This is a genomic window from Aquariibacter albus (assembly GCF_014145335.1).
Taxonomy (GTDB): domain Bacteria; phylum Pseudomonadota; class Gammaproteobacteria; order Burkholderiales; family Burkholderiaceae_C; genus Aquariibacter; species Aquariibacter albus.
This window is the reverse complement of record NZ_JACIVI010000001.1, coordinates 1-54973: the sequence shown is the minus strand read 5'-3', so window position 1 is coordinate 54973 and position 54973 is coordinate 1. Positions and strand designations below refer to the sequence as shown.

The following is a 54973-nucleotide window of genomic DNA, read 5'->3' as shown; positions in this document are numbered from 1 at the left end:
CCATGCCATGGACGCGCACGGCAACCTGGCGGAGCAGCAGCGCGCGGTCGGCGCCCAGAAGGGCCTGAACACCAGCCGCCCCGGCAGCGCGGCCCCTGCCGCCGCGCCCAAGCCCGCCGCGGAGGCCGGCACGGCCGCTGCGGTCGCGCTCGCGCAGAAGAACAGCTGCACGGCCTGCCACGGCATGGAGCACAAGCTGGTCGGCCCCGGCTTCCAGGAGATCGCGAAGAAACACGGCAGCCGCGCCGACGCGGTCGCCTACCTGACCGGCAAGATCAAGCAGGGGGGCGCCGGCGTTTGGGGCAACATCCCGATGCCGCCGCAGTCGCTCAGCGACGACGAGGCCCGCCTGATCGCCGGCTGGCTGGCCGCTGGCGCCGCCAAGCCCTGATCTCAGCCCCCAAGCCGCCGTACCCCGGCCCCGACCGCGGCCCCACCCGCAGCCGCCTGATTTCCAAGGATCCCAAGGAGCAACGATGCAAACCCGTCGACAGATGCTGCAACGCAGCGCCACCGTGGCCGGCCTGCTGGCCAGCGCCGGCCTGATGAGCCTGCCCGGCCTCGCCCTGGCCGCCGACTACAACAAGGCTGCCTTCGACGCCAAGACCATGGCCGACCTGATGAAGGCCCTGGGTGCCGGCGCGCCGGTCGAGAGCAAGGACGTGACGATCACCGGCCCGGACATCGCCGAGAACGGCGCCGTCGTGCCGCTGGGTGCCTCGACCAGCCTGGCGGGCGTGAAGAGCATGCTGATCCTGGTCGAGAAGAACCCCTCGATCCTGACCGCCAAGTTCGACGTGAGCGACAGCGTCGAGGCCGCGGTGCAGACCCGCGCCAAGATGGGCCAGTCCTCCAACGTCTATGCCGTGGCCCTGATGGCCGATGGCAAGGTGCTGTTCGCGCAAAAGGAAGTCAAGGTCACCCTCGGCGGCTGCGGTGGGTGAGCCCGGAGACGTGGGCGTCCCTGCGGACGCCTGCGTGCCTGGCGAACCGGGCGAGCTCCGCGCGCCCGTGGGAACCCAAGCTCACATCCTGAGCCGCCGACCCTCCCCGACATCCCCGAACGTTTCACCCATTCAAGGAGTTACCCCATGGCCGATCCGATGAAGATCCGCGCACAGATGGCCGGCGACAAGGCCACCGTCCGCGTCCTGATGAGCCACGAGATGGAGACCGGTCAGCGCAAGGACGCGTCCGGCGCCCTGATTCCCGCCTGGTTCATCCAGAGCGTGACCGCCAAGCACAACGGCAAGGTCGTGATGGAGGCCCAGTGGGGCCCGGCGATCTCCAAGAACCCCTACCTGCAGTTCGCCGTCAAGGGCGCCAAGGCCGGCGACAAGATCGCCGTGAGCTGGGTCGACAACAAGGGCGACAGCCGCACCGACGAAGCCACCGTGTCCTGATCCCGCGCCCTGCCCGGGGCCGGCGGCACGCCAGCCCCGGCTGCCTCCGCAGGGGGACCACGCCGCCCGAGCGCCGTCGCCAAGACGACGGCCCACCCCGCCCCAGCACCGACCGGGGCCGCACGAGGAGACACGACATGGCACCCAGCAAGACGTCCCGGGCCCCGCGCCTGCGCCTGATCGCCACGGCCCTGGCCCTGGCGGGCGGCGCCGCGCTGCTGGCCGGCCCGCCCCCGGTCAGCGCGCAAGCCGCGCCGGCCAAGTCGACGGCCGACGGCATTGCCGAATACCGCAAGATGCTGGAGGACGGCAACCCGGCCGAGCTCTTCGAGCTCAAGGGCGAGTCGCTCTGGAAGGAAGCCCGCGGCCCAAAGAAGGCCAGCCTGGAAGGCTGCGACCTGGGCCAGGGCAAGGGCGTGGTCAAGGGCGCCTTCGTCACGCTGCCGCGCTTCTTCGCCGACACCGGCCGGGTGCAGGACCTGGAATCCCGCCTGCTGAGCTGCATGGAGACCCTGCAGGGCTTCAAGGCCGACGAGATCGCCAAGACCGAGTTCGGCAAGGGCGAGCAGAAGACGCTGGAGGCCCTGGTGGCCTGGATCAGCGCCGAATCGCGCGGCATGAAGATGAACCTGCCCAGCGCGCACCCGGAAGAGCAGCGCATGTACGAGCTGGGCAAGCGCGCCTTCTTCTACCGCGGCGGGCCCTATGACTTTGCCTGCGCGACCTGCCACGGCGCGGAAGGCCAGCGCATCCGCCTGCAGGATCTGCCGGACCTGCGCAAGAACCCGGGCGACGGCGTGGGCTTCGCCGCCTGGCCGGCCTACCGCGTGTCGGCCGGCCAGCTCTGGGGCATGCAGCGGCGGCTGAACGACTGCTTCCGCCAGCAGCGCTTCCCTTACCCGGGCTTCGGCTCGGAGGTGACGATCGCCCTGGCCAGCTACATGGGCCTCAATGCCAAGGGCGCCGAATCGATCGCCCCGGCGATCAAGCGCTGAGGAGACGCCCCGATGAAATCCCTGACCGCCACCCTCCCCGCCGCCCTGTGGCTGGCCGCCTGCGCGACCGGGCCCAGCCCGGCCGAGCTGGACGCCCAGGCCGCCGCGATGATGCAGGCCTCCTTCAGCGACAAGGGCATCGCCACCGTCGCGCGCTTGCAGCAGGACGAGGCCAATGCCGCCTGCTCGCAGGCCGAGGCCCGCGGCAAGCCGCTGACGGCAGCCCAGACCCAGGCCCTCGAAGCCGCCAACTTCAAGACCATCCAGTGGCCGAAGGATGGCCAGTTCCTCGGCGACTGGAAGGAGGGCGAGAAGATCGCCCAGAGCGGCCGTGGCAACACCTGGACGGACAAGGCCGGCGAAGCCAACGGCGGCAATTGCTACAACTGCCACCAGATCAGCAAGGCCGAGCTGTCCTTCGGCACCATCGGCCCCAGCCTCTACCAGTACGGCAAGCTGCGTGGCGTGGCCGACCCGGCCGATCCGGCGTCCAGGGCCATCGTCGAATACACCTGGGGCAAGCTGTGGAATGCGAAGGCCTACAACGCCTGTTCCGCCATGCCCCGCGCCGGCCACGCCGGCATCCTCACCGAGCAGCAGATCAAGCATGTGATGGCCTTGCTGCTGGACCCGAAGTCCCCGGTCAACCAGTGAGCCCGGCCGCCCGCCGGCGCGAGCTGCGCTGCGACCGGAGCCCCTTCTTCTCCTCGTGATTCGGGGCCCGTCCCGGGCCCCTCTTTTCTGTGCGCCCTTCAGGGCGTCAGGCCGCTGCCATGAATCTGTCCAAACGCGATTTCGTCCGACTGCTGGGCCTTGCCGCCGCCGCCGGCCTGCCGCTGGCCCGCCACGCCTCGGCGGAGGCGGCAGCCGGCTCGCTGTATGACCTGCCGCCGGCCTTCAAGGGCCCGGGCGCGGTGTCCTTCCTGCACATGACGGACTGCCATGCGCAGCTCCTGCCCATCTATTTCCGCGAGCCCAGCGTGAACCTGGGCATCGGCAGCATGCGTGGCCAGGTGCCGCACCTGGTCGGCGAGCACCTGCTGAAGCAGGCCGGCCTCCGCCCCGGGACGGCCGAGGCCCATGCCCTGGCCTTCAACGACTTCGAGAAGGCCGCGGCCAGGTTCGGCCAGGTCGGCGGCTTCGCCCACCTGGCCACCCTGGTCCAGCGCATGAAGGCCAGCCGCCCGGGTGCCCTGCTGCTCGACGGCGGCGACACCTGGCAGGGCAGCGCCACCAGCCTGTGGACCAACGCCCAGGACATGGTCGACGCCTGCAAGCTGCTGGGCGTGGACGTGATGACCGGCCACTGGGAGTTCACCTATGGCATGGAGCGGGTCAAGGAGATCGTGGAGAAGGACTTCGCCGGCAAGGTGGATTTCGTCGCGCAGAACGTCAAGACCACCGACTTCGGCGACCCCGTCTTCAAGCCCTATGTGATCCGCCCCATCAACGGCGTGCCCTGCGCCATCATCGGCCAGGCCTTCCCCTACACGCCCATCGCCAACCCGCGCTACATGGTGGCCGACTGGAGCTTCGGCATCCAGGACGAGAACCTGCAGGCCATGGTCGACGAGGCGCGCGGCAAGGGGGCCCAGGTGGTCGTGGTGATCAGCCACAACGGCATGGACGTGGACCTGAAGATGGCCAGCCGCGTGCGCGGCGTGGACGCGATCTTCGGCGGCCACACCCACGACGGCGTGCCGGTGGCGGTGCCGGTCAAGAACCCTGGCGGCACGACCCTGGTGACCAATGCCGGCAGCAACGGCAAGTTCCTCGGCGTGATGGACTTCAAGGTCGTGGACGGCAAGGTCAGCGACTTCAAGTACCGCCTGCTGCCCGTGTTCTCGAAGATGCTGCCGGCCGACGCCGCCATGGCCGCGCAGATCGCCAAGATCCGCGCGCCCTACGAGGCCAAGCTGAACGAGGTGCTGGCCACCACCGAAGGCACGCTCTACCGCCGCGGCAACTTCAACGGCAGCTGGGACCAGCTGATCTGCGACGCGCTGATCGAGACCCAGGGCGCGCAGATCGCCTTCTCGCCGGGCTTCCGCTGGGGCACCAGCCTGCTGCCGGGCCAGGCCATCACCCGCGAGCTGATGATGGACCAGCTGGCCACCACCTACTCCCACGCGACCGTCACGCCCATGAGCGGCGAGACGATCAAGACCGTGCTGGAGGACGTGGCCGACAACCTCTTCAACGCCGACCCCTACTACCAGCAGGGCGGCGACATGGTGCGCGTCGGCGGCCTGACGTATGCCATCGAGCCCGGCGCCGCCATGGGCCGCCGCATCCAGGACATGCGCCTGGACGGCCAGCCCATCGAGGCCGGCAAGAGCTACAAGGTGGCCGGCTGGGCGCCGGTGTCGGAGGAAGCGGCCAAGGCCGGCCTGCCGCCCGTGTGGGAGCTGGTCGAGCGCTGGCTCAAGGACCAGAAGGTCGTCAAGCCGCGCCGCCTGAACACCCCGCGCCTGATCGGCGTGGACGGCAATCCGGGCCTGGCCTGAGCGCGCGGCCGGCCCACGGCTTAGGCTCACGCCCTCCCCTCCCACCCCTTCCGGAGCCGCGCATGACGACTGCCCTCACCCGCCCCCTCGCCACCCTGCTGCTGGCCGCCGCCTGCGCCCTGCCCGCCTGGGCCGGCGACAAGGTCGTCTACCACGTGAACGACACCGCCAGCCAGGCCCTGGCCACGCTGCGCAACATCCGGAACCATCTCGACACCGACCCCTCCGCCGAGATCACCGTCGTGACCCACGCCTTCGGCGTGGACTTCCTGATGGACGGCATGAAGGACCGCAACGAGGCGCCCTTCGACGCCACGGTGGCCGCGCTCAAGTCGCGCGGCGTGAAGTTCGAGGTCTGCGAGATCACGCTGAAGAACCGCAACCTGAAGAAGGAGCAGTTCATCCAGGAGGCGGACTTCACCCCCTCCGGCGTCGTGCGGCTGACCAAGCTGCAGAAGGAAGGCTATGCCTACATCAAGCCCTGAGCCCCGCCGCCTCGCGGCCCGTTCGGCTGCAGCGTCCCTGCTGGCCCTCACCCTGGGCCTGAGCGCAGCCCCCGGCGGCGCGGCCGAGGCCGCCGCCACCTTCGGCACGACCAGCCTCACCCCCGAGACCGCGCTGCGGGCCGCCCAGGCCGCGCTGGAAAGCTGCCGCAAGGCCGGCTACCAGACCGGGGTGGCGGTGGTCGACCGCAGCGGGGTCCTGCAGGCCTTCGTGCGGGACCGCTTTGCAGGCGCGCACACCGTCGAGGTGGCGGCCAACAAGGCCTGGACCGCGGCCAGCTTCAAGATCCCGACGATGGCCCTGGCCACCGAGACCCAGGCCGGCAAGTCGATGAGCGGCATCCGCACCGCGCATGCCCGTGTCGCGGCCCTCGGCGGCGGCCTGCCCATCGAGGCCGGCGGCAGCCTGGTCGGCGCCATCGGCGTGTCCGGCGCCCCCGGCGGCGAGGCTGACGAGGCCTGCGCGCGCGCCGGCCTGAAGGCCATCGAGGACGCCCTGGCCTTTTGACCCGGTCGGTGTGAACGCCCCCGCCCTGCCCGCCCGTGCCGCCCTGTGCCCGTCCACCGGCCGGGCCGGCGGGCTGCTGCGGCAGGTGCTGCCCGGCCTGCTGCTGGCCCTGGCGCTCGGTCTGGCCGCGGCCGGCCGGCCGGCGCGGGCGCAGCCGACGACCGAGGCCGCGCCCGCCACGCCAGGCCAGGCGCACCCGGCCGGCGGGGCCGACGCCGATTTCCTGCCGGCCGTGGAGATCGAGCCCATCGAGGTGGCCACCGGCGTGTACTACGTGCGCGGCGTCTCGGCCCTGGGCTCGGCCGCCAACGGCAACTTCATCTCGAACGCCGGCTTCGTGATCACCGCGGACGGCGTGGTGCTGATCGACGCACTGGGCTCGCCCCCCCTGGCCGAGCTGCTGCGGGCCGCGATCGCGCGCCTGACGCCGAAGCCGGTCACGCACGTGATCGTGACCCACTACCACGCCGACCATGTCTATGGGCTGCAGGTGTTCAAGGACCGCGGCGCGCAGGTGATCGCCCAGGCCCGCGGCCGCGACTACCTGCCCTCCGACACCGCGCGTCGCCGCCTGGAGGAAAGCCGGCTCACCCTGGCGCCCTGGGTGGACGAGCGCACGCGCCTGGTCGCCGCGGACCGCTGGGTCGAGGACCGGCTGACGCTGGAGATCGGCGGCCGTCGCTTCGAGCTGGAAGCCCTGGGCCCGGCCCATACCCCCGACGACCTGGCCGTGCACCTGCCCGAGCTGGGCGTGAGCTTCGTCGGCGACCTGGCCTTCCGCGGCCGCATTCCCTTTGTCGGCCAGGCCGACAGCCGGGCCTGGATCGTCGCGCTCGACCGCCTGCTGGCCCGGCCGCTGGACCTGCTGGTGCCCGGCCACGGCCCGCACACCACCCAGGCCCGTGCCGATCTGCAGCTCACCCGCGACTACCTGGTCGATCTGCGCCGGCAGATGGGCCGTGCCGCCCGGGAGCTGCTGCCCTTCGACGAGGCCTATGCCCAGGCCGACTGGTCGCGCTACCGCGGCCTGCCGCTGTTCCAGGCGGCCCACCGCATGAATGCCTACAACACCTACCTGCTGATGGAGCGCGAGGATGAGTGAGGCCCGCCGCCGCCTGCTGCAGGCCGGGCTGGGCACGCTGCTGCTGCCCGCCGGCGCGCCGCCAAAGGCCGCCCCGGCGACGCCGCCGCGGCCCGATCCGCTGGCACGGGGCGACCGGGTGAACTGGCCGCAGCCCCTGCCCCTGCTCGACGGCGGCCTGCTCGACCTCCAGGCCCTGCACGACCAGGCCGTGGTGCTGGTCTTCTGGGCCAGCTACTGCCCCTTCTGCCGCCGCCACAACCCGCATGTGCAGGCCCTGCACCGGGCCGCGGCCGGCAAGCCGCTGCGGGTGCTGACCGCCAGCTTCGACCGGCCCGAGGCCGCCCGGGCCTACCTGCGGCAGAACGCCTACGACTTCCCGGTCACGCTGGAGGCCAAGCGCCTGGCGCCCCTGTTCAGCACGCGCGACGTGCTGCCGCTGACGGTGGTGATCGACCGTGGCGGCCGCCTGCGCGAGGTGATCCCCGGCGAGATGTTCGCCGAGGACGTGGCCGAGCTGATCCGCTACGCCGACCGGCCGGCCTGAGCGCCGCGCAGGGTCGGGGCCGAACCCAGGTGCCGGGGCCGGCCCGGCCTGCCTAGACTGCAACCCACCCCGTTCCAAGGACGACCATGGCCCGCATGACTGCCCCCGCATCCGTCCGTCTCCGCCTGCGGCGGGCTGCCCCCGTGGCGCTGCTGGGCCTGCTCTTCGGCCAGGCCGGCCTGCATGCCGAGCCGGCGATCTACCAGGGCGCCGACCTGGCCCTGGGCCGCAAGCTGATCCAGGAGAACCGCTGCGACGCCTGCCATGCCGACAAGACTGGCGGCAAGCCGCATGCGATCTACCGCCCCGGCGGGCGCCTGACGAACGCCGGCCACCTGCGCGGCATGGTGGAGCAGTGCAACACCGAGCTGAACCTGGGCCTCTTCCCCGAGGACGTGACCGCGATCGCCGCGGTGCTCAACCGCGAGCACTACCGCTTCAAGGACTGAGCACAGGCCTGGGCGCGGGCCAGGCCGCCCCAGGCCTCGAAGCGGGCACGGGCCGCGGCCTCGATGCGCTCGGGCTCCAGATAAGGCTGGGCACGGTCCCGGCTGCCGGGGAAGACCAGCACCAGGGTCGGCGGCACCGTCCAGCCCTTGCCCGTGAAGGGCGGCTTGCCGCGCAGCTCGCGGTAGTTCACCGGTTCGGCCGTCTTGCCCAGCAGGCGGCCGTTCAGGGCGACCGAGCCTTCGCCCAGTTCGCCCGAGGGACCGCTGTCGCCCACGACGGCCCCGACCGGCTCCATGCGGTCGAGCCGCAGCGCCATCACCAGATCGCCGATGCCGGCCCCGCGGGCGGCAAAGCCCGAGGGCTTGCCGGCGCCCGGGCCCTTGGGCAGCACCAGGGCCGGAACCTGCAGCGCATCGGCGTAGCGGGCCGGGTCGCAGACATCGGCCACGCCGGGGCGCTGCAGCGCGGTGGCCGAGACCAGGTAGCCCTCGACCGCCGGACAAGGCTTGCCGTCGCGGAAGGGCAGGATGGACGGCGCCAGCCGGGTCGCACGCAGGCGATCGGCCGGCCAGCCGGCCGCCGCGGCCTGCTCGGTCAGCAGGCGGCGCTGGCGCAGGCCCTCGGCGTCCAGGCCGGCGCAGGCATCGCTCATGGCATTGCAGAGGTTGTTCAGCGCCTCGCGCTCGCCCCAGAAGTCGTCGACCCGGTAGCTGCGGCGGGTGCCATCGGTGTTGACGTTCAGGCGCTCGATGAAGAGCAGGGCCTGGCCGTCGGCATGCACCGGCGTGCGCCCCCCGGGGGCGTTGCCATCCTTCTGCTCGAAGGCCAGCGGCATCGCGCAGGCGTCGGGCTCGGCCCGTGCCCCGGGCAGCAGGAGGAGAAGGGCCAGCGCGAGGGGGGCGAGACGCCTGAACGGAGCGGACATGGGGCTTCCTGGACCCGGCCCGGCGGGCCGTCTGCCGGAGATTCTGGCGGCCCCTCGGGACCGGACCGAGCCCCCGGGCCGGGGCCCGGGCCGGCCCGGGGCGGCCCGGGGCGGCCTCTAGAATCCTCGGCTTTTCGCCCGTCTCCCAAGCGCCATGGACCTCGACGTCGCCGCCCTCACCTTCCGCGTGCTTGCCCTCGGCGGCCTGATCGGCCTGCTGCTCGGCGCGGTCGGCCAGTGGTCGCGCTTTTGCACGATGGGGGCGCTGACCGACCTCTACACCTTCGGCGAAGCGAGCCGCATGCGGATGTGGCTGCTGGCCGCACTGATTGCGATCGCGGGCACCCAGGGCCTGCTGGCGGCCGGTGTGCTGCAGCTCGATGCCGCGGTCTACCTGCAGCCGCGGCTGAGCTGGTTGAGCCACCTGCTCGGCGGCGCGATCTTCGGGGCCGGCATGGTGCTGGCCTCGGGCTGCGCGACCCGCTCGCTGGTGCGCGCCGGGGCCGGCAGCCTGCGTTCGCTGGTGGTGCTGGGGGGGGTGGCCGTCAGCGCGCAAATGAGCTTGCGGGGCGCCTTCGCCGGCCTGCGGGTCGACGGCCTCGACCGGGTCGCCGTCGAGCTGCCGCACGCGGACCTGCCGCGCCTGCTGGCTGCGGGCCTGGATCTGCCGGTCGACACCCTGAGGCTGGGCCTGGTCGCGCTGCTGCTGGTCGCGGGCGGGCTGTGGATCCTGCGCGGCCGCGCGCACCTGGGCGCGGCCCAGTGGATCGGGGGCGGCGTCGTCGGCCTGCTGATCGTCGCCGCCTGGGTCGTCACAGGCCTGGTCGGCCACCTGCCCGAGCATCCCGAGACCCTGGAGGCCGCCTGGGTCGGCACCGGCAGCCGCCGGCCGGAAGGCCTGAGCTTCGTCGCGCCGATCGGCGCCACGCTGGCCTACCTCGAACTCGCCTCGGACCAGAACACGGTGCTGAACTTCGGCATCGCGCTGGTGATCGGCACCCTGCTCGGCAGCGCGGCCAGCGCGCGGCTGCGCCGCGAATTCCGCTGGGAGACTTTCGCGAACGTGAGCGACACGGCCCAGCACCTGGTCGGGGCCGTGCTGATGGGTTTCGGCGGGGTGCTGGCCGTGGGCTGCACCTTCGGCCAGGGCCTGAGCGGCCTGTCGCTGCTGACGCTGGGCGCGCCGCTGGCGCTGGCGGGCTTCGCGATCGGCTCCTACGCGGCCTGGCGCTACCTGTCCTGGCGGCTGGAGCGTGCCGCGGTGGTCTGCGGCGGCTGAGTGCCGTCAGTTGGATCTGAGTAACGGTCGGCAGACGGAGGCAGCACGCGGGCGGGGATGCCCACGGCCACGGCTCCGGCCGGGACGTCGTCCACCACGACGGCATTCGCACCGACCCGGCAGTGATCTCCAAGGAGCACTCCCCCGAGAACCTTGGCGCCTGCCCCCACCATCACATCCGCACCCAGCACGGGCAGGCCGGGCCGCGGCCCAGTCCCCAAAGTGACTTGTTGCAGCAGGAAGGCGTTCGGACCGATCCGGGCTCCCGGATGGATCACGATGCCATTGGGGTGGAGCATCATCAGGCCGCCATCGATGCAGCTGTTGAGCGGGATGTCGGCACCGGTCACGACCGACCAGAAGCGGTGCCTGAAAGCGGCCCAGGCGCGAACGGGCGCCCCCAACGGTCCAGGGTGGGCACGCTGGTAGGCGCGCAGCGCTCGCAGCAGTTGCCGCGATGGCGCCCAGTCCCAGGGACGGCAAGCCTCTCGCGACCAGTCGGGCACCAGCATCTGGTCCCGGTCGCCTGGATCCTCTCGCATCCAGCCCCCCGATCAGCGGTGCGTGAAGACCGGCTTGCGCTTGGCCAGGAAGGCGGCCATGCCCTCCTTCTGGTCCTCGGTGGCGAACATCGCGTGGAACTGGCGGCGCTCGTAGGCGATGCCTTCGGCCAGCGGGCCTTCGAAGGCACGGTTCACGCAATCCTTGGCGGCCAGGATGGCCAGCAGCGGCTGGCGGCCGATGGCGTCGGCGGCCTTCTGCGCCTCGTCCAGCAGGCTGGCAGCCGGCACCAGGCGGGCGACGAGGCCGGCGCGCTCGGCCTCTTCGGCGCCGATGGTGCGGGCCGTCAGCACCATGTCCATGGCCTTGGCCTTGCCCACGGCGCGCGGCAGGCGCTGCGTGCCGCCGGCGCCCGGGATGATGCCGAGCTTGATCTCGGGCTGGCCGAACTGCGCGGTGTCGGCGGCGATGATGAGGTCGCACATCATCGCCAGCTCGCAGCCGCCCCCCAGCGCGTGGCCGGCCACCGCCGCGATCACGGGCTTGCGGATGCGACGGATCGTCTCCCAGTTGCGGGTGATGAAGTCGCCGCGGGTGGCGTCGGCGTAGCTCAGACCGGCCATCACGCCGATGTCGGCACCGGCCGCGAAGGCCTTCTCGCTGCCGGTGATGACGATGCAGCCGATGCCCTCGTCGGCGTCGGCCTGCAGGAGCGCGGCGCCCAGCTCGTCCATCAGGGCATCGTTCAGCGCATTCAGCGCGGCCGGGCGGTTCAGGGTGATCCAGGCGGTGGCCAGGGGCGCGCCGCCGCGACGGTCGAGCAGCAGGTTCTGCGGGGCGGGATCGAAGCTGGGGTAGGCGACAGACATGGTGGGCAAGGAGAACGGAAGGCCCCGGACCGGAACGCTTCAGGAACACTTCACTTTAGCGTCTGGCTCGCCGGACTCGCGGGCCGGGATGTGACAGGTACTTCACGCAAGCGTTCCGACAGCTCGAGATCAAGCCGGTTGCCGCGCCCGTCGCTGACCCGCATCCGCACCGGCATCCAGCGCAGGGAGGGCGCGAGCCAGGCCTCGATCGCATAGGTGCTGGGATCGCCGCTGCGGCGCGGGCGCAGATGCCATGCAGGAATCGGACCCTCGGGCGTGTCGACCGGCTCCAGCGCCAGCACGTCGTAGATCCAGCCGTCCACCCGGCGCGGCAGGGCCAGCGTGATGTCGACGGCATCGCCGACCGCCAGGGCCTGGGCCTGACGCGCGAAGCGCCAGGCCAGCTGGATGAACTGGCTGGCGCCGTCCTGCACATCGGGCGGCACCTCGACCTGGCGCCCCTGGGCCAGGGTCACCCGGCCCGGGGCGAAATCGACCCGCGCCCGGCGCTCCGGCGCAAAGGCGATGCGGGTGCGTTCCTCGTAGTGCTCGGGCATCAGGCCCTGGCGGGTGATCCGGCCGGCGCTGGTGGTGTGCCGCTGCAGCAGCGGCGCAAAGCCCGGGCCGACGGTGACATCCAGATGCACCTGGTAGCGACGGCCCTCGCGCAGCCAGCGCACGGCGGCCGTGCCATGCACCTCACCGCGCACGTCGCCCCCGAGCCGGTAGCGGATCTCGGTCGAACCCGGCCAGGCGAAGCCGTCGATCAGCAATTCCTTGCCCACCAGCTCCCCCTCGTCCGAGGCCGCAGAGGCCAGGACCGGCAGCCCCGCCGCGCTGGCCGCCGGCGGTGGCGCGCTGGCGGCCAGCAGCGGCGCACTGGCGGCAGCCGGCGGCGGCCGCGAGGCGGAAGGCTCGGGCGGGGGCGGGCCGCCCTGTGCGAGCAAGTCCGGCTCCGCCGGCGAGGACGCTGCCCGAGGCGAGGAGGCCGGCAGCTGCGGCAGGGGCGGCACCGGGGGCGGTTCCGCGGGCGGGGCACTGGCCGGTGGCTCCGCCGGCCGGGCGGCGGCCAGCGGGTCCGCCGCGGGCGGCGGGGCCGGCGCGGCGGCAGGCGGCGGCGGCGGCGCGGCGGCAAGCGGCAAGGCCGTGACGAAATCGGCCGACATCCGTTCGATCGACGCGCCGGCGCGCGCCGGCAGCAGCTCGGCCAGGCCGCCCAGCAGCAGGCTGTGGACCAGGATCACGGCGGCGGCCAGCAGCAGCAGGCCGCGGCGGCGCAGCAGGGACCTCACCGCGGTCGGTCGCCGCCGCCCAGCCAGGCCTCGCGCCGGGCGCGGGCCTCGTCCGGGGCATCGGTCCGCGGGCTGAGCTTGACGCTGGACTGCACCGGGCCGCTGGCATCGAGCTGCAGCTCCAGCAGACGACGGTCGCGGGCGGCCAGCAGGCGGCGCGGGCCGTGGAAGGCGCCGTAGAGGGCCAGGTCCTCGGCCTTGCCCAGGCGCCAGCCGTCGACGGCGAGCAACTCGTCGCCCGGCGCCAGACCGGCCGCCGCGGCGGCGCCGCCGCGCAAGACGCTGGCCAGTTTGAGCTGGCCGCCCGACTCGCTGAGCCGCGCACCCAGGCGCTGGGCCGGGGTCGGCGCGTCCTCGGACCAGCCCAGGCCGACGCTGCCCAGCAGGCTCGGCAGCGGCAACTCGCCGCGGCCGTGGACCCAGGCGTCCAGCTCGGCATCCATCGAGCGGCCGGCCACGGCCGCCAGCTCGCGGCGCAGCAGGGCTTCGTCGAGCGCGCCTTCGCGGCCGGGGTCGGCCGTGCCGCAGCCGGTGGCGACCCACAGACGGCGCATCAGGGTGTCGAGCGTGCCGCGGCCTTCGCGGCGCAGCGTCAGGTCCAGGGCCAGGGCCACGAGCGCACCCTTGGTGTAGTAGCTGACCGTCGCGTTGACGGTGTTCTCGTCGGGCCGGTAGTACTTGATCCAGGCATCCAGGCTGGCCTGGGCGACGCTGCTGATCTGCCGGCCCGGGGTGGCCAGCACCTGGTTGATCGTGCGGGCCAGGCCCTTGAGGTAGCTGGCCTCGTCGATCAGGCCGGCGCGCACCAGGAAGAGGTCGTCGTAGTAGCTGGTGAAGCCCTCGAAGAACCACAGCAGCTCGGTCGGCTGCTCGCGCGCGTAGTCGTAGGCCACATAGGGCGCGGGCTTGAGGCGCTTGACGTTCCAGGTGTGGAAGTACTCGTGGCTGATCAGGCCGAGGAGCTGGGTCAGGCCCTCGCTGGGGCCCCCGGCGCCGGGCGCGCCCTCCACATCGACCAGGGCGCGGCGCGGCAGGTCGCGCCGGCCGCAGGCCAGGGCCGTGCTGGCGCGGTGCTCCAGGCCGCCGTAGCCCTCGTCGCTGGCGTGCAGCATGAACACGTAGTGCTCGAAGGGCGGCTTCTTTACGCGGCGGCGGCCGCGGGCATCGGTCTCGGCATGCCAGAAGGCGATCTGCGCCTCGCAGATCTGCTGCGTCATGGCCAGCAGGCGTTCGCCGTCGAAGCCCGGCGGCGCACCGCTGACGACGAAGCGGTGCGGCACGCCCTGGGCGCGGAAGCCGCCCGACCAGAAGGGGCCGAGCTCGAAGGGATGGTCGAGCAGCTCGTCGTAGTCGGCCGCCTCGAAGCGGCGCGGCGACTCGCCCTGGCCGGCGGCCGGGCGCATGGCGGTGGCGACCTGCCAGCCGCGCGGCAGCGGGCCGAGCTGCAGGGCATGGGCCTCGGCCTCGCGGCCGTGCACGCGCAGACAGAGGCTGCTGGCATTGAAGAAGCCTCGCTGCGCGTCGAGCCAGGCCGCGCGCACCGAGGGGTCCAGGGCATGGGCCTGGTAGCGCAGGGTCAGGGCGCCGCGGCCGCGGCAGTGCACCGTCCAGCTCGCCTTGTCGCGCCAGACGATCTCGCAGGGCTGGCCGCCCTGTTCGGCCTGCAGGCTGTGCAGGTGGCGGGCGAACTCGCGCACCAGGTAGCTGCCGGGGATCCAGACCGGCAGGCTCAGCACCTGAGCCTCCGCCGGCTGCGGCACGGTGAGCGTGATGTGGAACTGGTGGCTGGCGGGCTGGGGCAGCTCGATGCGGTAGCGGATCATCGTCGCGGGCGCGGCGGGCGCCCCGGCAAGGAAAAGAAGCTCAACTGCCGGCCGCGGCCAGGAAGCAGCTCAGGGCGGCCACGGTGCTGAGCCGGAAGCGCAGCGTCAGCCAGGGCGCCAGGCCCAGGGCGGGGTAGCTGCGGCGGTCGACCAGGTAGCAGGCGATCAGCAGCCCGCCCAGCACCACCAGGCCGGCGTAGGCCGGCATGGTCAGCCCGATCCAGGCGATCAGGGAAGGCAGCACCGCCCAGCGCAGCCGGGCCACGCGCAGCGGCCCTTCGGGCAGGCGCATGGCCAGGCCCCAGTGCAGGCCGCCAAGGAAGCTGGCGATCAGCGCGGCATAGCCGGCCAGGGCATCGACCACATAGGGATGGGCCTCCTCGTTGACGATCCAGACCAGTGCGGCCCCCAGCACGAAGGGCAGCAGGCCGGCCAGGCCCAGGCGGGTGGCCAGCAGGGGCACGGGGCCGGCAGCGTCGGGGGCGGAGGAAGGCGCGGACATGGTGGCGGGTGGGCGGCAGCAGGCGGGAAGAACCGGGCCTCAGCCCGGAAACAGCGACAGTGTGCCCAAGCCGGCGGCCCCCGCCGCGGCCCAGGGCCGCAGCCGATCCTCCAGATGCGGGGCCAGGGCCTGGCTCTGCGCATACCAGCGGCTGAAGGAGGTGCAGGAGCCGGCCGGATCGGCAAACAGCGGCGGCGGCGCCGACGGGGCCGCCAGGCCGGCCAGCAGCCTGGCGTAGCCCGACTCGGGGGCCGGCGCGGCGCGCAGCGGCCGGCCCTGGGCGCGCAGGCTTTGCAGCAGGGGCGCGGCATCGCCGATCCAGACCCGGTCGCAGACCGCCGCCATGCGCGCCAGCACCCAGGCCCAGCGCCGCGCCGACCAGGGCCGGGCCGCATGCGCCGGCAGGTGCAGCAGGCCCAGGCGCTGCGGACGGTCACCGACCGGCGGCTCGCCCAGGGCCCAGGGGTGGACCAGGTCCAGCGCGGCGGTGGCGGGGCCGAGTTCAGCCAGGTCGTCCAGCCGGCGCAGGCCGGCCAGGATCTCGGCGGACGGCTCGGCCCGGAGCGCAGGCGGCTCGACGGCCGGATGCGCGCCGGGCTCGGGCCCGCTGGCGCGGCCCTGGCGGGCCAGCTGCTCCAGCGCCTCGTAGCTGCGGTCGATCAGCGTGCCCGCCGAGCGCCAGGCGCGGGCGGCCGCCGCCGGCGCATAACGCGCCACATTGTCGGCATTGAAAAGATAGGGCTTGGACGAGAAGCTGCCCGCCACCCACTGCCAGCTCAGGTGGTTGCAGGCCAGGTCGCCGTCGAGCAGGTGGCCGTAGAGCCAGTCGGCCGCGACCCGCCAGTCGACCTTGCGCAGGTGCACCAGGTAGCTGGCCAGCCACATGCGGGCGTGGTTGTGCAGGTAGCCGCTGGCATAGAGCACGCGCACCGCCTGGTCGATGGCCGGCACGCCGCTGCGGGCTTCCAGCACGTCCTCGGGCAGGCGGGCGCGGTAGGCGGCCGGGCCGGCGGGCAGGCCCTCGGGCCGCAGGGTGTCGAGGATGGCGTCGCCCCGCCGCGCCCGCACGTGGTGGAAGAAGGCGCGCCAGCCGAACTCGAAGACCAGCTTGTCCTCGTAGCCCAGGCGGTGGCGGGCGGCCAGCGCGGCCAGGGCCGCGCCGGGCTCGATCAGGCCGTGGGCGAAATAGGGCGAGAGGCCGGAGACCGCGCCGTCCAGCGCATTGCGGCTGCGCGCGTAGCTGGCGGGCTTCAGCGCCGCCAGCCGGGCCCAGGCGGCCTGGGCGCTGGGCGGGAAGAGGTGCAGGGCGGCGGGGATGCCGGCGGCCTGCAAGGCGGCCAGGTCGGCCGGGCCGGGGGCCCAGGCCGCAGGGGCGTCGGATGCGGGGGAGGACGCGATGGGCGCGGGGGCGAGGCTCATCGAACCGCAGTCTAGGCAGGCCCTGCCCGCCCTGCCGGCGCTCGGGCTTGGCCGCGGGGGGCCGCCCGCCCGCCTCAGCCGCCCTTGGCGATCTCGCCCAGGCGGCGTTCCAGCTCGGCGGCCGGCACCATGCCCGGCACCCGCGTGCCGTCCTCGAAGACGATGGCCGGCGTGCCATTGACCTTCAGCTTGCGGCCCAGCTCGAGGTTGCGCTCGATCGGGTTGGCGCAGTCGGCCGCGGTCCTGGCGGGGTTCACGCCGTCGAGCATCCAGCTGCGCCAAGTGGCCGTGCTGTCCTTGGCGCACCAGATGGCCTTGGACTTGGTGGCCGAGTCCTCGCTCAGGATGGGCATCAGGAAGGTGTAGACGGTCAGGTCCTTGGCCTTGCTCAGCTCGGCCTCGAAGCGCTTGCAGTAGCCGCAGTTGGGGTCGCTGAAGACGGCGATGCGGCGCTTGCCCGTGCCCGTCTTCCAGACGATCGCGTCCTTGAGCGGCAGGCTCGCGAAATCGACCGCGGTCAGCTTGTTGATGCGCTCCTCGGTCAGGTTGCGGCGGCTGGCGGTCTCGATGATCTGGCCCTGCACCAGGTACTGGCCGCTGGCATCGCCATAGACCAGGTCGCTGCCGATGCGCAGCTCGAACAGTCCGGGGATCGGCGTGGGCCGGATCTCGTCGATGCGCGGCAGGCCGGGCAGGCGCTCGCTCAGCACCTTGCGCAGGCGCTTGTCGGTCTCGGCATCGACCGGACCGGCCGCCGCCTGGGCCTGGGCCGGTTCGCTGCGCAGCAGCCCGGCCAGCGCCAGCAGGCTGCCGGCCCCCAGGAGGGCGGCCAGGGCCCAGCGGGCGGCAGGACGGCGCGGGAGGGGCATCGACAGGACAGGCATCGGGGGAACTTTCAGGGCCAGGAGGAGGCTGCGCCGCAGCGCAAGGCAAGAGGACGGGCCGGCCTGGGGGGCCCGACCCGGACGGGAGCAGACCCGGCCTGCACCGGCAAAGTTCAGCCGCCCAGGGCCTGGGCAGCCAGCCAGCGCTTGGCGGGGGGGAGGTGGTCGAGCAGGCCGAGCCCGAGATTGCGCAGGCCGGCCACCACGGGCTGCGAGGGCGCGAACAGCTGCCAGAGCCCGTCGGTGGCCCGGGCCATGGCGGCGGTGGGGCCGGCGCGGCGGCGGACGTAGCGGTCGAGCAGGCGCGGGTCGTTCGTCGCGCGCCAGGCCTCGCGGACCCGGGCTTCGCCCAGCACGGCGGCCAGGGCCGCCACGTCCGCCAGGCCGAGGTTCAGGCCCTGGCCGGCCAGGGGATGCACGACATGCGCGGCATCGCCCAGCAGCAGCCAGGAGGCCGGATCGACGCCGGGCGCACGCGGCCCGGCCGGATGCAGCGCGGCCTCGGGCACCGGGCCGTGCCAGCGCTCGGCCCGCACCAGGCGCAGCGGCCAGCAGGCGCGGGCGGCAGGGTCGGGATCGGCCAGGCGCAGCGTGCCGGCCACGCCGCCGGTGGCGTCCTGCAGGGCGGCTTCCAGCGCCTCGGCGGGCGCATCGCGCAAGGCCTCGGCCCGGGCCTGCGGCAGCGACCAGACCAGGCCGTAGCCGGCCGCGGCCGGTCCGGCCGCCCCGTCGAAAGGCAGCAGGGCCAGCACCGCGGGCGAGGCGAAGCTCTGCCAGGCCCGGCCCCGGTGGGGACGGTCGGCCTGCAGTCGGGTGGCCAGCGCAGCCTGGCCGTAGTCGCTGCGGATGCGGCGCGCGCCCCAGCGGGCCGCGGTCTCGCCGTCGCGGCCTTCGCACAGGGCCTGCAGCGGTGCGGCGCAGGGCTGCTCGACGGCCTGCACATGCGGGGCGTAGCGCAGGGCGGTGGCCAGCGCACGGTCGAGCGCAGCGGCATCGACGATCCAGGCCAGGGCCTCCTGGCGCTGCTGCCAGGCGCTGAAGGCCAGCTGGCCGCCACGGTCGCCATGCACCGCCATCTCGCGCACCGGGGTGACGACGCCGGGCTGCTCGGACAGGGCCTCCCACACCCGCAGGGCCTGCAACAGGCGGCGCGAGGCGGCATTGAGCGCATAGGTGCGCGGATCGGGCCGGGAACTGGGCGGCCGCGCGGCGCCGGCGACCCAGGCCACCGGCAGCCCCTGGTGCGCCAGCGCGAGCGCCAGGGCCATGCCGACCGCGCCGCGGCCCTGGATGCACACGGCCGGTTCCGGGGCGCTGCGGGGTTTCATGCGCCGCATTCTAGGAAGGCCGGCCAGGCCTGCGGCGCTACCATGAAGCGCAGCCCTGACCCGCCCGAACCCCCGCACCCCACCATGCCGACTTGGATCCAGCGCCTGCTGATCGCTCTCGCCGCCGTGCTCGCCCTGCTGGTGCTGGCCGCTGGCGTGCTCGTCGCCCGCTTCGATGGCGACGACATCCGCAAGCTGCTGGAGGCGCAGGTGGCCGAGCGCACCCAGCGCACGCTCAAGCTCGACGGCCCGGTCGGCCTGGCGCTGTGGCCCAAGGTCGCCGTCACCCTGCACGGCGTGCACCTGAGCGAAGCCGGCCAGCCCGACGAATTCCTGCGCGTCGACGAAGCCCGGCTGGCCGTGCGCGTGCTGCCGCTGCTGAGCGCGCAGCGGTTGGAGGTGGACGCCGTCCAGGCGCGCGGCGTGCAGATGGCCCTGCGCCGTGACGCGCAGGGCCGCCGCAACATCGACGACCTGATCGCGCTGGGCCGCGACGATGCGGCCTCGGCCAAGGACCCTTCGGCGCCCGGCAAGCCCCTGGCCTTCTCGGTCGACGGCCTGGCGCTCGACGACCTGCGCCTGCTCGTGCAGGACGTGCCAGCCCGGCTGGACGGCCAGGTGCAGATCGAGCGCCTGCGCAGCGGCCGGCTGGCCGAGGGCGAGGCCACGCCCATCGAGCTGCGCCTGCAGGCCAAGCTGGCCGAGCCGCCGGTCGATGCCGCGCTGAGCCTGGACGGCACGCTGCGCTTCCGCCTGCCGGCCGACCAGCCGCCCAGCGTGGCCCTCGACGGCCTGAAGCTCGGCCTCAAGGGCAGCGCGCTGGGCGTGCAGGCCATCGACGCGAAGCTCAGCGGGGCGCTGGACTGGGATGGCAGCCAGCAGGCCCTCGACGCCCGCGGCCTGCAGCTGGAGCTGGCCGCACGTCCGGCCGGCGCCCGGATCGAGACCCTGCGCCTGGCCGTCGAAGGCCTGGGCTTCAAGCCGGCCCGCCAGCGCATCGAACTGGCCCGGCTGGCGCTGGAGCTGAAGGCCGCCCTGGGCCCCGCCGATGCGGCGCAGCAGCTCGTCGCGCAGCTCGACTGGCCGGCGCTGTCGGTCGAAGGCCAGGGCCTGTCGGGCAGCCCGCTCAGCGGCAGCGCGCGGCTGGCCGGGCCGGTGGCCGGCGGCTCGCGCGAGCTGCAGCTGCAGCTCGGCTCCCAGGCGCCGAGCGGGCGCTTCGAGAAGATCGTCGTGCCGGGCCTGAAGCTCAGCCTGAGCGGCAGCGAAGGCAACCGGCAGATCGCCGCCCAGCTCGACGGCGACCTCAGCCTGGCGCCGCAGCCGCTGGCCCTGAGCCTGTCCCCGCTGAAGCTGCAGCTCGACCTGAAGGACCCCACCCTGCCGCCGCTGGCCCTGCAGGCCCAGGGCCGCCTGGCCCTGCAGCAGCCGGCCGGCGCCCCCGCCCGCCAGCAGGCGGAAGCCCAGCTCAAGGGCACGCTGAACGGCCAGGCCTTCGAGACCCTGCTGGACGCCGTGCTCGGCAGCGGCGTGCCGCGCCTGGGCCTGCAGGCCAGTTTCGGCACGCTGGACCTGAGCAGCTTCCTGCCGCCGGTCACACCGTCGGCCGCCTCGGCACCGGCCGGTGCAGCGTCCGCGGCCGCGGTCGACGCGCAGAAGATCGACCTCTCGCCGCTGAAGGCAGTGGACGCGACGCTGAAGCTGCGCGCCGGCACCCTCATCCTGCCGCCGCATCGCATCGAGCAGGCCGAGCTGGCCGCCCGCCTGAAGGACGGCAAGCTCGACCTGAGCCAGCTCGACGGCCGCGCCTGGGGCGGTCGCTTCCAGGCCACGGCCCAGGCCGATGCCGGCAGCGGCGCGCTGGCCCTGGGCCTGGACGCGAACGACGTCGACCTGCACGCGATGCTGGGCGCGCTGGCCGGCTTCGACAAGCTCGAAGGCCGCGGCAAGCTCAGCACCCGGCTCAACAGCCGCGGCCCGACTGTCGGCGCCCTGAAGCAGGCCCTGGGCGGCAGGCTGGCCCTGCAGATGCGCGATGGCGCGGTGCGCGGCATCAACCTGGCCAAGACCTTGCGCGACTGGCGCGGCGCGATCGCCGGCGGCGACGCGAAGCAGGCCAGCCAGGCCAGCGAGAAGACCGATTTCTCCGAAGTCAGCCTGAGCTTCGACATTCGCGAGGGCGTGGCCCGCAGCAAGGACCTCAGCGCCAAGAGCCCCTTCCTGCGCCTGGGCGGCGAAGGCCTGGTCGACCTCGGCGCCAGCCGGGTCGATTACGTGGCGCGGGCCACCGTGACGGGCACGCCGCAAGGCCAGGACGGGCCGGAGCTCGCCGCGCTGAAGGGCCTGACCGTGCCGATCAAGCTCGAAGGCCCCTTCAGCGCGGTGGATTGGCGCATCCGCTGGTCCGAGGTCGGCAAGGAGCTGCTGAAGCGCCAGGCCCTGGGGGCGGCCGTTGGCTCGGGGGGCGGCGCGGCCCTGGTCGACCGCCTGCTGGGTGGCAAGGGCGCACCGGCACCGGCCGACGGCGCCTCCGCCGCGCCGGCCCAGCCGAAGGACAAGGTCAAGGACGCGCTGAAGGGCCTGATCGGCCGCTGAGGCGCCACAGCAGCCCCGGGCCGGACCGCCGCGTGCGGATCAGGCCGCGGCGGCCGGATCGGCCCACTGCCGCACGACGGCGCGCAGCACCGGCAGGCTCAGGGGCTTGGTGACGACCTCATTCATGCCCGCCTCAAGGCAGGCCTGGCGGTCGTCCGCATGCGCATTGGCCGTCACGCCGATCACCGGCAGCCGGGCCAGGGCTTCGCCGGCCTCGCCGGCCCGCAGGCGGCGGGTGGCCTCCAGCCCATCCATGACCGGCATCTGCCAGTCCATCAGCACCAGGGCATAGGGGCGCTCGCGCAGGCGGGCCAGGGCCTCGCCGCCATGCTCGGCGATGTCGACCTGCCAGCCGTCGGCCGCCAGCATCTGGGTGGCGATCAGCTGGTTGACCATGTCGTCCTCGACCACGAGCAGGCGGCGCGCCCAGGCCGCAGCCGGCAGGGCCGCGGGCGCTGCGGGGGCGGGCTCGGCGGCGGGAGCCGCGGGCTCGGCGGGCGGCAGCGCAGCGGGCTCGGCCGCCGCTTCCGCCGCCGCAGCCTCGACGGCCCGAGCAGGCTGCGCGGGCTCGGCGCCCCCGGGATCCGGCCCGGGACGGGGGGGCCAAGGCAGCTCGGCTGCGTCGGGCCGTTCGCGGCCGGCCGGCAGGGGCTCCAGACGCTCGGGCGGCAGGCTGGCCGGGGGCAGGGCCGGGCGGAGCTCGAAGAGCCGGTCGCGCCAAGCGGCCAGTTCGCTGGGACGCACGTCCTCGCAGACCGGCAGCGGCAGGTGCACGGTCATGGTGGTGCCGCGGCCCTCGATGCTGTCCAGCGTGATCGTGCCGCCCAGGGCGGTCAGCAGCTCGCGCGTGATGGCCAGGCCCAGGCCCGAACCGCCATGCCGCCGGGTGGTGGTGTCGTCGGCCTGGCGGAAGGGCTCGAAGACCCGTTGCAGCGCGGCCGCCGGAATGCCGATGCCGGTGTCCCGAACCTCGATGCGCAGGCCGCCGGGCGTGTCCTCGTGCAGGCTCAGGACCACGCTGCCGTGGGCCGTGAACTTCACGGCATTGCCCAGCAGGTTGATCAGCACCCGCTTGATCAGCAGCGCATCGCCGATGCGCCAGTCCGGCAGGGCCGCGCCGCCCTGCAGATCGAGCAGCAGGCCCTTGCGTTCGGCGGCCAGGCGCACCGCCTCCAGGGCGCCGTGCAGGCATTCGGCGAGCGAGAACGGGGCCGGGACGACCGGCATCTGGCCGGCCTCGATGCGGGACAGGTCGAGCACGTTCTCGATCATGGCCAGCAAATGGCGGCCGCTGTCGTGGGCGGACTCCAGCAGGCGGCGGTCCGTCGGGCTGAGCTGCGGCCGCTGGGCCAGCAGCTCGGTCGCGCCGAGCACGGCATTCAGCGGCGTGCGCAGCTCGTGCGTCATCGTGGCCAGGAAGCGGCTCTTCGCGCTGGAGGCGGCCTCGGCCAGGTCGCGGGCGTTCTCCAGCGCCCGGGTGCGCTCGCGCACGCGGGCTTCCAGCTCGGCATTGGCCTGGCGCAGGCGGGCACGGGTCTGGCGCAGGTCGGCCACCGTGCTGCCCAGCCACAGCGCCACCAGCAGGGCGGCGCTGAGCGCGCCGAGCAGCAGGGCCTCGTCCCAGGCCGCGGCGGGCCGGCTGAGCGCCAGCACCCCCGGCACCACCGCCAGCACGACGCCCAGCCCCCAGGGCCAGCGGCGCAGCGTCGGGTCGGCGCCGAGGCGGCGATGCAGATCGAGCAGCAGCGCGATCAGCAGGAAGACCAGCAGCGGCGGCAGCAGGTCGGGCATGGCCTGCAGGGCCGGCAGCAGGCCGCGCAGGCCGGCCGGCGCCGGCCCGGTGATCAAGGCTTGCGGAGCGACTGCATCCACGACCGCGTTTCCTCCCTCCGGGGCAGCATCGGGCATCGGACAGCCCGGCCTGCTGACACCTGGCGCAGGCTAGCACCGGCGGCAGGCGGGTCCGTCCCTAAAATCTGCCGTTTTGCATTCACCTGTGACAGGTACACGGCCATGAGCCTCCAATGCGGCATCGTGGGACTGCCCAACGTCGGCAAGTCCACCCTCTTCAACGCTTTGACCCAGGCGGGCATCGCGGCCGAGAACTACCCCTTCTGCACCATCGAGCCCAATGTCGGCGTGGTCGAGCTGCCCGACCCGCGCCTGCAGGCGCTGGCCGGCATCGTCAAGCCCGAGCGGATCGTGCCGGCCATCGTCGAGTTCGTCGACATCGCCGGCCTGGTCGCCGGGGCCAGCCAGGGCGAGGGCCTGGGCAACCAGTTCCTCAGCCACATCCGCGAGACCGACGCCATCGTCAATGTGGTGCGCTGCTTCGAGGACGACAACGTCATCCACGTGGCCGGCAAGGTCGACCCCATCGCCGACATCGAGGTCATCCAGACCGAGCTTTGCCTGGCCGACCTCGGCACCGTCGAGAAGACGCTGCAGCGCTCGATCAAGGCGGCGCGCTCGGGCAACGACAAGGAAGCGGCCGCGCTGGTGAAGGTGCTGGAGAAGTGCCAGGCCGCGCTGAACCAGGCGCAGCCGGTGCGCTCGGTCGAGTTCAGCAAGGAAGAGCGCGTCATCCTCAAGCCGCTGTGCCTGATCACCGCCAAGCCGGCGATGTTCGTCGGCAACGTCAGCGAGACCGGCTTCGAGAACAACCCCTTCCTCGACCGCCTCAAGGCCTATGCCGAGAAGCAGAACGCGCCGGTGGTGGCGATCTGCGCGAAGACCGAAGCCGAGCTGGCCGGCATGGAGGACGAAGACCGCGCCATCTTCCTGGCCGAGATGGGCCAGGACGAACCGGGCCTGAACCGCCTGATCCGCGCCGCCTTCAAGCTGCTGGGCCTGCAGACCTACTTCACCGCCGGGGTGAAGGAAGTGCGGGCCTGGACGGTGGCCATCGGCGCGACCGCGCCGCAAGCGGCCGGCGTGATCCACACCGACTTCGAGCGCGGCTTCATCCGCGCCCAGACCATTGCCTTCGAGGACTACCTCGCCTTCAAGGGCGAGCAGGGCGCGAAGGACGCCGGCAAGATGCGCGCCGAAGGCAAGGACTACATCGTCAAGGATGGCGATGTGATGAACTTCCTGTTCAACGTCTGAGCCCGCGGGCCGGGCGCCTCGGCGGCCCGGCCCCTCCCCCGCTCAGCCCAGCGGCGGCGCGATCGGGAAGATCACGCGTACGCACAGGCCGCGGCCGCCCTCGCCGTCCTTGAGGATGAGGCGGGCTCGGTGGGCCTGCGCGATGTCGCGCACGATGGCCAGGCCCAGGCCGCTGCCCGAGCCCGGCGCGCCCGGGGCGCGGAAGAAGCGTTCGAGCACCTGCTCGCGCTGTTCCGGCGGGATGCCGGGGCCGTTGTCCTCGACTTCCAGCAGGGCTTCGCGGGGCGGGTCGCCCTGCGGATGGGGCACCGGCAGACAACGCACGGTGATGTGGACGGGCAGGCCATCGGGCGGGGCCGCGTACTCCAGCGCGTTGTGGATCAGGTTGGCCAGCAGCTCGCGCACCTGGTAGGCGCGGCCGAGCACGGGCGCTTCCTCCAGCTGGAAGCCCAGGTCCGCGCCGTGCTCCAGGGCACGGGGCACCCAGTCGCGGGCCGCATCGTGGACGACGGCGCGCAGGTCGAAGCGCTCGTCGCCGCCGGGCTCGCCCTGGCTGGCCTCGGTGCGGGCCAGCAGCAGCAGCTGGTCGGCCAGCCGGGCGGCGCGCAGGGCCGAGCGGTGCAGGCGCTCCAGCCCGGGGCTGGCCGGCTCGCCGAAGGGCGAGGCCATCAGGGCCAGCTCGGCTTCGGTGCGCAGCGCCGTCAGCGGGGTGCGCAGCTGGTGTGCGGCGTCGGCGATGAAGTGGCGCTGGCGTTCGTGCTCGGAAGCGGCACGCTGCATCAGCAGGTCGACGCCATCGAGCAGCGGGTTCAGCTCGTCGGGCAAGCCCTCGCGATCGACGGGCTGCGGGGCATGGAGCGGCCGCTGGGCCAGGTCGGCGCGCAGGCGGCGCAGCGGACGCAGCGTCCAGGCAATGACGGCCATCAGGCCGCCGCCGAGCAGCACGGCCGTGGCCAGGCCCTGCAGCAGGGCGACTTCGAGGGCTTCGCGTCGGGCGGCACTGCGGCGCTGGGTCGTCTGGGCCAGGCGCAGCACGCAGGGCTTGGGCCGGCCGCAGTCGATGGGAAGCTCGGCCAGGCGCAGGGACTCGCCGTCGAGCCGAACATCCTCCCAGCGCGGCTCGGTGGGCGGCCAGCGGCCGCCGGGGTTGAGATCGCGGATGGACAGGTCACCGGCCAGCCACGCCGCATGGCCATCGCTGAGGGCCCACCAGATGCGCTCCGGGCTGTGCGAGCGCAGCAGGCGCTCAAGCGCCTGGGGGGTCCCGGATTCGGCCTGGACGAGTGGATCGTCCAGGGTCGGCAGCACGGCCGCCATCGCGCGGCCGAGGTTGACCAGGGCGGCATCGGCCGCGGTCTCGCTGGCGGCGGTCCCGGCGCGCAGGTCGATCATGACCCGCAGCGGCACGACCAGGGCCGTCAGGGTCAGGGTGCCGAGCAGCAGTCGGGCGCGCAGGCTGAGCGACATGGCGGACGGGCGGGGCGCCGGCAGGCCGGGCAGCCCGCGGGCGGGATCAGGTGAGCGGCGGCAGCAGCTCGGGCTGTTCCTCGACGAGGTAGCCGAAGCCGCGCACGGCGCGGATGCGCAGGCCGGCCGGCTCGATCTTCGGCCGCAGGCGCGAGACGTAGACCTCGACCGCGTTCTCGGAGAGTTGCTCGCCCCAGCCGCTGATCGACTGGAGGATCTGCTCCTTGGCGACGACGTGGCCGACCCGGCCGAGCAGGTATTCGAGCACCGCCCATTCGCGCACCGACAGCTCGACCGGCTGGTTGCCGATCCAGGCGCGCTGGGCGACCAGGTCCATGCGCAGCGAGCCCATGGTGAGCTCGCTGTCGCGGCGGCTGCGGTGGCGGCGGGTCAGCACCCGCACGCGCGCCACCAGCTCGGCCAGCGAGAAGGGCTTGACCATGTAGTCGTCGGCGCCCGTCTCCAGACCATGCACGCGGTCCTCGATGGCATCGCGGGCGGTCAGCACCAGCACCGGCGTCTCGATGCCGGCCCCGCGCACGCGGCGCAGGGTTTCGAAGCCGTCGATGCCGGCCAGGCCGATGTCGAGGATCAGCAGGTCGTAGGGATCGGACTTCAGCGAGGCGGGGACCGGCTCGCCACGGGCGGTGGTGTCCACCGACCAGCCCTGGGAGCGCAGGGCCCGGGCGGTGGTATCGGCCACGGCCGGATCGTCCTCCGCAAGCAGGATGTGCAGGGCGCCGGCAGAGGGTTGGGGCGTAGAGGTCACGACAGGGGGGCGTTGAGACGGGCCGGCAGCCGGCCCGTCCGGTCACGGAGAGCAGCCGGCACTCTAGCAGCGCCCTCCCCGGGCTGCCGGGCCCTGCAGGCCGCGGGCCGTGGACCCGTCAACGCCTTGCAAGCCTGTGGCGGCGACTCACAGCAGCAGGAAGGCGGCCGCCGCCACCGCGGTCGGTCCGAGGGCCCCGAGCAAGAGGCCGCCCGCGCCGATCGAGCCGCCGGCAAACCCGCCGCGCAGCAAGGCCACGCCGGCGGGATTGGGCGCATTGGCGATCACCGTGAGCCCGCCACCCGCCACCGCGCCGGCCACCAGCATCACGCGCGAGGCCTGCGGCAGGTCCTCGATCAGCGAACCGAGGTAGGTCAGCGCGGCGTTGTCGGTCAGCGCGGTCAGGCCGAGTGCGCCGAAGAAGAGGGCCAGCGGCTGCAGGTCGGCCACCAGGGGCTGCAGCCACCAGCGCTGCAGGCCGCCCAGCACCACCAGGCCGGCGAGGAAGAAGCCGACGAGCAGCGCCTCCGGAAGGATCAGCCGGTCCTGATGGCGCGCATAGGCCTGGCAGAGCCCGAGGAAGACCATGAAGATCGCCAGGAAGGCCACGGGGTGATGGGCCAGCAGCACCACGCCCGCCAGCAGGGCCAGGTGCGCGGCCACCAGGGCCGGCGGCAGTGGCGCGGCCGGCGGGGGGGCCGCCACGGGCGTGCGGGCCAGGGCGCTGCGCAGCAGCCAGGTCGCCAGCGAGGCATTGAACAGCACGGCCAGCGTGGCCTTGCCGCCGAAGGTGGCCAGCATGAAGGCGCTGTCCCACTGCCAGGCGGCGGCCACCATCAGCACGGGCGGCGCGGCGTAGGCGGTCAGCGTGCCGCCGATCGACACGTTGACGAACAGCGCGCCGAGGGCCAGGTACTTCAGCCGCTCGGGCACGCCGGCGTGGAAGATGCGCGGGGCCAGCAGCAGCGCGGCCAGGGTCATCGCCGCCGGCTCGGTGATCAGCGAGCCGAGCAGGGGCACCAGCGCCAGGCCCAGCCAGGCCACGGCCAGCGGCGCCGGCAGCGGCATGCGCCGGGCCATGGCATCGACCGCCTGCAGCACCGTCTGCAGCACGGGCCGTGCTGCGGCCATCACCATCACGACGAAGACAAACAGCGGCTCGGTGTAGTTGCGCGATTCGGCGTAGGCCAGCGCAGCGGGCCCGCCCTGCAACAAGGCCATCAGCAGGATCAGCAGGAGGGCCCAGAAGCCGAAGACGACTTCCACCTCGCCCAGCAGATGCAGCAGGCCGGCATGCCGCGGGTGGCGGTGCGCGAGGCCTGCGATGAAGGGTGCGGTGAAGGTGTGGACCAGGGCCAGGCCGAACAGCAGGGCGGCCAGCAGGTCGAGGACATCGGGGCTCATGGCATGCGACAGGCTCAAGCCGCGAGGCGGCCCGACCGTCGCATGAACCTGCCCCGGCCTTGCACCGGGACACCCACGTGGAGTCTACCCGGCCCCGCAAGCCCCACGGGGCGCGGGGCCGGGCAGGGACTCAGAGCGCGTCGACGCCGGCCTCGCCGGTGCGGATGCGGATCACATGCTCCAGCGTGCTGACGAAGATCTTGCCGTCGCCGATCTTGCCGGTGCGGGCCGAGGCCGAGATGGTCTCGATGACACGGTCGACCAAGGCGTCGTCGACCGCCACCTCGACCTTGACCTTGGGCAGGAAGTCGACCACGTACTCCGCGCCGCGGTAGAGCTCGGTGTGGCCCTTCTGGCGACCGAAGCCCTTGACCTCGGTCACGGTGATGCCCCGCACGCCGACGTCGGCCAGGGCCTCGCGCACCTCGTCGAGCTTGAAGGGCTTGAGCACGGCAGTGATGAGTTTCATGGCGTGCTCCCGGTCAGTTCGCGTACTTGTAGCCGACCTCGCCATGCGAGGCCAGGTCGAGGCCGTCGGTCTCCTGCTCGGCATCGACCCGCAGGCCGCCGCAGAGCACCGAGGCCACCTTGAAGGCGATCCAGCTCGACACCGCCGAGTAGAGGATGCTGAAACCCAGGGCACCGGCATTGACGGTGAACTGGCTGGCCAGGTCGCGACCTTCCGCAAAGCCCAGTCCGCCGATCGCCGGCAGCGCGAAGACCGGGGTCAGCAGGCCGCCGACGATGCCGCCGACACCATGCACGCCGAAGACGTCGAAGGAGTCGTCCAGGCCGATCATCGGCTTGAGCTTCTCGACCGCCCACGCGCAGATCGGCGCGACGATCAGGCCCAGCAGGATGGCGCCCATCGGGCCCACGAAGCCGCAGGCCGGGGTGATGGCCACCAGGCCGGCGATCGCGCCCGACACCGCACCGAGCAGGCTGGGCTTGCCGCGGTGCAGCCATTCGACCAGCAGCCAGGCCACCGCACCGGCCGAGCTGGCCAGCATGCAGTTCACCATGATGAGCATCGCGAAACCGTTGGCGGCCAGCGCGCAGCCGCCGCAGAAGCCGAGCCAGCCGACCCACAGCAGGCTGCCGCCGGTCATCGTCATCGTCATGTTGTGCGGGGCCACGTGCGAGGTGCCGTAGTCACGCCGCTTGCCGAGCAGGGCCGCGCCGACCAGGGCGGCGATGCCGACGTTCACGTGCACGACATTGCCGCCGGCGAAGTCCTGCACGCCCAGGCCGAAGACCCAACCGCCGCCCCAGGCCATGTGGGCCATGGGCACGTAGTTGATCGTCAGCCACAGGGTCATGAAGACCAGCACCGCGCCGAAGCGCATGCGCTCGGCGAAGGCGCCGACGATGATCGGCGGCGTGATGGCCGCGAACATCAGCATGAACAGGAAGTAGAGGTACTCGGGGATGGTGCCGACCAGCGAGTCCTTGGTGATGCCCTGCATGAAGAGCTTGCCGGCACCGCCGATCACGCTCTGCAGATCCCCGCCATCGGCGAAGGTGAAGGTGTAGCCGTAGACCGCCCACAGCACCGAGACCAGCGAGGCCACGCTGAAGACCTGCATCAGGATGGACAGCACGTTCTTCGAGCGGGCCAGGCCGCCGTAGAACAGCGCCAGGCCGGGCAGCATCATCAGCAGCACGACCAGGGTGCACAGCGCGACGAAGGCGGTGTCGCCGGTGTCGAGCGTCGGCACCGGCGCCGGGGCCGCGGCGGCGGCCTCCTGGGCCCGGACCGCCAGGCTGAGCCCGGCCAGGCTGAGCGCGGCCAGGCCGCGGCGCAAAAGGGGAAATCGCAACATCGAAGGCTCCAGTCGGGGTTCCGTGAACGGAGGGTCGGACGCAGGCGGGACGGCGGCCCGCAAGGCAGGGCCCGTCTTGCGGACGGGCTCGCAGCAACCTCGCAATGCCTGTGCCAAAGTTTCTTGGAGTGAATCCATGATTCCTTTGGTTCAATCCTGTGCAAGGCTGTGCATCAGGCGCCAAAGCGGCGCAGGCTGCCGTGCGATGGGGCGTTTGCCGCCTGGCTCAGAAGCTGCGCTTGAGCATGCCGATGAGCTTGTGGTCGCCGGTGTCGACGCCGTTGATGGTGTAGAGCGCGGTGTCGGCATTCGTGCCGGCGGCGGCCACGCTGAGCTGCCAGCCGCCGTCGAAGTCCTTGGTCACGCCGACCTTGTAGTCGCTGAAGCTGAAGGCCCCGTAGCCGGCCACGCGCTGGTGGCCGGCATGCAGGTTCAGCGTCCAGCCGGGCAGGAAGGACCAGTTCACATTGGCTTCCAGGTAACCCGAGCCCTTGGAATCGCTGCCGCTGCCCAGCGACTTCCTGTTGAAGCCGAAGTAGTCGCCCAGGGTGTGCGAATACTTCAGCTGCACGATGGACCAGTTCACCGCGGCATAGGCTTCGAGCGTGTTGTAGCTCTCGCTGCCGAGCTTGGCGCGCGGGAAGTGGAACTGCAGCAGGCCGACGTCGACGGTGGCCTCGCCGACCGGCAGCACGACACCGCCATAGAGGTCGATCTCGGCGGTGGCCCCGTTCAGGGCCTCGCTGCTGACGCTGCTGCCCCAGATGCCGAGGTAGGCACCGCTGCGGTGGGCCAGGTCGAAGCCGCCCTGCACGGCCGCGCGCTCCTGCGAGTAGCTGACGCCGCGGAAGACGTACTGCGTGGCCAGCGCGATGTTGGAGGTGGCGGTGAACTCGGGCGGGACCGTCTCGGCACGGGCGGCCAGCGGGGCCGTCAGGCCGGCCAGGGTCAGCGCGAGGACGAGCGGGGTGCGGCGAAGGGCGGTCATCGTGAGACTCCAAGGGTGGGGGAAGGGACGGGGGAACACGGGGGCCGGCGCGCGGGCAACGCGCCTCAGCGGAAGACGACGGTGCGGTGGCCGTGCACGATCACGCGGTCTTCCAGGTGGAAGCGCAGGCCGCGGGCGAGGACCGCCTTCTCGACGTCCTGACCGGTGCGGACGAGGTCCTCGATGCGGTCGGCGTGGTCGATGCGGATCACGTCCTGCTCGACGATCGGTCCCTCGTCGAGGTCCGCGGTCACGTAGTGGCAGGTCGCGCCGATCAGCTTCACGCCCCGGGCATGGGCCTGGTGGTAGGGCCGGGCCCCGACGAAGCTGGGCAGGAAGGAGTGGTGGATGTTCAGGATCCGCCCGGCCTGGCGCGCGCACAGTGCAGGCGGCAGCACCTGCATGTAGCGGGCGAGCACGATGAGCTCGGCCCCGTAGGCCGCATGCAGGCGCTCGACCTCGGCGAAGGCGGCGGGCTTGGTGTCGGGCGTGACGGGCACATGGTGGAAGGGCAGGCCGTGCCACTCGACCAGGCCGCGCAGGTCGGGGTGGTTGGAGATCACGGCGACGATCTGGCCCGGCAGCTCGCCGGCCTGCATCCGGCCGAGCAGGTCGTAGAGGCAATGGGCCTGCTTCGACACCATCAGCACGATGCGCTTGGGCCGTGCGCTGTCGGCCAGCGACCAGCGCATCGCGAAGCGCGCGGCCAGGGCCTCGAAGGCGCGCTGGAAGTCGTCGAGCCGCGGCGCGAGCGAGGCATGCTCGATCGCGACCCGCATGAAGAAATGCGGATCGTCGGTCTCCGCATGGTTGTGGGCTTCCTGCACCCAGCCGCCGTGGTCGACGATGCATTGGGCGACGGCGGCGGCGATGCCCAGGCGGTCGGGGCAGGCCAGGGTGAGACGGAACTGGCGGGGAGCGGTCATGGGAATGCGTTCACGCCGACTCAGGCCCGCACGCGGGTCTTGTCGGGATCGAAATGGGGAAAGCGGACGACGGTGGCGGGCAGGCGCTTCTGCTGGCCGTCGAGTGCGCCGATCTCCAGCGCGGTGCCGAGCACGGCCAGCGAGGGCTCGATCCGCGCCAGCGCGATGCCCTGCTGCAGGCTGGGCGAATGGCAGGCACTGGTGACCACGCCGACCTGTGCGCGGCCGAGGAAGACCGCGTCGCCATGCGCGGCCACGCTGTGGCCGTCGATCGCCAGGCCGACCAGCTGGTGGCGGGCATGGCCCTGGCGGGCCAGCAGGGCCTCGCGGCCGACGAAGTCCACCGCCTTGGTCTTCAGCGGCACGGTGAAGCCGATGCCGGCCTCGAAGGGGTCGGTGCCGTCGTCGAACTCGTGGCCGGCGAAGGCGAGGCCGGCCTCGATGCGGACCCAGTCCAGGGCCTCCAGGCCCATGGGCTGAAGGCCCAGGGGCTGGCCGGCCGCCCAGACGGCATCCCACAGCGCCTCGGCGTCGCGCGGGTGGCAGAACAGCTCGTAGCCCAGCTCGCCCGTGTAGCCGGTGCGCGAGACCAGCAGCGGCAGGCCGCGCGCATGGCCGAGCCGCGCCGGCGTGAAGCGGAACCAGCCCAGGGCCTCGACCGTCGGCCGGTCGGGCGCGGTCCACAGCAGGCCCTTGAGCAGCTCGCGCGAACGCGGCCCCTGCACGGCCAGGTTCTGCAGCTGGTCGGTCGAGCTGCGGACCCAGGCGCGGTAGCCCATGCGGGCGGCCTCCTCGCGCAGCCACAGGCCGGTGCGGTCGTCGCCGCAGACCAGGCGGAAGAGATGCTCGCCGAGGCGGAAGACCGTGCCGTCGTCCATCACCCCGCCGTGCGGATGGCAGATCGCGGTGTAGACGACCTGGCCGATCGCGAGCTTGCGCAGGTCGCGCGTCAGCGTCCATTGCAGCAAGGCTTCGGCGTCGGGGCCGGTGATCTCGAACTTGCGCAGGGCCGACAGGTCCATCACCGTGACCGCCTCGCGGCAGGCCCAGTACTCGGCCAGTGCGCCGGTGCTGCTGTGGCCGGCGGCCAGCCAGTGGCCGCGGTAGTCGACGAAGCGCGCACCCGCGGCGGCGCTGCGCGCGTGGAAGGCGGTCTCGCGGGTGAACTGCGGGGGGGCGTCGGGGCTCATGCGGTGGGCGATCGCGCGCGGGAAGCGCGCGCTGGCGGGGTAGAGGCGGACATGGATGTCGGTCGGCATCCAGCCATTGGCCGCATCGATGTCGTCGGGGCAGGAGGAGCTGACGCAGACCAGGTCGACCAGGGCGCGCAGCAGCACGTAATCGCCAGGGCGCGACCAGGGCTCGTCCAGGCTCAGGCGCTGATGCGCATCGACCTGGGTGTTGTAGAAAAAGTTGAGCGCCTCCCAGGCCAGCCGGGGCGGCACGCCGTGCGGGGCCAGCGCGGCATTGAAGTTGTCGCTGCAGTTGGCGTGGCCGGGGTAGCCGGCGTCGTCGTAGTAGCGCGGGCTGCAGGCGGTGGCGTAGCTGTCGTGGCGGCCGCAGCTGTCCTGCACCAGCTCCAGCAGGGCCTCGCCTTCGGCGTCGAAGGCCTTGGAGGGCAGGCCCGGCGTGGGATAGGCCTGGCCCAGCAGGGTGCGGGTCAGCGTCGCGTCCAGCGCGACCGGCCGGCCGGCCTGCAGCTTGTGGCGCGCGAAGGCCTGGAAGTCCGAGCACTGGCGGCCGGCCACATCGATGACCTGCACATACTCGCCGGCCTTGACCATGTAGGCCCGCGCGGTGCCGGCCGGGATGCGCCACTCGTCCTGCAGCGGGCCCAGCGGCGGCGGCAGCTCGGGCAGGGCCTGGCCGGGCGCCGGCTGCAGCCACAGCGCGATCGGCGTGGCCGTGGCGCTCTCGTCCGGGGCCAGCGGCGGGGCCGGCGTGCCGACGATCAGCCAGCCGGCGGCAGGCAGCTGCAGCGCGAGCTGGGCCCCCGCCGGGCTGTCGGGGCCGAAGCCGGCATGCACGGTCAGATCGGCCAGGCTCAGGCCCTGCGCCTCGAGCAGGGCGCGGCAGGCGGCGGCTCCGGGCACGGCCTCGGCGAGCAGCGCGGCCAGGCCCTCACCGGCCTCCGGGAGGCCGAGCGCGGCGAGCGGATCGATGCCCCCCGGCTGCGCCGGCAGCCAGGCCAGCTCGATGCGCTGGCCGCCCTCGACATCCTCCAGCCGCAGGCTGGCACCGGCCGGCAGATCCAGCACCCGCAGGCTTCGTCCGGGCAGGGGCTGCGGCGGCCGGCGCAGGCCGGGCTCGCGCAGGCCGGCGGCGCGGGGCGGGGCCGGTCGCGGGGGCGCGGCCTCGGCTGCGGCGTCGATCGCCACGCCGACTTCAGGCACCGGGACCCTCGGCCAGGTAGGCCTCCAGCGAGTCGTCGAGCGCGTCCTTCCACGGCGTGTGATGCAGCGGCGACATCTTGCCGGTCATGACCGAGCGGTAGGCGTGGTCGCGGAAGGTCATCACGTTCTCGTGCTTGTGGTGCTCCCATTCCAGGAAGGTCTGCACCACGCCCTCGAGATCGAACATCGGGTAGTCGGTCGCCTCGATCAGGGCCTTCACGTAGTCGGCCTGGAAGCGGATCATCGACTCGTCGTCGGTGAGCGTTTCCTCGCGGGCTCGCCAGCTGAGGCAGTCGTCCTCGCGGGCCGCGAAGTCGGGCAGCGGGAGGCGGCCCAGGATCTGGTCGCGCACCCACCAGGCCTGCGCATCGAACATGTTGAAGGTGAAGAACTGGTCCTGCATGCCCAGGTAGAACAGGCGCGGGTTCTTCTGCCAGACCACCCCCTTGTACAGATCCAGCGGCCAGAGCCGGTTGTCGGTCTTGAGCCGCAGCGGCTCGCTGAGGAAGGGGAAGTGGTGCTTGTAGCCGGTGCACAGGATGATGGCGTCGACCTCCTTGGACGTGCCGTCCTTGAAGTGCGCCGTCTTGTTCACCACGTGGGTCAGCAGGGGCTTCTGTTCCCAGTTGTCGGGGAAGTGGAAGCCCATCGGCCGGCTGCGGTAGCTGCTGGTGATGCTGCGTGCGCCGTACTTCCAGCACTGCGAGCCGATGTCCTCGGCCGAGTAGCTGCGGCCGATGATCAGCAGGTCCTTGCCCTTGAACTCCAGCGCATCGCGGAAATCGTGGGCATGCAGCACGCGGCCGTTGAAGGTGTCCAGGCCGGGGAAGAAGGGCACGTTGGGCGTGGAGAAGTGGCCCGAGGCCACCACCACGTGATCGAAGCGCTCGGTGCCCATCACGTCCTTCTCCAGGTCGTGCCAGGTCAGGTCGAACTGCTGGCTGGCCTCGTCGAAGGTGACCATGCGCACCGGGGTCGAGAAGCGCACCCAGGGGCGCACCTTCGCCTTCTCGACGCGGCCCTTGATGTAGTCCCACAGCACGGCCCGCGGGGGGTAGGAGCCGATGCCCTTGCCGAAGTGCTCGTCGAAGCTGTAGTCGGCGAACTCCAGGCACTCCTTGGGGCCGTTGGACCACAGGTAGCGGTACATGCTGCCGTGCACCGGCTCGCCGTGCTCGTCGAGGCCGGTGCGCCAGGTGTAGTTCCACAGGCCGCCCCAGTCCGCGCACTTCTCGAAGCAGACGATTTCGGGAATGGCCACGCCACGCTGCGCGGCCGACTGGAATGCTCGCAACTGCGCCATGCCGGAGGGGCCGGCGCCGATCACTGCCACACGGGTCATGCGGAAATCCTTGGGTTCACGGGATGAGGGGCTGCAGCTGCACAGGCAGGCTGCCGGGTTCGATCCAGTGTGCGAAGCGAGGCCCGGCACCGGCAATGCCCATCACGGCGTACCCCCAAGGGAGTAGCCCAGCCCGCCTCGCCCTCTGGCCGCTCAAGGCTCACCCCATGAGCCTTCCCGGAGACCTTCGATGCACCGGTCCCGCCCGCTGCCTCCCTCCCGAGGTGCAGTGCGCACCGGATGCAGGCCGCCGCACGGTCCGCCGGAGCTGCGGCGCGGCGGACTACTCCCTTCGGGGTAGTCCGTGAAGAGGATGGTCGCGGCCGGAGGCGGCTTCCAGAATCGTTGCCAGCCCCATCCCTTCCCGAACCCTCCGCCCCCGAGGTCCCTGCATGTCCCGTCAATCGGTCCTGAACGAACGCCACCGCCAGCTCGGCTCCAAGCTCGACGGCGACACCTGGAACGACATGCCCATCCCGTGGAGCTATGACCGCGATCCGCACGAGGAGGTGGTCGCCACGCGGACCCGGGCGGCGCTCTACGACGTGTCGGCCCTGAACATCGTCCGCGTCGACGGCCCGGACGCCGAGGCTGTGATCGACCGCCTGGTCAGCATCGACGTGACCCGGCTCACGCCCGGCTGCGCCCGGCTGGCCGCCGAGGTGAACGAGGACGGCGCCCTGGTCGACGACATCATGGTGATCCGCGACGGCGCGACGCGCTTCCGCCTCTCGCACGGCAGCGGCGCCACGCCCCGGACCCTGGCCCTGCTGGCCGCGGGCCGCGACGTGGTCGTCACCCCGGACCGCGACGTGCACATCCTTTCGCTGCAGGGGCCGCTGGCGCTGTCGGTGCTTGCGCCGCACACGCCCGCCGACCTGGCCGCCCTGCCCTACTTCCAGCATGTCGAGACGACGCTGTTCGGCAAGCCGGTGGTGCTGGGCCGCGGGGGCTACTCCGGCGAGCGCGGCTACGAGATCTACTGCGCGGCCGCCGATGCCGTGATGCTGTGGGATGCCGTGCTGGAGGCCGGACGGCCGCAGGGCGTGATCCCGGCCTCCTGGACCGCCCTCGACCTGACCCGGGTCGAAGGCGCCCTGCTCTTCTTCCCCTTCGAGATGCCCGAGGGCGACACCACGCCATGGGAGGTCAACATGGGCTGGGCGATCGACCTCGACAAGCCCGGCGACTACATCGGCAAGGCCGCGGTGCTGAAGCTGCGCGGCCGCGAACGCGTGAAGCAGGCCGGCATGCTGGTCGACCACGACGCGGCGGTGCCGGCCGGCACGCCGATCTTCGAGGGCGAGCGCCAGGTCGGCGTGGTCACCACGGCCAGCTACAGCCGCTACCTGATGCAGTCGCTGGCCATGGTGCATCTGGCGCCGATCCACACCCGGCCCGGCACGCGCCTGACGCTGCGCACGGCCGATGCGGCGTTCACGGCCACCGTCGTCCGCACCCCCTTCTACGATCCGCTGCGCCGTCGCACCCATGGCTGAAGCTGCGTCCCACCGCCTCCCCAGCCAGCCGGTCTATCCGCCGCTGGCCTGGGACCCGCAGGGGGTCCGCCATCTGCTGCTGGCCTGCGGGGACGAGCCGGCAACGGCCGAGGCCCTGGCCCGCCGCCTGGCCGCGGACGCCCCCGCCGACCTGGCGCTGATCCAGGTCGGTGCCGGCCCCTGGGCCCGGCTGCTGCCCACGGCAAGCGCCTCGACCGCGCCGGACGCCGAGGCCGCCCTGGACCTGCTGCAGTCCCGGCTGGCCGAGGCCCGCATGGGTCTGCGGCTCTACCTGCTGGGGCCGGAATCCCTGCTGTGGCGCGCCAGCCGCCTGGCGGCCGCAGCCGGCCTGGGCGAGGACGCGATCCGCCGCGAGCGCTTCGGCACCCTGGCCCGCCCCGTCTGGTGCGTGCACTGCCAGCAGCTGCACGGCGCGGTGCGCAGCAGCCTGCTGAGCTGCCAGGGCTGCGGCCGCACCCTGCTGGTCCGCGACCACTTCTCGCGCCGGCTGGGCGCCTACATGGGCGTGCAGGTCGACGCCGAGGTGCCGGGTGAACACCCGCCGCCGGAGATCCTCTACCCATGAACACCGACCTGAGCCTGCGGGTCGAGCGCCTGCGCGCGGTCGCTCCCGGCATCCGCGAGATCACCCTGGTCCGTCCCGACGGCGAGCGGCTGCCCGCCTGGTCGGCCGGCAGCCACGTGCTGCTGCACCTGCCGACGCCCGGCGGCCTGCGCCGCAATCCCTACAGCCTGCTGGGCGACCCCGAAGACCGCCGCGCCTGGCGCCTGGCGGTGCGGCGCGAGCCCGCCTCGCGCGGCGGCTCGGCCTGGATCCACGAGGCCCTCGGCGAGGGCCAGCTCCTGACCGTCGGGGCGCCGGCCAACCTGTTTCCCGCCCCACGCACCGCGCGCCACACCGTGCTGGTGGCCGGCGGCATCGGCATCACGCCGATCCTGGCCCTGGCCCGCGTGATGCAGCGCGAGGGCCGGTCCTTCGAGGTGCACGACGCCTGGCGCGATCCGGCCCAGGCCGCCTTCCGTGACGAACTCGAGGCCGTGGCGCCCGGCCGGGTCACCCACCACGACGCCTCGGCGGGCGCGCGGCTGAACTTCCGCACCCTGCTGGCCGACCGCCCCCTGGGCACGCATCTGATGATCTGCGGCCCGGCCGGCATGGTGCAGGACGCCTTCGCCGCGGGCGCCGCCCTGGGCTGGCCCGCCTCGGCCCTGCACACCGAGGCTTTCGCGGCCGCCGCGGGCGGCGAGCCCTTCACCGTCTGCCTGGCGCGTGACGGCCGCAGGCTCCAGGTGCCGGGCGACCGCAGCCTGCTCGATGTGCTGGAGGACGCCGGCACCGGCGTGCAGGCCCTGTGCCGCGGCGGCGCCTGCGGCCGCTGCGAAACCGCCGTCGTCGACACCGCCGGGGGCGAGCTGCTGCACGCGGACGTGATCCTCGACCCAAGCGAGCGGGCGGCCGGCCGCCGCATGCTGCCCTGCGTGTCGCGCTACCGCGGCCCCTGCCTGACGCTGGACCTCTGAGAAGGTGGACGACCTGCCATGACCCCGACCCTGGACCTGCCCCGCCCGGCCCCCGGCCCCGCCGTCTTCAAGGATGAAAGCTTCCGCGGCGACTACCGCTACGGCAACAGCGAGGCGGCCCTTCGCCGCTTTCCCTTTCCCTTTCCGCAGGACCGCTACGAGTACAGCGTCAACATCGAGCCGCACCGGCCGGGGCCCCAGGGCGCCGTGACCGAGTTCGCCTTCGACATCGACGAGCATTACGTGGCCGAATGCCGCGACCGCGCCCTGACCCTGGCCCGGGATCCCGGCCGGTGCGCGAGCCTGCCGCACATGGAAGCGGCCGGCTGGGACACGCTGGAGCTGCTGATGGAGTCGCTGGCTCGCGACTACCCGGCCCACTTCACGCTGCAGCGCGAGGGCAGCCGCTGGCACTGGACCAACCGCCCGCTCGGCCTGGCGCAGACCTTCACCTTCGGCGATGCGAGCACCCTGCCCTGCCCGCCGCTCGAATACATCACGCGCCAGGCGCAGGGCGACTTCGTGCTGATGGACCCGCGCGACAACGATCTGTATGCCGATGCCGGCATGGTCACCTCGCAGGCCGACTGGTCGCTGGCCTTCGACCTGGGCATGAGCTTCAAGGAGTGGCATGCCCCGGTGCCCATGGCCCATGGCATGGGTATCTTCGACCGCGCGCTCAAGTACCTGCTGATGCTGCAGGCCGGGGCCCCGGTGCGGCGGCTGAACTGGACGATGACCGTCAATCCGCGTCTGGACACCTCGCCCGAGCACTACCCCGAGTGGGGTCCGGACCGCGCCAGCCTGAACGCCGACAACATCGCCGACAAGCTGCACCTGCGCGTCGAGCTGCAGGGCCTGTTCCGCCTGCCGCGCAGCCACGCCATCCTGTTCAGCGTGCGCTGCTACCTGGCCAGCCTGAGGGAACTGGCCACCCAGCCGGTCTGGGCTGCGCGCCTGCACCGCGTGCTGCGCGACCTGCCGCAGCCCCTGATCGACTACAAGGGCCTGGGCCGCAGCCGGCCGCTGGCGCTGGACTGGCTGAGCCGCTTCGACGAAGGTCAGGTGCTGCCGGAAGGCTGGGCGCCGGCACGGCTCGGCCCCTCGGTGCCGAGCCGCTGAGCGGCCCGGCGGGCCGCTGCACTCAGCAGGCCCCCGGCCCGGCCTCGGCCACCTCCAGCTGGCCCGGCCCACGGGCCAGGGCCCGCTGGCAGGCAGCCTGGGCGGCGGCCAGCAGGGCCTCGGGGCCGGGATGGCCCGGATGGCCCAGCACCAGGCCGGCGGCGGGGGCACTGGCCTCGTCCTCCCCGGACTCGCCCCCCGGGCCCGGGCGCTCCAGCCGGGCCAACCAGGGCCGGACCAGGGCCTGCGCCGCACGCTGCCACGCCGACCGATCGGTCGCATCCGGCGCGCCAGCCGGGCTGGGGGCCCGACCACCGACATCCTGGGCCAGCACGGCGAACTGCGCCGCCCCCAGGCGGCAGGCCACGGCGCCCGGCCCCAGGGCGGCTGCCAGGCGCCGAGCGCGTTCGGTGAGCCAGGCCTCGGCAGCCTCGTGGCCGCGCCGGGCGACGCAGGCCGGGTGCCCCGCCAGCTCCAGCACCAGCAGGATCACCGGATCGGCCCGGCCGCTGTCCTGCTGCTGCAGGCTCCAGGACAGCAGGCCGTCGAAGATCGGCCGGCTGATCAGGCCGGTGCGGGCCTCGAACCACAGGCGGCGGCGGGCCTTCTCCTCGGCGCCACGGCGTTCGCTGACGTCGGTGATGAAGCCTTCGATGGCCAGCAGCTCGCCGCGCGCGCTGAACACCCCACGGCCCTGCTCCCAGACCCAAAGCAGGCGCCCGGCGGCGTCGCGGATGCGGTAGGCGAGTTGGAAGACCTCGCGCCGCGCCAGATGGGCCTGGATGTGAGTCCAGACGAACTCCAGGTCCTCGGGGTGGATGAGGTCGTCGTAGGCCAGGCGGCGGTTCTCGATCAGCTCGTGGGGCTCGTAGCCGGTGAGTTCCAGGCAGCCGGCACTGATGAACTCCATCGTGTAGTGGCGGTCGTTGCGGGCGCGGTAGACCACACCCGGCACATTGGCCAGCAGGGTGTCGACATAGCCTCGGTGCGACTGCAGGCGGGCGTCCAGGCGCTTGCGGGTGCTGAGCTCTTCGAGCGTGCCGGCCAGGCCGCTGACGCGGCCGTCGGCCGCACGCACCGGCTGGGCCCGCCAGGCCAGGCTGAGGGCCTGGCCGTCGGCCGTCAGACAGCGCAGTTCGACGGCGGCCCCGGGGCGTTCGCCGCGCAGGCGCGCCGCGAATGCGGCCTCGAAGGCGGGGCGATCCTCGGGATGCAGCAGCTCGCGCCAGGGCCGGCCCAGGACCTCGGCCAGGGGCCGGCCACTCAGCGCCTCCCAGGCCGGGTTCAGGTGGGTCACACGGCCCTCGGCGTCGAGGCCGAGGACCGGCCCGGGCAGGGCCTCGAGCAGGGCTGCAGCCGGCAACGGGCCCGCGGCTTGCTGGCCTGAGGCCCGACGAGCCGCCAGGGCGCGGACCGCCCAGCCCGCCAGACCGCCCAGACCGGCGACCAGCCCCGCCGCGCCCAGCAGGGGCAGCGCCCGCCCCGGCAGCGGCCCGCCGCCGGCCATCCAGGCCATCGGCAAGGCCAGCGCCAGCGCGGCCCAGGCCCCCGCGAGTTGATTCATGCCTGCCCTGTCCCCCATGTCCGATGCTCCCGATCCGTCCCCATCCGGTCCCGCGCGGGCCTGGCGGCTGATGCTGGCCGCCAGCGCCGTCGGCAGCCTGGCCCTGCTGCTGCTGGTGAACCCGCCGGCCGGCGGCCCCTCCGCGGTGCTGGAGCTCCTGGCGATGCTGGTGGCGCTCGGCCTGCCGGCCACCGTGCTGGCCCTGCGCGGCTCCTTGCAGGAAGCGGGCCCTGCCCCCGCCCCGGCGGCCGAGGCACTGCGGCCCCTGCAGCAGCTGCGCGACCTGGCCCAGCGACTGGCCCGCGAAGGCCAGCACCGGCCGGGTCTGGAGCGGGTGCTGGGCGAGCTGCGCGGCCTGCTGCAGGTCGAACAGCTGCAACTGACCCTGCACGAAGATGCGGCCCAGGGGCTGGGCGGTCCGGCCGGCCTGCAGCTGGGCACGCCTGCGGCCGCCGCGGCCTCGCCCGAGACGCTGCCCGGGGCCCGCTTCCGGGTGGCCCTGCCCCCGGCGAGTCCGGGGGGCGAGCCGCTCGGCCAGCTCAGCCTGCAGGGCCGGGGCGCCGAGGCGCCAGCTGCACGCGCCCTGGCCGAGGCCGCGGCCGGGCTGCTCGGCCTGGCCCTCGGGGGCCTGTGCCGGCGGCAGGAGGAACGCCGCCTGGCCCTGCTGGAGGAGCGGGGCGCGATCGCCGCCGAGCTGCACGATTCGCTGGCCCAGTCGCTCGGCACGATGAAGTTCCAGGTGGCCGCGCTGCAGCGCGGTCTGGAACAGGCCCGGCCGGCGGACACGCTGCAGGCGGCGGCGCGGGACTTGCGTGCCGCCCTGGACAGCGCCTGGCGCGAGGTGCGCGAGCTGATCGCGGCCTTCCGCGTGCCGATCGGGCCCGGCGGCCTGCTGGCCGCCCTGGAGGACACGATCGCCGCCCTGCCCGCCGAGGCCCCCGAAGTGCATTTCGAAGCGCAGCTCGGCGCGGTCCGGCTGGGCGTCAACGAGGAGTTCCATCTGATGCAGATCGTGCGCGAAGCCCTGTCGAACACCGTGCAGCATGCCGGCGCGCAGCAGGCCTGGGTCCGGCTGAGCCCCGGGCCCGGCGCGGCCCTGACCGTGTGCATCGAGGACGACGGCTGCGGCCTGCGCCCGCCCGATCCGGGCCGGCCGCACTACGGCCTGGCCATCCTGCGCGAGCGGGCCCGTTCGCTGAGCGGCACGCTTTCAGTGGGCTCGCGCCCCGGCGGAGGCACGCGGGTCGAGCTGCGCTTCACGCCCCAGCAGCAGGCCCTGGCCACGGAGGACCTGGCATGAGCGCCCGCGTGCTGCTGATCGACGACCACCCGCTGTTCCGCCACGGCGTCGCCCAGCTGATCCGCAGCGAGCCGGGCCTGGACCTGGCCGGCGAGGCCGGGGATGGCGCCAGCGGCCTGGCCCTCGCCGAGCGCCTGGATCCGGACCTGGTGCTGATCGACTTGAACATGAAGCCGCTGAGCGGCCTGGACACCCTGCGGGCCTTCAAGCAGCGCGGCCTGCGCGCGCGCTGCGTGATGCTGACCGTCTCCGACGACGGCCGGGACGTGCTGGCCGCGATGCGCGCCGGGGCCGACGGCTACCTGCTGAAGGACCTGGAGCCCGAGGACCTGGCCCGCCACATCCAGGATGCGGTGCAGGGCGGCCGGGTGATCGGCGAACGCCTGGCCGACCGCATGGTCGACGCGGCGCTGCATCCGCCGGAGCCGGCGGTGGCGCTGGACGAGCTGACCGAGCGCGAACGCGAGATCCTGGGCCATCTGGCCGACGGCCTGTGCAACAAGGCCATCGCGCGCGAGCTGCTGATCGCCGAGGCCACCGTCAAGGTGCATATCAAGCACCTGCTGCGCAAGCTGGGCGTGAAGAGCCGGCTGGAGGCGGCCGTCTGGGCCCTGCAGAGTCCGGCCTTCCGCGGCCGGGTGGCGACGCCTGCGGTCGATCGCGCGGCCTGAAAAAAGGGCGGGAGGCCGAGGCCACCCGCCCAAGGTCCGCGTCCCCCCTGGGATGCGTCGGACCCACTGCGCAAAGGCTTGCCGGCAGCGGCCCGCCAGGGACCGCCGCCGTCCGCTTCAGCGGCCGTCGAGACCGGGGATCCAGCGGGTGCCGGCCAGCGGCACGCGCGCCATCGCGGCCGCCTCCACCGTCAGCGCCACCAGGTCCTCGGGTTCGAGGTGATGCACGTCCTGCTTGCCGCAGGCGCGGGCCAGGGTGGTCAGCTCCATCGTCAGCGTCTTCAGGTAGTTCTTCAGGTGCTTGGCGCCCCACTCGGGCTGCAGGCGCTGTTCCAGCACCGCGTCCTGGGTGGTGATGCCCACCGGGCACTTGCCGGTGTGGCAGTGGTGGCAGGCACCGGCCTGGGTGCCGAGGGCGGCGTAGTCGGCTTCGGCGCTGATCGGCTGGCCGTCGCGGAAGTAGACCTCGCGGTTGCAGCCCAGGGCCATCAGGGTGCCCTGGCCGATGGCCACGGCGTCCGCGCCCAGGGCCAGGGCCTTGGCCACGTCGGCGCCGCTGCGGATGCCGCCGCTGACGATGAGCTGGACCTTGCCCTTCATGTCCAGGTCCTCCAGCGCATCGACGGCCTGGCGCACGGCAGCCAGGGTGGGGATGCCGACATGCTCGATGAAGCAGGTCTGGGTGGCGGCGGTGCCGCCCTGCATGCCATCGACCACCACCACGTCGGCGCCGGAGTGCACGGCCAGTTTCACGTCGTTGAAGACGCGGGTGGCGCCGACCTTGACGTAGATCGGCGTGTTCCAGTCGGTGATCTCGCGCAGCTCCTGGATCTTGATGGCCAGGTCGTCCGGGCCGGTCCAATCCGGGTGGCGGCAGGCCGAACGCTGGTCCACGCCCTGCGGCAGGGTGCGCATGGCGGCCACGCGCGGGTTGACCTTCTGGCCCAGCAGCATGCCGCCGCCGCCCGGCTTGGCGCCCTGGCCGATGACGATCTCGATCGCGTCGGCGCGGCGCACGTCATCGGGCTTGAAACCGTAGCGCGAGGGCAGGCACTGGTAGACCAGGGTCTTGGAGGAGTTGCGCTCCTCGGGCGTCATGCCGCCGTCGCCGGTGGTGGTGGAGGTGCCCATCGCGGTGGCCGCGCGGCCCAGGGCTTCCTTCACGTTGGCCGAGAGCGCGCCGAAGCTCATGCCGGCGATGGTGATGGGGATGTCCAGCTCGATCGGCTTCTTCGCGTAGCGGGTGCCCAGCACGGTCTTGGTCACGCAGCGCTCGCGGTAGCCCTCCAGCGGATAGCGCGAGAGCGAGCCGGCGAGGAAGAGCAGGTCGTCGAAGTGCGGCAGCTTGCGCTTGGCGCCCAGGCCGCGGATCTCGTAGAGGCCGGTGGCGGCCGCACGGTGGATGTAGTCCAGCGTGCTGCGGTCGAAGGTGGCGGACTCTTCCTTCTGCAGGCGCTTGAAGCTCAGGGGGTGTTCGCTCATGGCAGGGGTCCTCAATACTCTTGATCGGCGTCGGCGTTCCAGTGGTACAGCGACCGGGCCGAGGCGATGCGCTTGAAGCTGGCGGGGTCGTGGTCCAGGCCGGCGGCGGCCAGCAGGGTGGCCACGGCGTCGAGGTCGGCGGCCGTCATCGGCTCGATCTGGGCGTCGGCGCCGAGCGAGGCGATCGAGCCCTTCACGTAGATCACCGCCTCGTAGAGCGAATCGCCCAGGGCATGGCCGGCATTGCCGCAGATCACCATGCGGCCGGCCTGGGCCATGAAGCCCGAGAAGCTGCCCACCGAGCCACCGACGACGATGTCGCCGCCCTTGAGCGAGATGCCGCAGCGCAGGCCGGCATCGCCCTCGATCACCAGCAGACCGCCATGCGCGGACGCGCCGGCGCCGTTGGAGGCGAAGCCCTTCACGTGGACCTTGCCGCTCATCATGTTCTCGGCCACGCCGGTGGAGGCGCTGCCGGTGATGGTGATCTCGGCGAGCTGGTTCATGCCGCCCGCGTAGTAGCCGGCATGGCCGGCCACGGTGACCTGCACCGGCGCGTTCAGGCCGACGGCGATGTTGTGCGCGCCGTCGGGGTTCTCGATGCGCACCTGCCGGCCGGCCAGGGCCTCGGCCGGGCGGTGCAGGAACTGGTTGACCTCGCGCAGCGGCTGCTGGGCCAGGTCGAAGCTCAGGCCTTCCATACGTACATCTCCTCGGGGGCGGGTTCGAACACGGTGGCGTGCTGGATGTCGGGCAGGTGGGCCAGCGAGCGGAACTCGCTGGCGATGGCGACGTAGTCGTCGGTCTCGGCCACCACGGCCGGCTTGCACGCGAAGGGGTCGCGGATCAGGGCCAGCTCGGTCGGCGTGCCCATCAGGAAGGTGAAGAAGCCGTCCAGGGCCTCGAAGCCCTTCTGCAGCGCGGCGTGCAGGGTGTCGCCCTCGCGCAGACGCCATTCGAGGAAGCGGCAGGCCGCCTCGGTGTCGTTGTCGGTCTCGAAGCGGATGCCGCGCGGCTCCAGCATGCGGCGGATGCCGTTGGGGTTGGACAGCGAGCCGTTGTGCACGAGGCAGAAGTCCTCGCCCGCGGTGAAGGGGTGGGCACGGTCGGGCGTCACGGCGGACTCGGTCGCCATGCGGGTGTGGCCGACCAGGTGGCTGCCGCGCAGCTGGCCGAAGCCGTAGCGCGCCGCCACCTCGGCCGGGGTGCCGATGTCCTTGTAGAGCTCGATGCCGCGGCCGGCCGAAAGCAGGTGCAGCTTGGGGTCGTGGGCCTTCAGCCAGGCCTGCACCGGGGCGGCCGGCCCGTTGACGGTCAGCACCGCGTGGTTGCCCTTGAGCTGCATCGTGGCCTGCACCGGCAGGGCCTCGTTGAGGGCAGCGAGCAGGGCGGCCCAGGGGTAGTCGGCGCCAGCGGCGGTCAGGCCGCTGTAGACGCTGATCTTGCGCTGGCCCTCGGCCAGCGGGGCGCCGAAGACGGCGAGGCCGGCCGAGTCCGGGCCGCGCTCGGTCATGCCGATCAGCATCGGCACCATCAGTTCGCCGAGCTGGCCATGCAGCGCGGGCTTCTTCAGCAGCAGTCCAACAATGCCGCACATGGGGTGGGTTCCTTTCGGGGGTCAGAAGGCGGGGCGGGGCGCGGGGCCGGGCTCAGAAGAACTCCAGGTAGGTCTTCACCTCCCAGTCGGAGACGTGGCGCATGTACTCCAGCCATTCCATGCGCTTGAGCTTGAGGAACTCGCCGGCCAGGGGGCCGAGCGCGCCGCGGACGACCGGATCGGCCTCCAGCGCATCGAGCGCGGCGCTGAGGTTCTGCGGCAGCAGGCCGATGCCGGCCTCCTTGAGCTGGGCTTCGCTCCAGTCGTAGAGGTTCACATTGCGCGGCGCGCCCGGGTCGAGCTGGCGCTCGATGCCGTCGAGGCCGGCGGCGATCACCGCGGCCGTGGCCAGGTAGGGGTTGGCCGAGCCGTCGGGCAGGCGCAGCTCCAGCCGGCCCTTGGGGATGCGGACCATGCTGGAGCGGTTGTTGTCGCCGTAGCTGATGTAGGCCGGCGCCCAGGTCGCGCCGGTCAGCGAGCGGCCGACCACCAGGCGCTTGTAGGAGTTCACCGTCGGCGCGCACAGCGCGGTCAGCGCCGGGGCGTGGGCCAGCAGGCCGCCGAGGAAGTGATAGGCCAGGGTCGAGAGCTCCAGGCCGCGCGGATCGTCCTTGTCCTGGAAGAGGTTGCGCTTGCCGTCGCCAATCGACAGGTGCATGTGCATGCCATTGCCCGGCCGGTTGGCGAAGGGCTTGGGCATGAAGGAGCAGACCAGGCCCAGCTCGTGCGCGATCTCGCTGGCCGCCATCTTGAAGAAGATGAAGTGATCGGCCGAGGTCAGGCAGTCGGCGTAGGTGTAGTTCAGCTCGAACTGGCCGTTCGCATCCTCGTGGTCGATCTGGTAGACGTCGATGCCGACCTTGCGCATCGCATCCGACAGGCGTTCGAGGAACACGCGGGTGCGCGACAGGCCCTTGTAGTCGTAGCAGGGCTTGGCCAGGGTGTCGCTCGGGTCGCAGGGCTCCAGCGTGCCGCCGACGCCGCGCCTGAGCAGCGAGAACTCCGGCTCCAGGCCGGTGAACAGGGTCCAGCCTCGTGCGCTGAGCCTGGCGATCTGCTGGCGCAGCGCGACGCGGCTGTCGCAGGGCCAGGGCTCGCCGTGCACATGGCCTTCGCAGACCATGCGTGCGAGGCCCGGCTGCCAGGGCACGAGGCTCAGCGTCTTCAGGTCGCCGACGGCCATGAAGTCCGGGCCGTGCGGCTCGATGCCGACGCCCCAGATCGCGAAGCCGGCGAAGCCCGCACCTTCCTTCAGCATGGTCTCCAGATGCGCGACCGGCATGGACTTGGCCTTGGCCACGCCATGGATGTCGACGAACTGCGCGAGCACATAGCCCACGCCCTGGGCCAGCAGGTAGGCCTTGGCAGCCTCCACGTCGTGGAAGCGCTGCGGCTCGGGCAGCGGGCCCCCGGCGGGGGCGGCGGGATTGAGGCTCATGGGGTGAGAAGCTCCTGGTCGGGCGGGTTCCGGGGCGACCCGCCCCCGGGGCGGCGGCTCCATGCACGGAGCCGGTGCGGGCAGGTCGATAATGTTTCCTTTGAAGCAAACATGATGCCTACTGTGAAACTACACCACGTGGCCCGACTCACTAAACTTCGCCGGCCTCGCCACGGAGAAGACGGATGGACAAGGGACTGGACAGCTCGGGCCTGCCGCTCGAGGAATCGATCGGCGCGGCCATCCGCGAAGTGCGTCAGCGCCATGAGCTGACGCTCGCGCAGGTCTCGGAACAGACCGGCATCAGCCGCGGCATGCTGTCGAAGATCGAGACCGGCCAGACGTCCGCCGGCCTGGACAGCCTGGCCCGCATCGCGCGGGCGCTGGGGGTGTCGATGTCGATGCTGTTCAGCAAGTACGACGCGGCCGGCAGCAGCGCCCAGCACGTGAAGAAGGGCCAGGGCATGGAAACGGTGCGTCGCGGCACCAAGAACGGTCACACCTACCACCTGCTGGCCTACGACCAGGGCCCGGTCAAGCGCTTCGAGCCCTTCCTGATCACGATGGACGACGACTCGCAGCGCTACCCGACCTTCCACCATCCCGGCACCGAGTTCATCTACATGCTGGAAGGCAAGATCGAGTACCGCAGCGGCGACCGCGTCTACCTGCTGGAGCCGGGCGATTCGCTGACCTTCCAGGGCAGCGTGCCGCACGGGCCGGAGCGGCTGGTGAAGTGCCCGATCCGCTTCCTCTCCGTCATCGTCTACCCGACGCCCAGCGAATGAGCGCCCCGCCCCGCATCGAGGCCGCCGGCCCGGCCGACCTGCCGGCCCTGGTCGAGCTGCTCGGCCTGCTGTTCGCGCAGGAGGCCGAGTTCCGGCCCGACCCGGCCGCCGCGCAGCGCGGCCTGGCGCAGATCCTGGCCACGCCGGCGCTGGGCCGGCTGCTGCTGGCGCGCGGCGCCGACGGCCAGGTGCTCGGCATGGTCAACCTGCTGTTCAGCGTGTCGACCGCGCTGGGTGCGCCGGTGGCCTGGCTGGAGGACGTGATCGTGCGCCCCGGCCACCGCGGCCAGGGCCTGGGACGGCAGCTCGTCGAGGCCGCGCAGGCCGCGGCCCGCGCGCACGGCTGCCGCCGCATCACGCTGCTGACCGATGGCGACAACCTGCGCGCGCAGGCCTTCTACGCCGGCCTGGGCTTCCACGGCTCGCCGATGCGGCCGATGCGCTGCCTGCTGGACTGAGGCCTGGCCCGACAGGCTCAAGGCCTGAGCCTGCGTCGAGGCCCGAGGCGGCCCGCCGCCCAGGCTCAGCCCAGCGTGGCCAGGGCGGCGCCGAGCAGGCCCTTCAGCAGGGCCTGGGTGGCGCGGGCACCGTCGTGGAAACGGAAGGGGGGGACCTCTTCCACGTAGAGCGCCTGGCTCATTTCGAGCTGGATCGCGTGCACGCCGCTGGACGGCTGGCCGTAGTGGCGGGTGATGTAGCCGCCCTTGAAGCGGCCGTTGACGACATGGCTGGGGGTGCCCGGCCCCGGGCTGGGCAGGGCGGCCAGCACGGCATCGAGCAGGGCCGGCGCGCAGGACTTGCCGTCGTTGGTGCCGAAGTTCAGGTCCGGCAAGCGGCCGGGGAAGAGCCGCGGCCGCTGGCTGGCGATGGAATGCGCCTCCCACAGCAGCACCTGCGGATGCCGGGCGCGCAGGCGGGCCAGCTCGTCCTGCAGGGCGGCGTGGTAGGGCTGCCAGCAGGCCTGGATGCGGCGCGCGCGCTCGGCGTCGTCGGGCTCGGCGCCGGGGCGGTAGAGCGGCACGCCCTCGAAGGTCTCGGTCGGGCAGAGGCCGGTGGTGGTCTGGCCGGGGTAGAGGCTTTCGCCGCTGGCGGGTCGGTTCAGGTCGATCACGTAGCGCGAGATGCGCGCGCCGAGCACGGTGATGCCCAGGCCGGCCGCGAAGTCGTAGAGCCGGTCCAGATGCCAGTCGGTGTCGATCAGGCGGCGCGCCTCCGGGCTGAAGCCGGCCGTCCAGGCCTCGGGCAGTTCGGTGCCCAGGTGGGGGATGGAGATCAGCAGCGGCGCCTCGCCGCGCTGCAGCTGGTGGGTGGGGAGGATCAGGGGCTCGCTCATGGCGTGGGGGCTTCGGGGATCTGGAGGGTGTCGGCGGGCAGCGCCGGCATCAGGGCACGGAGCGCCGGCAGGGCCTCGTGGCGCAGCACCTGGCGGGTGATGCGCAGGATCTCCTCGTCCAGGCCGGCCCATTCGCCGGCATGGCTGAGCAGGAAGAACTCGCGCTGGCCCAAGCGGCTGGGCGGCAGCGGCAGCACGGTGACGCCGTCCAGCCAGGCCCGCGACTGCCACAGGCACAGCGGGGTGCTGATGGCCCAGCCCAGGCCGGCCGCGACCAGGCTCAGCAGCGGGTCGGTGGCGTCGAATTCGAAGCGGCGCGGCGTGTCCAGGCCGAGGTGGCGCAGGAAGCGGTCGACCTGCCGGCCCATGACCGAGCGCTGGCTGTAGCGGATCAGCGGCAGGCCGCCGGCGGATTCGGCCCAGCCGCGCAGTTCGGCCAGGGCCTGGGGCGCTGCGGCCGGGCAGGCGGCCGCGCCGCGCGGGAAGACGGCCACCCAGGCCTCGCCGAAGAGCAGGCGCTGGGCGATGCGCGGGTCGGCCAGCGTGGTCTCGGTGCAGATGGCCAGGTCCAGCTCGCGGCCCTGCAGCTGGGCGGCCAGACCGGGCGTCAGGCCGGACCACAGCTGCATCTGCTGCGCCGTGCCGGAGAGCGCACGGATCAGCGCCGGGCCGACGGTGGCGGCGAAGGAGTCGACGCAGCCCAGGCGGATCTGCGCATAGTCCTGCCGGGCGCTCTGGCGCAGCTGCTCGGTCAGTGCACGGGCCTGGCTGAGGAGCGGCTGGGCCAGCTCCAGCAGCCGCCGGCCGGCGCGGGTGGGCTGGGCGGGCCGCACCTCGCGGTCGAAGAGCTGCAGGCCGTGCTGCTGCTCCAGGCCGCGGATGGACTGGCTGATCGCGCTCTGGCTCAGGCCCAGGCGGACGGCGGCGGCGGCCATGGAGCCGGACTCGCAGACGCAGACGAAGGCTTCCAGCGTGCGCAGATCGGGCAGGGCCCGGGCGGCCGCGCCACGCGGTCCGCCCCCTTCGGTCGGGGGCAGGCGGGCGGGGGACGGCGCAGGGGTGGAAGACATGGCGGCAGCAGGCGATGGATGCTGGGCCCCGTGCAAGCCGTGGGCCACAGCTTCAGTGATTCTTCAACTGAGCATCGTGATCGCTTCAGCTTTCATCCCCTCGCGGACCGGCGCCTAGGCTGACGGCCATCGACATCTCTGACGCCTGCTGGAGGGCTTGCATGGAACGCTACGACGCCATCGTGATCGGGGCCGGTGTGATCGGCTGCTCGGTTGCCTACCACCTGGCCCGCTTCGGCGCCGGCCGCGTGCTGGTGCTGGACCGCACGCAGATCGGCAACGGCACCACCTCGCAGTCCAGCGGCATCCTGCGCACCCATTACTCGGTGATCGAGAACGTCGAGCTGGCGCGCCGCTCCTGGGGCATCTTCAAGGACTTCGCCGGCTACCTGGAGGACGAGGACGCCTCGGCCGGCCTGGTGAACTGCGGCTACCTGATCGCCGCGCCCGAGGGCCCGAAGCTGGCCGCCCTGCGCAGCGCGCTGGAGGGCCAGCAGGCCCAGGGCATCGAGGTGCAGCTGATCGACCGCGACGCGGCCCGCGACCGCCTGCCCATCGCCCGCTTCGACGATGCCGCGCTGATCGGCTACGAACCCGAGGCCGGCTTCGCCGATGCCTACCTGGTGGCCACCAGCTTCGCCCGCGCCGCACGCCGCCTGGGCGTGAAGATCCGCGAAGGCGTCGAGGTGCAGACCCTGCTGCGCGACGAGGCGGGCCGGGCCTTCGGCGTCGAGACCTCGGTCGGGCGCTTCGAGGCACCGCGCATCATCAGCACGCAGAACATCTGGGCGGGCGACATCGAGCGCTGGACCGGCGTGCCCACCCCGCTCAAGGCCGAGCGCCACACCGTGCTGGCCCTGGAGGGCCCGGAGGCCTACACCTTCCAGATGCCGGTCTTCAAGGACCTGGGCTCGCCCGGCATGCTGTATTGCCGCAGCTATGGCGGCAAGCAGATGCTGGTCTCCGAGGGCACGGCCGGCGAGGTGCTGGCCACGCCCGACAACGAGCAGGGCGAGGTCTCGATGGACGCCATCGTCGAGGTCGGCAGCCAGGTGGCCGAGCGCTTCCCCAGCTACGAGACGGCCGGCCTGGCCTCGTCCTGGACCGGGGTCTACGACGTGACGCCGGACTGGAACCCGGTGCTCGGCGCCCTGCCCGACGTGCCGGGCCTGACGGTCGGCTACGGCTTCTCGGGCCACGGCTTCAAGCTCTCGCCCGGCGTCGGCCGCCTGCTGGCGCAGGCCGCGCTGGGCCTGGCGACCGATGTCTCGCTGCAGCCCTATGCCCACGAGCGCTTCCGCACCGGCAGCCTGCTGACCGGCAAGTACGGCGTCGGCGCCGTGTCCTGAGCCCGCCCCTCCTTCCTTCCCGAGCGAGAACCCCATGCACATCCTGGTGCCCGTCAAGCGGGTGGTGGATCCCTACGTCCGCGTGCGGCTGCTGGCCGACGGGTCCGGGGTCGACACCCGCGGCCTGAAGATGTCGATGAACCCCTTCGACGAAGTCGCGCTGGAGCAGGCCCTGCGCCTGCGCACGGCCGGTGTCGCCCGCAAGGTCACCGTGCTGAGCTGCGGCGATGCCGCCGTGCACGATGTGCTGCGCACCGGCCTGGCCCTGGGTGCCGATGCGGCGGTGCAGGTCGACACCGGCGGCCAGGCCCTGGACCCGCTGGGCATCGCCCGGCTGCTGGCCGCCGTGGTGCGGCGCGAGGACGTGGGCCTGGTGCTGTGCGGCAAGCAGGCCATCGACGACGACCTCGGCGCCACCGGCCCCATGCTGGCCGCGCTGCTGGACTGGCCGCAGGCCCTGTCGGTGCACGCGCTGGCGGTGAAGGGCACGACGCTGGAACTGTCCTGCGACGGCGACCGCGGCGTCGAGCGCCTGGCCGTCGAGCTGCCGGCCGTGCTGGCCGCGGACCTGCGCCTGGCCGAGCCGCGCGCCATCACCCTGCCGGCCATGATGAAGGCCAAGAAGGCCCCGATCGCCGTGCTGCCGGCCGCCGAGCTGGCCGAGGCCGGTCCGGCCCCCGACCGCCTGCTGGCGGCCGGCGAGCCTCCCGCCCGCCCCACCGGTCAGCGCGTGCCGGATGTCGCCACCCTGATCGAGCAGCTGCGCCGCCTGCCGGCGCTGGCCACCCCCGCCTGAACGGAGCCCGCCCCATGAGCACCCTGATCCTCGTCGGCCACGACGGCCGGCAGGCCGATCCCGGCCTGGACCGCCTCGTCGGCGCCGCCGCCGCACTGGGCGAGCCGGTCGACCTGCTGCTGGTCGGCCACGGCCTGGAGGCGGTGGCCGCCTCCGTGGCCCATCTGGCCGGCGTGCGCGATCTGCTGTGTGCCGACGCCCCCGCGCTGGCCGAGGCCCGCGCCGAAACCCTGGCCCGCCAGCTGCACGCGGTCGGCGCGCCCTACCGCCGCCTGCTGGCAGCCCACGGCCTCGGCCACCGCGCGGCCCTGGCCCGCGCGGCCGGGCTGTTCGGCAACAACTTCCTCGCCGACCTGGTGGCCCTGCCTGAGGCCGACCGCTGCGTGCGTCCGCTCTATGCCGGCGCGGTGCTGGCCACCGTCCAGCCCCAGGGCGAACGCCTGATCGCCACCCTGCGGGCCAGCGCCTTCGCGCCCTGCGGCACGGCCGCCGCGCCAGCGCCCTGCCGCGCGGTGCCAGCCGTCGCGGCCGACCCGCGCAGCCGCCTGCTCGGCCGAAGCGCAGTCGGCGGCAGCCGGCCCGAGCTGGCCCAGGCACGCATCGTCGTGGCGGGCGGGCGCGGCGTCGGCTCGGCCGAGGCCATGGGCCTGGTCGAGGCCCTGGCCGACCATCTCGGCGCCGCCGTCGGCGCCTCGCGCGCGGCCGTCGATGCCGGCTATGCCGCGGCCGAGACCCAGGTCGGCCAGACCGGCAAGACCGTGGCGCCCGCGCTCTACCTGGCCGCCGGGATCTCCGGCGCCATCCAGCACGTGGCCGGCATCAAGGACGCGAAGCTGATCGTCGCGATCAACAAGGACCCGGACGCACCGATCTTCTCGGTGGCCGACCTCGGCCTGGTCGGCGACCTCTTCGAGGTGCTGCCGGCCCTGAAGGCCGCCCTGCCGGCGCAGGCCTGAACCCGGGTGCGCCCCGCCGCGCCGCCCGCCGAGCCCGCGATGCCCGGCCCCGCCCTGTCCTGGCCCCGGCCGCTGCGGCTGGCCGAGCAGCCCGACGAAGCCTGGCGCAATGGCGGCGGCCGCACCCGCACGCTGGCGGTCGACCCGGCCTCCGAGTACCGCGCGGCACCGCGCTGGCGGCTGAGCGTGGCCACGGTCGAGGTCGACGGCCCCTTCTCCACCTTCCCGGGCCTGGAGCGCCATGCGCTTCTGCTCGACGGCCCCGGCCTCGGGCTGAGCGGCCCGGAAGGCGAGCGGCGGCTCGCCCCCGTCGACACCCCGATCCGCTTCCCCGGCGAGTGGCCGCTCCAGGCCCGCACGCACGGCCCCGGGCCGAACCGCGTGCTCAACCTGATGGTGCAGCGCGACCGCATGCAGGGCCGGCTGAGCCCGCGCCCGACCCGCCTGGACGCCGCCGCGCCCGCCGGGGCCTGGCGCCTGCTGCTGGTGGCCGCCGGCCGCCTGCGCCTGCAGGCCACCGCCGGCGTGCCGCCCCTGCTGCTGGCCGCCGACGAAGCCCTGCTGCTGCCGGCCGCCGTGCTGGCCGCGCTCGGCCCGCTGGACCTCCAGGCCGCGGCGCCCGCCAGCCGCTGGCTGCTGGCGGCCATCGACCCGATCGCCCCCTGCCCCCTCGACGCCCCCCGCCCATGAAGACCCCCGACCCGCTGCTGCAAGCCCACGGCCCGCGCGACACCCTCGACGTCGACGTCCTCATCGTCGGCGCCGGCCCGGCCGGCCTGGCCACGGCCATCCGCCTCAAGCAGCTCGCCGCCGCCGCGGGCACCGAGCTCTCCGTCTG

Annotated in this window: 52 protein-coding genes (1 of these 52 cut by a window edge); 26 read left to right on the top strand and 26 right to left on the bottom strand. The window is 73.0% G+C overall.

Annotation, left to right across the window (positions count from 1 at the left end; all coding sequences use genetic code 11):
- The 11 genes from H4F90_RS00265 to H4F90_RS00215 form a co-directional block, all read left to right on the top strand.
- Positions 1 to 391, top strand: the end of a protein-coding gene (locus H4F90_RS00265) for a c-type cytochrome (RefSeq protein ID WP_182662911.1). 707 nt of this gene lie to the left of the window's left edge; the window shows 391 of its 1098 coding nt (coding positions 708-1098); its start codon lies off the left edge, out of view; the stop codon is at positions 389 to 391.
- An 85-nt stretch (positions 392 to 476) separates the two neighbouring features.
- Entirely contained in the window at positions 477 to 944 is a 468-nt protein-coding gene (soxY, locus tag H4F90_RS00260) for a thiosulfate oxidation carrier protein SoxY (RefSeq protein ID WP_182660355.1), read from the top strand.
- A gap of 147 nt (positions 945 to 1091) precedes the next feature.
- On the top strand, positions 1092 to 1403 hold the full coding sequence (gene soxZ, locus H4F90_RS00255; protein WP_182660353.1) for a thiosulfate oxidation carrier complex protein SoxZ: 312 nt from the start codon (positions 1092 to 1094) through the stop codon (positions 1401 to 1403).
- Between the two features lie 137 nt (positions 1404 to 1540).
- The gene (soxA, locus tag H4F90_RS00250) at positions 1541 to 2398 is read left to right on the top strand and encodes a sulfur oxidation c-type cytochrome SoxA (protein WP_182660351.1); all 858 of its coding nucleotides are present in this window, start codon (positions 1541 to 1543) and stop codon (positions 2396 to 2398) included.
- A 12-nt stretch (positions 2399 to 2410) separates the two neighbouring features.
- On the top strand, positions 2411 to 3052 hold the full coding sequence (soxX, locus tag H4F90_RS00245; RefSeq protein ID WP_182660349.1) for a sulfur oxidation c-type cytochrome SoxX: 642 nt from the start codon (positions 2411 to 2413) through the stop codon (positions 3050 to 3052).
- Between the two features lie 119 nt (positions 3053 to 3171).
- The gene (gene soxB, locus H4F90_RS00240; RefSeq protein WP_182660347.1) at positions 3172 to 4905 is read left to right on the top strand and encodes a thiosulfohydrolase SoxB; all 1734 of its coding nucleotides are present in this window, start codon (positions 3172 to 3174) and stop codon (positions 4903 to 4905) included.
- 62 nt (positions 4906 to 4967) lie between these two features.
- Positions 4968 to 5390, top strand: coding sequence for a DsrE family protein (locus H4F90_RS00235; protein ID WP_182660345.1), 423 nt, complete (start codon positions 4968 to 4970; stop codon positions 5388 to 5390).
- Complete coding sequence (locus tag H4F90_RS00230; protein ID WP_182660343.1) at positions 5371 to 5916, top strand: GlcG/HbpS family heme-binding protein; 546 nt, start codon at positions 5371 to 5373, stop codon at positions 5914 to 5916. Before H4F90_RS00235 ends, H4F90_RS00230 begins: the two co-directional genes overlap by 20 nt.
- Positions 5917 to 5926: 10 nt before the next feature.
- The gene (locus tag H4F90_RS00225) at positions 5927 to 7018 is read left to right on the top strand and encodes an MBL fold metallo-hydrolase (protein WP_328700780.1); all 1092 of its coding nucleotides are present in this window, start codon (positions 5927 to 5929) and stop codon (positions 7016 to 7018) included.
- Positions 7011 to 7544: a TlpA disulfide reductase family protein gene (locus H4F90_RS00220; protein WP_182660341.1), complete on the top strand. Its 534-nt coding sequence runs from the start codon at positions 7011 to 7013 to the stop codon at positions 7542 to 7544. The genes H4F90_RS00225 and H4F90_RS00220 overlap by 8 nt, the downstream gene beginning before the upstream one ends.
- Positions 7545 to 7639: 95 nt before the next feature.
- Positions 7640 to 7993: a hypothetical protein gene (locus tag H4F90_RS00215; protein ID WP_235971886.1), complete on the top strand. Its 354-nt coding sequence runs from the start codon at positions 7640 to 7642 to the stop codon at positions 7991 to 7993.
- Here H4F90_RS00215 and H4F90_RS00210 read toward each other — a convergent pair.
- Positions 7975 to 8919: a hypothetical protein gene (locus H4F90_RS00210; protein WP_182660339.1), complete on the bottom strand. Its 945-nt coding sequence runs from the start codon at positions 8917 to 8919 to the stop codon at positions 7975 to 7977. The genes H4F90_RS00215 and H4F90_RS00210 overlap by 19 nt on opposite strands.
- A gap of 154 nt (positions 8920 to 9073) precedes the next feature.
- Here H4F90_RS00210 and H4F90_RS00205 point away from each other — a divergent pair, with 154 nt between their 5' ends.
- Positions 9074 to 10198, top strand: coding sequence for a YeeE/YedE family protein (locus tag H4F90_RS00205; protein ID WP_182660337.1), 1125 nt, complete (start codon positions 9074 to 9076; stop codon positions 10196 to 10198).
- On the opposite strand, the gene H4F90_RS00200 is transcribed toward H4F90_RS00205, so the two are convergent.
- From H4F90_RS00200 to H4F90_RS00165, 8 genes are all read right to left on the bottom strand, one after another.
- Entirely contained in the window at positions 10150 to 10710 is a 561-nt protein-coding gene (locus H4F90_RS00200; RefSeq protein ID WP_182660335.1) for a serine O-acetyltransferase, read from the bottom strand. The two genes, H4F90_RS00205 and H4F90_RS00200, sit on opposite strands and share 49 nt — an antisense overlap.
- Positions 10711 to 10752: 42 nt before the next feature.
- Positions 10753 to 11568 carry an enoyl-CoA hydratase gene (locus H4F90_RS00195; protein WP_182660333.1) on the bottom strand — a complete coding sequence of 272 codons (816 nt, stop codon included), beginning with the start codon at positions 11566 to 11568 and terminating at the stop codon, positions 10753 to 10755.
- A 50-nt stretch (positions 11569 to 11618) separates the two neighbouring features.
- On the bottom strand, positions 11619 to 12860 hold the full coding sequence (locus H4F90_RS00190) for a DUF3108 domain-containing protein (RefSeq protein ID WP_182660331.1): 1242 nt from the start codon (positions 12858 to 12860) through the stop codon (positions 11619 to 11621).
- Positions 12857 to 14683, bottom strand: a complete 1827-nt coding sequence (locus H4F90_RS00185; protein ID WP_182660329.1) for a M61 family metallopeptidase — start codon at positions 14681 to 14683, stop codon at positions 12857 to 12859. Before H4F90_RS00185 ends, H4F90_RS00190 begins: the two co-directional genes overlap by 4 nt.
- 40 nt (positions 14684 to 14723) lie before the next feature.
- Complete coding sequence (locus tag H4F90_RS00180; protein WP_182660327.1) at positions 14724 to 15185, bottom strand: DUF3429 domain-containing protein; 462 nt, start codon at positions 15183 to 15185, stop codon at positions 14724 to 14726.
- A gap of 39 nt (positions 15186 to 15224) precedes the next feature.
- The gene (locus tag H4F90_RS00175; protein ID WP_182660325.1) at positions 15225 to 16604 is read right to left on the bottom strand and encodes an FAD-binding domain-containing protein; all 1380 of its coding nucleotides are present in this window, start codon (positions 16602 to 16604) and stop codon (positions 15225 to 15227) included.
- 74 nt (positions 16605 to 16678) lie between these two features.
- Positions 16679 to 17488 (bottom strand): DsbC family protein, encoded by an 810-nt coding sequence (locus H4F90_RS00170; protein ID WP_235971884.1) that lies wholly within the window; start codon positions 17486 to 17488, stop codon positions 16679 to 16681.
- A 113-nt stretch (positions 17489 to 17601) separates the two neighbouring features.
- On the bottom strand, positions 17602 to 18816 hold the full coding sequence (locus tag H4F90_RS00165) for an FAD-dependent monooxygenase (protein WP_182660323.1): 1215 nt from the start codon (positions 18814 to 18816) through the stop codon (positions 17602 to 17604).
- Positions 18817 to 18900: 84 nt separating this feature from the next.
- Between H4F90_RS00165 and H4F90_RS00160 the strand changes: the two genes are divergently transcribed.
- On the top strand, positions 18901 to 21408 hold the full coding sequence (locus tag H4F90_RS00160) for an AsmA family protein (RefSeq protein ID WP_182660321.1): 2508 nt from the start codon (positions 18901 to 18903) through the stop codon (positions 21406 to 21408).
- A gap of 39 nt (positions 21409 to 21447) precedes the next feature.
- On the opposite strand, the gene H4F90_RS00155 is transcribed toward H4F90_RS00160, so the two are convergent.
- A complete protein-coding gene (locus H4F90_RS00155) occupies positions 21448 to 23280 on the bottom strand; it encodes an ATP-binding protein (RefSeq protein WP_182660319.1) in 1833 nt (610 codons plus the stop codon).
- A 141-nt stretch (positions 23281 to 23421) separates the two neighbouring features.
- On the opposite strand from H4F90_RS00155, the gene ychF reads away from it, so the two are divergent.
- Positions 23422 to 24516, top strand: a complete 1095-nt coding sequence (gene ychF / locus H4F90_RS00150; protein WP_182660317.1) for a redox-regulated ATPase YchF — start codon at positions 23422 to 23424, stop codon at positions 24514 to 24516.
- 42 nt (positions 24517 to 24558) lie between these two features.
- Here ychF and H4F90_RS00145 read toward each other — a convergent pair whose 3' ends face one another.
- From H4F90_RS00145 to H4F90_RS00105, 9 genes are all read right to left on the bottom strand, one after another.
- Positions 24559 to 25983, bottom strand: a complete 1425-nt coding sequence (locus H4F90_RS00145; RefSeq protein ID WP_182660315.1) for a sensor histidine kinase — start codon at positions 25981 to 25983, stop codon at positions 24559 to 24561.
- Between the two features lie 46 nt (positions 25984 to 26029).
- Positions 26030 to 26752: a response regulator transcription factor gene (locus tag H4F90_RS00140; RefSeq protein ID WP_328700777.1), complete on the bottom strand. Its 723-nt coding sequence runs from the start codon at positions 26750 to 26752 to the stop codon at positions 26030 to 26032.
- 147 nt (positions 26753 to 26899) lie between these two features.
- On the bottom strand, positions 26900 to 28156 hold the full coding sequence (locus H4F90_RS00135; RefSeq protein WP_182660313.1) for a putative Na+/H+ antiporter: 1257 nt from the start codon (positions 28154 to 28156) through the stop codon (positions 26900 to 26902).
- Positions 28157 to 28286: 130 nt separating this feature from the next.
- The gene (locus H4F90_RS00130; protein ID WP_182660311.1) at positions 28287 to 28625 is read right to left on the bottom strand and encodes a P-II family nitrogen regulator; all 339 of its coding nucleotides are present in this window, start codon (positions 28623 to 28625) and stop codon (positions 28287 to 28289) included.
- A 13-nt stretch (positions 28626 to 28638) separates the two neighbouring features.
- Entirely contained in the window at positions 28639 to 29979 is a 1341-nt protein-coding gene (locus tag H4F90_RS00125) for an ammonium transporter (RefSeq protein ID WP_182660309.1), read from the bottom strand.
- A 226-nt stretch (positions 29980 to 30205) separates the two neighbouring features.
- Complete coding sequence (locus H4F90_RS00120) at positions 30206 to 30967, bottom strand: TorF family putative porin (RefSeq protein WP_182660307.1); 762 nt, start codon at positions 30965 to 30967, stop codon at positions 30206 to 30208.
- Positions 30968 to 31032: 65 nt separating this feature from the next.
- Positions 31033 to 31893, bottom strand: a complete 861-nt coding sequence (purU, locus tag H4F90_RS00115) for a formyltetrahydrofolate deformylase (RefSeq protein WP_182660305.1) — start codon at positions 31891 to 31893, stop codon at positions 31033 to 31035.
- 20 nt (positions 31894 to 31913) lie between these two features.
- Positions 31914 to 34286, bottom strand: a complete 2373-nt coding sequence (locus H4F90_RS00110) for a DUF1989 domain-containing protein (RefSeq protein ID WP_328700775.1) — start codon at positions 34284 to 34286, stop codon at positions 31914 to 31916.
- Positions 34279 to 35628: an NAD(P)-binding domain-containing protein gene (locus tag H4F90_RS00105; RefSeq protein ID WP_182660303.1), complete on the bottom strand. Its 1350-nt coding sequence runs from the start codon at positions 35626 to 35628 to the stop codon at positions 34279 to 34281. The genes H4F90_RS00110 and H4F90_RS00105 overlap by 8 nt, the downstream gene beginning before the upstream one ends.
- A 392-nt stretch (positions 35629 to 36020) precedes the next feature.
- Between H4F90_RS00105 and H4F90_RS00100 the strand changes: the two genes are divergently transcribed.
- From H4F90_RS00100 to H4F90_RS00085, 4 genes are read left to right on the top strand one after another with little or no spacing between them, the layout of a single operon-like run.
- Complete coding sequence (locus H4F90_RS00100; protein ID WP_182660301.1) at positions 36021 to 37127, top strand: aminomethyltransferase family protein; 1107 nt, start codon at positions 36021 to 36023, stop codon at positions 37125 to 37127.
- Positions 37120 to 37713: a dimethylamine monooxygenase subunit DmmA family protein gene (locus H4F90_RS00095; RefSeq protein WP_182660299.1), complete on the top strand. Its 594-nt coding sequence runs from the start codon at positions 37120 to 37122 to the stop codon at positions 37711 to 37713. The genes H4F90_RS00100 and H4F90_RS00095 overlap by 8 nt, the downstream gene beginning before the upstream one ends.
- The gene (locus tag H4F90_RS00090) at positions 37710 to 38669 is read left to right on the top strand and encodes a PDR/VanB family oxidoreductase (RefSeq protein ID WP_182660297.1); all 960 of its coding nucleotides are present in this window, start codon (positions 37710 to 37712) and stop codon (positions 38667 to 38669) included. The genes H4F90_RS00095 and H4F90_RS00090 overlap by 4 nt, the downstream gene beginning before the upstream one ends.
- An 18-nt stretch (positions 38670 to 38687) precedes the next feature.
- The gene (locus H4F90_RS00085; RefSeq protein ID WP_182660295.1) at positions 38688 to 39791 is read left to right on the top strand and encodes a heme-dependent oxidative N-demethylase family protein; all 1104 of its coding nucleotides are present in this window, start codon (positions 38688 to 38690) and stop codon (positions 39789 to 39791) included.
- Positions 39792 to 39813: 22 nt separating this feature from the next.
- Here the strand turns inward: H4F90_RS00085 and H4F90_RS00080 are convergent, their stop codons facing one another.
- On the bottom strand, positions 39814 to 41355 hold the full coding sequence (locus tag H4F90_RS00080; RefSeq protein ID WP_182660293.1) for a sensor domain-containing diguanylate cyclase: 1542 nt from the start codon (positions 41353 to 41355) through the stop codon (positions 39814 to 39816).
- Positions 41356 to 41371: 16 nt separating this feature from the next.
- Between H4F90_RS00080 and H4F90_RS00075 the strand changes: the two genes are divergently transcribed.
- Positions 41372 to 42655, top strand: a complete 1284-nt coding sequence (locus tag H4F90_RS00075; protein WP_182660291.1) for an ATP-binding protein — start codon at positions 41372 to 41374, stop codon at positions 42653 to 42655.
- The gene (gene narL / locus H4F90_RS00070; protein ID WP_182660289.1) at positions 42652 to 43326 is read left to right on the top strand and encodes a two-component system response regulator NarL; all 675 of its coding nucleotides are present in this window, start codon (positions 42652 to 42654) and stop codon (positions 43324 to 43326) included. The genes H4F90_RS00075 and narL overlap by 4 nt, the downstream gene beginning before the upstream one ends.
- A gap of 117 nt (positions 43327 to 43443) precedes the next feature.
- On the opposite strand, the gene H4F90_RS00065 is transcribed toward narL, so the two are convergent.
- From H4F90_RS00065 to glnT, 4 genes are read right to left on the bottom strand one after another with little or no spacing between them, the layout of a single operon-like run.
- Positions 43444 to 44808, bottom strand: a complete 1365-nt coding sequence (locus H4F90_RS00065) for an FMN-binding glutamate synthase family protein (protein ID WP_182660287.1) — start codon at positions 44806 to 44808, stop codon at positions 43444 to 43446.
- An 11-nt stretch (positions 44809 to 44819) separates the two neighbouring features.
- Complete coding sequence (locus H4F90_RS00060) at positions 44820 to 45509, bottom strand: GltB/FmdC/FwdC-like GXGXG domain-containing protein (protein WP_182660285.1); 690 nt, start codon at positions 45507 to 45509, stop codon at positions 44820 to 44822.
- Complete coding sequence (locus H4F90_RS00055; protein ID WP_182660283.1) at positions 45497 to 46405, bottom strand: class II glutamine amidotransferase domain-containing protein; 909 nt, start codon at positions 46403 to 46405, stop codon at positions 45497 to 45499. The genes H4F90_RS00060 and H4F90_RS00055 overlap by 13 nt, the downstream gene beginning before the upstream one ends.
- Positions 46406 to 46457: 52 nt before the next feature.
- Positions 46458 to 47843 carry a type III glutamate--ammonia ligase gene (glnT, locus tag H4F90_RS00050; RefSeq protein ID WP_182660281.1) on the bottom strand — a complete coding sequence of 462 codons (1386 nt, stop codon included), beginning with the start codon at positions 47841 to 47843 and terminating at the stop codon, positions 46458 to 46460.
- Positions 47844 to 48028: 185 nt separating this feature from the next.
- On the opposite strand from glnT, the gene H4F90_RS00045 reads away from it, so the two are divergent.
- Entirely contained in the window at positions 48029 to 48631 is a 603-nt protein-coding gene (locus H4F90_RS00045; RefSeq protein ID WP_182660279.1) for a helix-turn-helix domain-containing protein, read from the top strand.
- A complete protein-coding gene (locus H4F90_RS00040; RefSeq protein ID WP_182660277.1) occupies positions 48628 to 49089 on the top strand; it encodes a GNAT family N-acetyltransferase in 462 nt (153 codons plus the stop codon). The genes H4F90_RS00045 and H4F90_RS00040 overlap by 4 nt, the downstream gene beginning before the upstream one ends.
- A 65-nt stretch (positions 49090 to 49154) precedes the next feature.
- Here the strand turns inward: H4F90_RS00040 and hutG are convergent, their stop codons facing one another.
- Together hutG and H4F90_RS00030 are read right to left on the bottom strand one after the other, a co-directional pair.
- A complete protein-coding gene (hutG, locus tag H4F90_RS00035) occupies positions 49155 to 49964 on the bottom strand; it encodes an N-formylglutamate deformylase (protein ID WP_182660275.1) in 810 nt (269 codons plus the stop codon).
- Positions 49961 to 51034 (bottom strand): LysR family transcriptional regulator, encoded by a 1074-nt coding sequence (locus H4F90_RS00030; protein WP_182660273.1) that lies wholly within the window; start codon positions 51032 to 51034, stop codon positions 49961 to 49963. The genes hutG and H4F90_RS00030 overlap by 4 nt, the downstream gene beginning before the upstream one ends.
- A gap of 161 nt (positions 51035 to 51195) precedes the next feature.
- Here H4F90_RS00030 and H4F90_RS00025 point away from each other — a divergent pair, with 161 nt between their 5' ends.
- The 4 genes from H4F90_RS00025 to H4F90_RS00010 are packed head-to-tail and all read left to right on the top strand — an operon-like array spanning position 51196 to position 54825.
- Entirely contained in the window at positions 51196 to 52383 is a 1188-nt protein-coding gene (locus tag H4F90_RS00025) for an NAD(P)/FAD-dependent oxidoreductase (RefSeq protein WP_182660271.1), read from the top strand.
- Between the two features lie 34 nt (positions 52384 to 52417).
- The gene (locus H4F90_RS00020; protein ID WP_182660269.1) at positions 52418 to 53179 is read left to right on the top strand and encodes an electron transfer flavoprotein subunit beta/FixA family protein; all 762 of its coding nucleotides are present in this window, start codon (positions 52418 to 52420) and stop codon (positions 53177 to 53179) included.
- Positions 53180 to 53193: 14 nt separating this feature from the next.
- Positions 53194 to 54135, top strand: coding sequence for an electron transfer flavoprotein subunit alpha/FixB family protein (locus H4F90_RS00015; protein WP_182660267.1), 942 nt, complete (start codon positions 53194 to 53196; stop codon positions 54133 to 54135).
- 39 nt (positions 54136 to 54174) lie between these two features.
- On the top strand, positions 54175 to 54825 hold the full coding sequence (locus tag H4F90_RS00010) for a HutD/Ves family protein (protein WP_182660265.1): 651 nt from the start codon (positions 54175 to 54177) through the stop codon (positions 54823 to 54825).
- Positions 54826 to 54973 lie beyond the last annotated feature (148 nt).

Excerpts from the sequence above, each read along its gene's own strand:
- H4F90_RS00105 (WP_182660303.1), bottom strand. The coding sequence starts at position 35,628 with ATGACCCGTGTGGCAGTGATCGGCGCCGGCCCCTCCGGCATGGCGCAG.
- H4F90_RS00055 (WP_182660283.1), bottom strand. The coding sequence starts at position 46,405 with ATGTGCGGCATTGTTGGACTGCTGCTGAAGAAGCCCGCGCTGCATGGC.
- H4F90_RS00095 (WP_182660299.1), top strand. The coding sequence starts at position 37,120 with ATGGCTGAAGCTGCGTCCCACCGCCTCCCCAGCCAGCCGGTCTATCCG.
- H4F90_RS00185 (WP_182660329.1), bottom strand. The coding sequence starts at position 14,683 with ATGATCCGCTACCGCATCGAGCTGCCCCAGCCCGCCAGCCACCAGTTC.
- H4F90_RS00215 (WP_235971886.1), top strand. The coding sequence starts at position 7,640 with ATGACTGCCCCCGCATCCGTCCGTCTCCGCCTGCGGCGGGCTGCCCCC.
- H4F90_RS00090 (WP_182660297.1), top strand. The coding sequence starts at position 37,710 with ATGAACACCGACCTGAGCCTGCGGGTCGAGCGCCTGCGCGCGGTCGCT.
- H4F90_RS00135 (WP_182660313.1), bottom strand. The coding sequence starts at position 28,156 with ATGAGCCCCGATGTCCTCGACCTGCTGGCCGCCCTGCTGTTCGGCCTG.
- purU (WP_182660305.1), bottom strand. The coding sequence starts at position 31,893 with ATGACCGCTCCCCGCCAGTTCCGTCTCACCCTGGCCTGCCCCGACCGC.
- H4F90_RS00235 (WP_182660345.1), top strand. The coding sequence starts at position 4,968 with ATGACGACTGCCCTCACCCGCCCCCTCGCCACCCTGCTGCTGGCCGCC.
- H4F90_RS00100 (WP_182660301.1), top strand. The coding sequence starts at position 36,021 with ATGTCCCGTCAATCGGTCCTGAACGAACGCCACCGCCAGCTCGGCTCC.
- H4F90_RS00045 (WP_182660279.1), top strand. The coding sequence starts at position 48,029 with ATGGACAAGGGACTGGACAGCTCGGGCCTGCCGCTCGAGGAATCGATC.
- H4F90_RS00120 (WP_182660307.1), bottom strand. The coding sequence starts at position 30,967 with ATGACCGCCCTTCGCCGCACCCCGCTCGTCCTCGCGCTGACCCTGGCC.
- H4F90_RS00200 (WP_182660335.1), bottom strand. The coding sequence starts at position 10,710 with ATGCTGGTGCCCGACTGGTCGCGAGAGGCTTGCCGTCCCTGGGACTGG.
- H4F90_RS00015 (WP_182660267.1), top strand. The coding sequence starts at position 53,194 with ATGAGCACCCTGATCCTCGTCGGCCACGACGGCCGGCAGGCCGATCCC.
- H4F90_RS00025 (WP_182660271.1), top strand. The coding sequence starts at position 51,196 with ATGGAACGCTACGACGCCATCGTGATCGGGGCCGGTGTGATCGGCTGC.
- H4F90_RS00040 (WP_182660277.1), top strand. The coding sequence starts at position 48,628 with ATGAGCGCCCCGCCCCGCATCGAGGCCGCCGGCCCGGCCGACCTGCCG.
- narL (WP_182660289.1), top strand. The coding sequence starts at position 42,652 with ATGAGCGCCCGCGTGCTGCTGATCGACGACCACCCGCTGTTCCGCCAC.
- glnT (WP_182660281.1), bottom strand. The coding sequence starts at position 47,843 with ATGAGCCTCAATCCCGCCGCCCCCGCCGGGGGCCCGCTGCCCGAGCCG.
- H4F90_RS00080 (WP_182660293.1), bottom strand. The coding sequence starts at position 41,355 with ATGAATCAACTCGCGGGGGCCTGGGCCGCGCTGGCGCTGGCCTTGCCG.
- H4F90_RS00145 (WP_182660315.1), bottom strand. The coding sequence starts at position 25,983 with ATGTCGCTCAGCCTGCGCGCCCGACTGCTGCTCGGCACCCTGACCCTG.
- H4F90_RS00170 (WP_235971884.1), bottom strand. The coding sequence starts at position 17,488 with ATGCCTGTCCTGTCGATGCCCCTCCCGCGCCGTCCTGCCGCCCGCTGG.
- hutG (WP_182660275.1), bottom strand. The coding sequence starts at position 49,964 with ATGAGCGAGCCCCTGATCCTCCCCACCCACCAGCTGCAGCGCGGCGAG.
- H4F90_RS00165 (WP_182660323.1), bottom strand. The coding sequence starts at position 18,816 with ATGAAACCCCGCAGCGCCCCGGAACCGGCCGTGTGCATCCAGGGCCGC.
- H4F90_RS00130 (WP_182660311.1), bottom strand. The coding sequence starts at position 28,625 with ATGAAACTCATCACTGCCGTGCTCAAGCCCTTCAAGCTCGACGAGGTG.
- soxA (WP_182660351.1), top strand. The coding sequence starts at position 1,541 with ATGGCACCCAGCAAGACGTCCCGGGCCCCGCGCCTGCGCCTGATCGCC.
- H4F90_RS00180 (WP_182660327.1), bottom strand. The coding sequence starts at position 15,185 with ATGTCCGCGCCTTCCTCCGCCCCCGACGCTGCCGGCCCCGTGCCCCTG.
- H4F90_RS00010 (WP_182660265.1), top strand. The coding sequence starts at position 54,175 with ATGCCCGGCCCCGCCCTGTCCTGGCCCCGGCCGCTGCGGCTGGCCGAG.
- H4F90_RS00210 (WP_182660339.1), bottom strand. The coding sequence starts at position 8,919 with ATGTCCGCTCCGTTCAGGCGTCTCGCCCCCCTCGCGCTGGCCCTTCTC.
- soxY (WP_182660355.1), top strand. The coding sequence starts at position 477 with ATGCAAACCCGTCGACAGATGCTGCAACGCAGCGCCACCGTGGCCGGC.
- H4F90_RS00160 (WP_182660321.1), top strand. The coding sequence starts at position 18,901 with ATGCCGACTTGGATCCAGCGCCTGCTGATCGCTCTCGCCGCCGTGCTC.
- H4F90_RS00075 (WP_182660291.1), top strand. The coding sequence starts at position 41,372 with ATGTCCGATGCTCCCGATCCGTCCCCATCCGGTCCCGCGCGGGCCTGG.
- H4F90_RS00125 (WP_182660309.1), bottom strand. The coding sequence starts at position 29,979 with ATGTTGCGATTTCCCCTTTTGCGCCGCGGCCTGGCCGCGCTCAGCCTG.
- H4F90_RS00205 (WP_182660337.1), top strand. The coding sequence starts at position 9,074 with ATGGACCTCGACGTCGCCGCCCTCACCTTCCGCGTGCTTGCCCTCGGC.
- H4F90_RS00195 (WP_182660333.1), bottom strand. The coding sequence starts at position 11,568 with ATGTCTGTCGCCTACCCCAGCTTCGATCCCGCCCCGCAGAACCTGCTG.
- H4F90_RS00230 (WP_182660343.1), top strand. The coding sequence starts at position 5,371 with ATGCCTACATCAAGCCCTGAGCCCCGCCGCCTCGCGGCCCGTTCGGCT.
- H4F90_RS00065 (WP_182660287.1), bottom strand. The coding sequence starts at position 44,808 with ATGAGCGAACACCCCCTGAGCTTCAAGCGCCTGCAGAAGGAAGAGTCC.
- H4F90_RS00020 (WP_182660269.1), top strand. The coding sequence starts at position 52,418 with ATGCACATCCTGGTGCCCGTCAAGCGGGTGGTGGATCCCTACGTCCGC.
- soxZ (WP_182660353.1), top strand. The coding sequence starts at position 1,092 with ATGGCCGATCCGATGAAGATCCGCGCACAGATGGCCGGCGACAAGGCC.
- H4F90_RS00085 (WP_182660295.1), top strand. The coding sequence starts at position 38,688 with ATGACCCCGACCCTGGACCTGCCCCGCCCGGCCCCCGGCCCCGCCGTC.
- soxB (WP_182660347.1), top strand. The coding sequence starts at position 3,172 with ATGAATCTGTCCAAACGCGATTTCGTCCGACTGCTGGGCCTTGCCGCC.
- soxX (WP_182660349.1), top strand. The coding sequence starts at position 2,411 with ATGAAATCCCTGACCGCCACCCTCCCCGCCGCCCTGTGGCTGGCCGCC.
- H4F90_RS00030 (WP_182660273.1), bottom strand. The coding sequence starts at position 51,034 with ATGTCTTCCACCCCTGCGCCGTCCCCCGCCCGCCTGCCCCCGACCGAA.
- H4F90_RS00060 (WP_182660285.1), bottom strand. The coding sequence starts at position 45,509 with ATGGAAGGCCTGAGCTTCGACCTGGCCCAGCAGCCGCTGCGCGAGGTC.
- H4F90_RS00175 (WP_182660325.1), bottom strand. The coding sequence starts at position 16,604 with ATGAGCCTCGCCCCCGCGCCCATCGCGTCCTCCCCCGCATCCGACGCC.
- ychF (WP_182660317.1), top strand. The coding sequence starts at position 23,422 with ATGAGCCTCCAATGCGGCATCGTGGGACTGCCCAACGTCGGCAAGTCC.
- H4F90_RS00220 (WP_182660341.1), top strand. The coding sequence starts at position 7,011 with ATGAGTGAGGCCCGCCGCCGCCTGCTGCAGGCCGGGCTGGGCACGCTG.